The 57,671-nt window shown below is 62.7% G+C and carries 42 protein-coding genes (2 of these 42 cut by a window edge); 18 read left to right on the forward strand and 24 right to left on the reverse strand.

From position 1 onward, the window contains the following. A protein-coding gene (locus PFU01S_RS02800) for a substrate-binding domain-containing protein (protein ID WP_027916236.1) crosses the window boundary here: on the reverse strand, positions 1-537 show its 5' portion. Its footprint begins 258 nt before the window's first position; the window shows 537 of its 795 coding nt (coding positions 1-537); it begins with the start codon at positions 535-537; its stop codon lies beyond the left edge, outside the window. Positions 538-617: 80 nt separating this feature from the next. Next, positions 618-1,511 carry a LysR family transcriptional regulator gene (locus tag PFU01S_RS02805; protein WP_027916235.1) on the reverse strand — a complete coding sequence of 298 codons (894 nt, stop codon included), beginning with the start codon at positions 1,509-1,511 and terminating at the stop codon, positions 618-620. A 147-nt stretch (positions 1,512-1,658) separates the two neighbouring features. Between PFU01S_RS02805 and PFU01S_RS02810 the strand changes: the two genes are divergently transcribed. The 4 genes from PFU01S_RS02810 (at position 1,659) to PFU01S_RS02825 (ending at position 6,870) form a co-directional block, all read left to right on the forward strand. Beyond that, the gene (locus PFU01S_RS02810) at positions 1,659-2,738 is read left to right on the forward strand and encodes a 4-oxalomesaconate tautomerase (RefSeq protein ID WP_027916234.1); all 1,080 of its coding nucleotides are present in this window, start codon (positions 1,659-1,661) and stop codon (positions 2,736-2,738) included. A 72-nt stretch (positions 2,739-2,810) separates the two neighbouring features. Beyond that, the gene (gene dctA / locus PFU01S_RS02815; protein ID WP_027916233.1) at positions 2,811-4,130 is read left to right on the forward strand and encodes a C4-dicarboxylate transporter DctA; all 1,320 of its coding nucleotides are present in this window, start codon (positions 2,811-2,813) and stop codon (positions 4,128-4,130) included. 118 nt (positions 4,131-4,248) lie between these two features. Then, complete coding sequence (locus tag PFU01S_RS02820; protein WP_027916232.1) at positions 4,249-5,553, forward strand: CitMHS family transporter; 1,305 nt, start codon at positions 4,249-4,251, stop codon at positions 5,551-5,553. 63 nt (positions 5,554-5,616) lie between these two features. Then, positions 5,617-6,870 carry an OprD family porin gene (locus PFU01S_RS02825; protein ID WP_028686562.1) on the forward strand — a complete coding sequence of 418 codons (1,254 nt, stop codon included), beginning with the start codon at positions 5,617-5,619 and terminating at the stop codon, positions 6,868-6,870. A 37-nt stretch (positions 6,871-6,907) separates the two neighbouring features. Here the strand turns inward: PFU01S_RS02825 and PFU01S_RS02830 are convergent, their stop codons facing one another. Further along, positions 6,908-7,423, reverse strand: coding sequence for a DUF4880 domain-containing protein (locus tag PFU01S_RS02830; RefSeq protein WP_028686561.1), 516 nt, complete (start codon positions 7,421-7,423; stop codon positions 6,908-6,910). 439 nt (positions 7,424-7,862) lie between these two features. Next, positions 7,863-8,174 (reverse strand): DUF6124 family protein, encoded by a 312-nt coding sequence (locus tag PFU01S_RS02835; protein WP_028686560.1) that lies wholly within the window; start codon positions 8,172-8,174, stop codon positions 7,863-7,865. A 130-nt stretch (positions 8,175-8,304) separates the two neighbouring features. Between PFU01S_RS02835 and PFU01S_RS02840 the strand changes: the two genes are divergently transcribed. Beyond that, positions 8,305-8,958, forward strand: coding sequence for a LexA family protein (locus tag PFU01S_RS02840; RefSeq protein ID WP_028686559.1), 654 nt, complete (start codon positions 8,305-8,307; stop codon positions 8,956-8,958). A 64-nt stretch (positions 8,959-9,022) separates the two neighbouring features. On the opposite strand, the gene PFU01S_RS02845 is transcribed toward PFU01S_RS02840, so the two are convergent. The 4 genes from PFU01S_RS02845 to PFU01S_RS02860 all read right to left on the reverse strand — a co-directional run bounded on the left by PFU01S_RS02845 (position 9,023) and on the right by PFU01S_RS02860 (position 14,659). After that, positions 9,023-10,975, reverse strand: a complete 1,953-nt coding sequence (locus PFU01S_RS02845) for an acetyl/propionyl/methylcrotonyl-CoA carboxylase subunit alpha (RefSeq protein ID WP_028686558.1) — start codon at positions 10,973-10,975, stop codon at positions 9,023-9,025. Next, a complete protein-coding gene (locus PFU01S_RS02850; RefSeq protein ID WP_027916226.1) occupies positions 10,972-11,787 on the reverse strand; it encodes a gamma-carboxygeranoyl-CoA hydratase in 816 nt (271 codons plus the stop codon). Before PFU01S_RS02850 ends, PFU01S_RS02845 begins: the two co-directional genes overlap by 4 nt. Before the next feature lie 4 nt (positions 11,788-11,791). After that, positions 11,792-13,399 carry a carboxyl transferase domain-containing protein gene (locus tag PFU01S_RS02855; protein ID WP_028686557.1) on the reverse strand — a complete coding sequence of 536 codons (1,608 nt, stop codon included), beginning with the start codon at positions 13,397-13,399 and terminating at the stop codon, positions 11,792-11,794. Between the two features lie 96 nt (positions 13,400-13,495). Then, positions 13,496-14,659 carry an isovaleryl-CoA dehydrogenase gene (locus PFU01S_RS02860; protein ID WP_023534776.1) on the reverse strand — a complete coding sequence of 388 codons (1,164 nt, stop codon included), beginning with the start codon at positions 14,657-14,659 and terminating at the stop codon, positions 13,496-13,498. Positions 14,660-14,891: 232 nt separating this feature from the next. Between PFU01S_RS02860 and PFU01S_RS02865 the strand changes: the two genes are divergently transcribed. Beyond that, entirely contained in the window at positions 14,892-16,568 is a 1,677-nt protein-coding gene (locus tag PFU01S_RS02865) for an AMP-binding protein (RefSeq protein WP_028686556.1), read from the forward strand. Between the two features lie 32 nt (positions 16,569-16,600). Here the strand turns inward: PFU01S_RS02865 and PFU01S_RS02870 are convergent, their stop codons facing one another. Then, the gene (locus PFU01S_RS02870; RefSeq protein WP_027916222.1) at positions 16,601-16,846 is read right to left on the reverse strand and encodes a hypothetical protein; all 246 of its coding nucleotides are present in this window, start codon (positions 16,844-16,846) and stop codon (positions 16,601-16,603) included. Positions 16,847-16,931: 85 nt separating this feature from the next. Further along, the gene (locus tag PFU01S_RS22310; protein WP_169738683.1) at positions 16,932-17,099 is read right to left on the reverse strand and encodes a hypothetical protein; all 168 of its coding nucleotides are present in this window, start codon (positions 17,097-17,099) and stop codon (positions 16,932-16,934) included. A gap of 138 nt (positions 17,100-17,237) precedes the next feature. Between PFU01S_RS22310 and PFU01S_RS02875 the strand changes: the two genes are divergently transcribed. The 3 genes from PFU01S_RS02875 to glgB all read left to right on the forward strand — a co-directional run bounded on the left by PFU01S_RS02875 (position 17,238) and on the right by glgB (position 24,854). Next, complete coding sequence (locus PFU01S_RS02875; RefSeq protein WP_028686555.1) at positions 17,238-19,256, forward strand: alpha-1,4-glucan--maltose-1-phosphate maltosyltransferase; 2,019 nt, start codon at positions 17,238-17,240, stop codon at positions 19,254-19,256. A gap of 70 nt (positions 19,257-19,326) precedes the next feature. Beyond that, positions 19,327-22,647, forward strand: coding sequence for a maltose alpha-D-glucosyltransferase (gene treS / locus PFU01S_RS02880; RefSeq protein WP_028686554.1), 3,321 nt, complete (start codon positions 19,327-19,329; stop codon positions 22,645-22,647). Further along, positions 22,644-24,854 (forward strand): 1,4-alpha-glucan branching protein GlgB, encoded by a 2,211-nt coding sequence (gene glgB / locus PFU01S_RS02885; protein ID WP_028686553.1) that lies wholly within the window; start codon positions 22,644-22,646, stop codon positions 24,852-24,854. The genes treS and glgB overlap by 4 nt, the downstream gene beginning before the upstream one ends. Before the next feature lie 308 nt (positions 24,855-25,162). Here glgB and glgX read toward each other — a convergent pair whose 3' ends face one another. The 6 genes from glgX to glgA form a co-directional block, all read right to left on the reverse strand. After that, the gene (gene glgX, locus PFU01S_RS02890; RefSeq protein ID WP_028686552.1) at positions 25,163-27,316 is read right to left on the reverse strand and encodes a glycogen debranching protein GlgX; all 2,154 of its coding nucleotides are present in this window, start codon (positions 27,314-27,316) and stop codon (positions 25,163-25,165) included. Between the two features lie 127 nt (positions 27,317-27,443). Further along, on the reverse strand, positions 27,444-27,737 hold the full coding sequence (locus PFU01S_RS02895; protein ID WP_027916217.1) for a DUF2934 domain-containing protein: 294 nt from the start codon (positions 27,735-27,737) through the stop codon (positions 27,444-27,446). 16 nt (positions 27,738-27,753) lie between these two features. Continuing rightward, positions 27,754-30,528, reverse strand: coding sequence for a malto-oligosyltrehalose synthase (locus PFU01S_RS02900; protein WP_028686551.1), 2,775 nt, complete (start codon positions 30,526-30,528; stop codon positions 27,754-27,756). Further along, complete coding sequence (gene malQ / locus PFU01S_RS02905; RefSeq protein ID WP_028686550.1) at positions 30,525-32,594, reverse strand: 4-alpha-glucanotransferase; 2,070 nt, start codon at positions 32,592-32,594, stop codon at positions 30,525-30,527. The genes PFU01S_RS02900 and malQ overlap by 4 nt, the downstream gene beginning before the upstream one ends. Continuing rightward, positions 32,591-34,339 carry a malto-oligosyltrehalose trehalohydrolase gene (gene treZ, locus PFU01S_RS02910; RefSeq protein ID WP_028686549.1) on the reverse strand — a complete coding sequence of 583 codons (1,749 nt, stop codon included), beginning with the start codon at positions 34,337-34,339 and terminating at the stop codon, positions 32,591-32,593. The genes malQ and treZ overlap by 4 nt, the downstream gene beginning before the upstream one ends. A 13-nt stretch (positions 34,340-34,352) precedes the next feature. Beyond that, positions 34,353-35,912 (reverse strand): glycogen synthase GlgA, encoded by a 1,560-nt coding sequence (gene glgA / locus PFU01S_RS02915; protein ID WP_028686548.1) that lies wholly within the window; start codon positions 35,910-35,912, stop codon positions 34,353-34,355. Between the two features lie 663 nt (positions 35,913-36,575). Between glgA and gnd the strand changes: the two genes are divergently transcribed. The 5 genes from gnd (at position 36,576) to PFU01S_RS02940 (ending at position 42,014) form a co-directional block, all read left to right on the forward strand. Beyond that, entirely contained in the window at positions 36,576-37,559 is a 984-nt protein-coding gene (gene gnd / locus PFU01S_RS02920) for a phosphogluconate dehydrogenase (NAD(+)-dependent, decarboxylating) (protein ID WP_028686547.1), read from the forward strand. Continuing rightward, positions 37,556-39,064 carry a glucose-6-phosphate dehydrogenase gene (gene zwf / locus PFU01S_RS02925; RefSeq protein WP_028686546.1) on the forward strand — a complete coding sequence of 503 codons (1,509 nt, stop codon included), beginning with the start codon at positions 37,556-37,558 and terminating at the stop codon, positions 39,062-39,064. The genes gnd and zwf overlap by 4 nt, the downstream gene beginning before the upstream one ends. A gap of 91 nt (positions 39,065-39,155) precedes the next feature. Then, positions 39,156-40,949 (forward strand): glycoside hydrolase family 15 protein, encoded by a 1,794-nt coding sequence (locus tag PFU01S_RS02930; protein WP_028686545.1) that lies wholly within the window; start codon positions 39,156-39,158, stop codon positions 40,947-40,949. An 88-nt stretch (positions 40,950-41,037) separates the two neighbouring features. After that, positions 41,038-41,394 carry a VOC family protein gene (locus tag PFU01S_RS02935; protein WP_027916209.1) on the forward strand — a complete coding sequence of 119 codons (357 nt, stop codon included), beginning with the start codon at positions 41,038-41,040 and terminating at the stop codon, positions 41,392-41,394. Beyond that, positions 41,394-42,014, forward strand: a complete 621-nt coding sequence (locus tag PFU01S_RS02940; protein ID WP_028686544.1) for a TetR/AcrR family transcriptional regulator — start codon at positions 41,394-41,396, stop codon at positions 42,012-42,014. The genes PFU01S_RS02935 and PFU01S_RS02940 overlap by 1 nt, the downstream gene beginning before the upstream one ends. A 201-nt stretch (positions 42,015-42,215) precedes the next feature. Here the strand turns inward: PFU01S_RS02940 and preA are convergent, their stop codons facing one another. The 3 genes from preA to hydA form a co-directional block, all read right to left on the reverse strand. After that, positions 42,216-43,490 carry an NAD-dependent dihydropyrimidine dehydrogenase subunit PreA gene (gene preA, locus PFU01S_RS02945; protein ID WP_027916207.1) on the reverse strand — a complete coding sequence of 425 codons (1,275 nt, stop codon included), beginning with the start codon at positions 43,488-43,490 and terminating at the stop codon, positions 42,216-42,218. Next, positions 43,491-44,858, reverse strand: coding sequence for an NAD(P)-dependent oxidoreductase (locus PFU01S_RS02950; protein WP_028686543.1), 1,368 nt, complete (start codon positions 44,856-44,858; stop codon positions 43,491-43,493). Positions 44,859-44,997: 139 nt separating this feature from the next. Then, on the reverse strand, positions 44,998-46,437 hold the full coding sequence (hydA, locus tag PFU01S_RS02955) for a dihydropyrimidinase (RefSeq protein WP_027916205.1): 1,440 nt from the start codon (positions 46,435-46,437) through the stop codon (positions 44,998-45,000). A gap of 338 nt (positions 46,438-46,775) precedes the next feature. Between hydA and PFU01S_RS02960 the strand changes: the two genes are divergently transcribed. Further along, entirely contained in the window at positions 46,776-48,266 is a 1,491-nt protein-coding gene (locus PFU01S_RS02960) for an NCS1 family nucleobase:cation symporter-1 (protein WP_027916204.1), read from the forward strand. Between the two features lie 76 nt (positions 48,267-48,342). Beyond that, positions 48,343-49,626, forward strand: a complete 1,284-nt coding sequence (locus PFU01S_RS02965) for a Zn-dependent hydrolase (RefSeq protein WP_028686542.1) — start codon at positions 48,343-48,345, stop codon at positions 49,624-49,626. A gap of 342 nt (positions 49,627-49,968) precedes the next feature. Here PFU01S_RS02965 and PFU01S_RS02970 read toward each other — a convergent pair whose 3' ends face one another. Together PFU01S_RS02970 and PFU01S_RS02975 are read right to left on the reverse strand one after the other, a co-directional pair. Beyond that, a complete protein-coding gene (locus PFU01S_RS02970; RefSeq protein WP_028686541.1) occupies positions 49,969-50,928 on the reverse strand; it encodes an MBL fold metallo-hydrolase in 960 nt (319 codons plus the stop codon). Positions 50,929-50,958: 30 nt separating this feature from the next. Further along, positions 50,959-51,519, reverse strand: a complete 561-nt coding sequence (locus PFU01S_RS02975; protein WP_027916201.1) for a lipocalin family protein — start codon at positions 51,517-51,519, stop codon at positions 50,959-50,961. Between the two features lie 180 nt (positions 51,520-51,699). Here PFU01S_RS02975 and PFU01S_RS02980 point away from each other — a divergent pair, with 180 nt between their 5' ends. Beyond that, complete coding sequence (locus PFU01S_RS02980) at positions 51,700-52,512, forward strand: crotonase/enoyl-CoA hydratase family protein (protein ID WP_028686540.1); 813 nt, start codon at positions 51,700-51,702, stop codon at positions 52,510-52,512. 35 nt (positions 52,513-52,547) lie between these two features. After that, positions 52,548-53,381 (forward strand): NAD(+) diphosphatase, encoded by an 834-nt coding sequence (nudC, locus tag PFU01S_RS02985; protein WP_027916199.1) that lies wholly within the window; start codon positions 52,548-52,550, stop codon positions 53,379-53,381. Between the two features lie 59 nt (positions 53,382-53,440). On the opposite strand, the gene PFU01S_RS02990 is transcribed toward nudC, so the two are convergent. The 3 genes from PFU01S_RS02990 to PFU01S_RS03000 form a co-directional block, all read right to left on the reverse strand. After that, positions 53,441-54,220: a TSUP family transporter gene (locus tag PFU01S_RS02990; protein WP_027916198.1), complete on the reverse strand. Its 780-nt coding sequence runs from the start codon at positions 54,218-54,220 to the stop codon at positions 53,441-53,443. 133 nt (positions 54,221-54,353) lie between these two features. Then, entirely contained in the window at positions 54,354-55,727 is a 1,374-nt protein-coding gene (locus PFU01S_RS02995; RefSeq protein WP_033736555.1) for a glutamine synthetase family protein, read from the reverse strand. Between the two features lie 81 nt (positions 55,728-55,808). After that, on the reverse strand, positions 55,809-57,671 hold the 3' portion of the coding sequence (locus tag PFU01S_RS03000; RefSeq protein WP_028686538.1) for a DNA topoisomerase III. The gene runs 108 nt beyond the window's last position; only the last 1,863 of its 1,971 coding nucleotides appear in the window; its start codon lies beyond the right edge, outside the window — the gene reads right to left on this strand; the stop codon is at positions 55,809-55,811.

Here is a 57,671-nt window from a genome sequence, read left to right on the forward strand (position 1 = left end):
GGGTTCGGCAGGGATCATATGGGCTTTGTGGGCGAAGCCTTCGCCCAGGTTCATGCTCGGGAACAGGGTCTTTGACAGGTAGACCCCGCTGGCGCTGTCGGAGTAGGCGACCGAAGGGCTATCCAGCAGCACCTGACGCAACTCGCCCATCGTGCCGATAGCCGGCTTGGGCTCGCCTTTGCGCACGGCCATGGCGATGAACGACTTGCCCAGGTCGATGCGGCTTGCCTGGTCGGCCTTGCCGTCGGCAACCAGCTTGTCCAACGCCGAGCCCACCATCAGCACCACATCGGCCGGCTCGCCACGTTTCAGCCGGTTCGGGATGGCTTGCGGGGTCTGGCCCATCGATGGCGCGGCAAGCACGTTCAGCTTTACCCCGTAGGTGTGTTCATAGGCAGGTGCAACGCCGCGGATGGCACCCATGATGCCGCCGGAGCTGAGCACGGTCAGCGTGGTGGCCTGGTCATGGGTGGGTTCTGCGGCAGAGCAGGCAAAGGTGGCGACCAGCAGTGCCGTGCAGGACAGCGTTTTCAGCATGGGATACTCCAGATAAAACGGGCAGCTTATTGGCAGCCTGGCCCGGCGCTAAATTAAGCGGCGTTAAGAATGTTTCATGCTCACCGGTTCGGCCATTTCTCCAGCAGGATCGACACGAACTTCTCTGCCGCCGGCGACAGCGAGGCGCCGCGGCGGTAGACCAGACCCAAGGTGCGGGTCACCTCCGGCTCGATCAACGGCACGCTTACCAGGGTCGGGTGGTCTGCACTGGGCATGGCCAGGCTAGGCATGGCCGAGACGCCAAGGCCGGCCTCGACCATGCCCAACGACGTGGACAGGTGCTGCACTTCGTAGAACCATTTCGGCCGCAGGTTCAGCCCGGCCAGGGCGTGGTCGAGCAGCATGCGGTTGCCGCTCAATCGACCCACGCCGATCAAACGGTAGTCGGCAAGCTCGGTCCAGGTCACCGCATCGCGGTTCGCTAGAGGGTGATCGCGCCGGCAGGCCAGCACGAAGTGCTCCTGCACCAACGACACGAACTCGATGTCCGGGTGCTGGCCGCTCATCATGTTGATGCCAAAATCGGCTTCACCCCGCAGCACGGCCTCCAGGCCATCATTGGCGCTCAGGTCCAACAGACGAATGCGGATCTTGGGGTATTGGTCGTTGTAGTCGCGGATCACCGACGGCAGGAAATAGAACGCTGCAGTCGGGATACAGGCCAGCGTCACCTGCCCGGTCTGACGCTCGGCCAACTCCCGGATACTGAGAATCGAATCCTCGAAGTCGTCCAGCAAGCGCCTGGCCTTGGGCAGAAAATCACGGCCCACGCTGGTCAGGCTGACGCGGCGCGTAGTGCGCTCCAGCAGCGACGTGCCCAGACCTTCTTCTAGCTTCTTGATCCGTCGACTCAGAGCCGGTTGGGACAGGTGTAATACCTCGGCAGCCTCGTGAAAGCTCCCAAGTTCGGCGATTTTGACGAAAGATCGTATGTCTTGAAGCTCATATTCCACCAGTCACCTCCTCACCAAAAATGCCTATTATTGTTTTGTGAAACGGAATAATCACTACGATATTTGCATTGGAATGATTTATCCATCCCTGTCACTCTTTTGCTCACGGCATCAATGATGTCCATTGATCAACAAGAGTGCGAAATCATGCAACGAATTCCTTGCGTACTCATGCGCGGCGGCACCTCCAAGGGGCCGTTTTTCCATGCGTGGGACTTGCCTGCCAATGTGGTCGAGCGCGATGAATTGCTCATCGACCTGATGGGGTCCGGTCATGAGCTGGAAATCGACGGTATCGGTGGCGGCAGCCCGCAGACCAGCAAGGTCGCGATCATCAGCCCGTCGCTGCATGCCGACGCCGACGTCGATTACCTGTTCGTGCAGGTGATGGTCGCCCAGCGCCGCGTGGACACTGCGCCCAACTGCGGCAACATGCTGTGCGCGGTCGGCCCCTTCGCCATCGAGCAGGGGCTGGTCAAGGGCCAGGAAGGCAAGACCTTGGTGCGCATCCGTAACCTGAACACTGGCACCTTCGTCAACTCGCTGGTGGAAACCCCAGGTGGCATCGTGCGCTATGAAGGGCGTACCGCCATCGATGGCGTGCCGGGCACCGCCGCGCCGGTGCACCTGACCTTCCTCGATGCGGTTGGCAGCAAGACCGGCAAGCTCTTTCCTACCGGGCAAGCCAAGGATGTGATCGATGGCGTGCCGATGACCTGTATCGACATGGCCATGCCCATGATGGTCATCCAGGCCAGTGACCTGGGCATGACCGGCGCCGAAACGCCCGACGAGCTCGACGCCAACGGCCCTCTGCTCAAGCGCCTTGAAGCGCTGCGGCTCAAAGCCGGCAAGGCCATGGGCCTGGGCGATGTCAGCGGCATGGTGATACCCAAGCCAGTGCTGGTGTCCAAGCCGCGCTACGACGGCACGCTCCAGGTGCGCTACTTCATGCCGCACAATTGCCACCGTGCCCTGGCGATCACGGGTGCTGTAGGGCTGGCCACTGCCTGTGTCAGCCCTGGCAGCGTCATTGTGGATCTGCTGGGTGAACACGCCCTGGAATTGAGCCAGGTTCGCCTTGAGCATCCAAGCGGTGGCATCGACGTCGCGTTGTCACGCAGCGGCGCCGATGGCAAGACCTTGCAAGCCTCGGTGGTACGTACTGCCCGGCGGCTGTTTTCAGGATTCGTCTACGCGCCTACCTTGCGCAGGTTGGCTGGCTAGCCACCTGCATGGATTGACCGCGGCACCTTGCAACAAGCGCATCCGCACAATATGAACAATGGGTGATGCCTCATGAAACTTGCCAAATCGCTGTACTTCCAGATCCTCTGCGCCGTCCTGCTGGGTGTAGTGGTCGGTCACTTCTGGGCGCAACAGGCCGTTGCGCTCAAACCTCTGGGCGATGCCTTCATCAAGCTGGTCAAGATGATGATCGCGCCCGTGGTGTTCTGCACCATCGTCACTGGTATAGCCGGCATGACCGACAAGCGCTCGCTCGGGCGCCTGATGAGCAAGACACTGCTGCTGTTCCTGGGGCTGACCATCGTCAGCCTGATCATCGGCCTGGCCGCGGTGTACCTGTTCAAGCCAGGGGTCGGCATGAACATCGACCCGGCCACCCTGAGCACCGAAGGGTTGACCCAGTTCACCGCCTCGGCCGCCAAGCTGGGCGTGGTGGACTTCTTCATGCACATCATCCCGGACACCTTCATGGGGGCGTTCAACAAGGGTGAAGTGCTGCCGGTGCTGTTCATCGCCGTGCTCAGCGGGTTCGCGCTGTCGTCCATGGGCGAGAAGGGCAAGCCGGTGCTGGATGTGCTGGAAGCGGTCTCGACCATGGTGTTCCGCATCTTCGGCTACCTCATGCGTTTCGCACCGGTCGGTGCGTTCGGGGCCCTGGCGTTCACGGTCGGGCAGTACGGGGTGACCTCGCTGGGGTCGCTCGCCAAGCTGATCGGCACGCTCTACATCGCCTGTGCGTTCTTCGTGCTGGTCGTGCTGGGCGGCATCTGCCGCGCCCATGGTTTCAGCCTGTGGAAGCTGCTGCGCTATTTCCGCGAAGAGTTCCTGGTGGTACTGGGCACTTCTTCCACGGAACCGGTGTTGCCGCGCATGCTGGAGAAGCTGGAAAAGCTTGGCTGCAAGAAGGGGGTCGTTGGCCTGGTACTGCCCACCGGCTACTCGTTCAACCTCGACGGCACGGCGATCTACTTGTCTTTGGCCGCCGTGTTCATTGCCCAGGCCTGCAACATCGACCTGAGCCTGGGCCAGGTGGTGACCATGCTGGCGATCATGCTGCTGTCGTCAAAAGGCGCAGCGGGCGTGACCGGCAGCGGCTTCGTGGCCTTGGCTTCGACCCTGACCGTTGTCCATGACATTCCGCTGGCAGGCCTGGCCCTGCTGATCGGTATCGACCGCTTCATGTCCGAAGCCCGCGCCCTCACGAGCCTTGCCAGCAATGCCGTGGCCACCGTGGTGGTGTCGATTTCCGAGAATGCGTGTGACAAGCAGGTTCTGCTCAGTCGCCTCAATGGCGAGCCTGTGGTCGAGCAGGCACCGGCCACGGTAGGCCCCGACGCCGCCTGGGTCGCCAAGCCAGGCCACCACGGCTAAGACGTCCGCTACACCCTGAACTCAAAACGCAGCAACCCGCGTGCAGGAACGCGCGCGGGTAGGGGGCTCGTCTGCGCCATCGGCGGCCCAACCCGGATAAAAACAAGAGAGAAAAGCCATGCTCGCACTCCTGGGCTTGATCATGGTGGTGACGTTCACCTACCTGATCATGAGCAAACGCCTGTCCCCGATCGTCGCCTTGACGGTCGTACCGATCGTCTTCGCGCTGGTGGGGGGCTTTGCGCCTGACCTTGGCAAGATGATGCTCGACGGGCTGAAAATGGTGGCCCCGTCGGCCGCCTTGCTGCTGTTCGCCATCCTGTTTTTCGGCTTGATGATCGATGCCGGCCTGTTCGACCCTCTGATCCGTAAGATCCTCAAGCGCGTCAACGGCGACCCCATCAAGATCGCCATTGGCACTGCATTGCTGTCGCTGCTGGTGGCACTGGACGGTGACGGTACCACCACCTACATGATCACCTGCGCCGCCATGCTGCCCTTGTACAAGCGCATCGGCATGAACCCGATGATCCTGGCAACGGTGTCGATGCTGTCGTTGAGCATCATGAGTGGCATGAGCCCCTGGGGCGGGCCTGCCACCCGTGCCATCGCAGCGCTTGGGCTCGATGCCACCGACTACTTCATTCCCATGCTGCCCACAGTGATCGGTGGGGCTGCCTGGGTGGTGTTCACCGCCTACTTGCTGGGGCGTGCCGAGCGACGCCGCATCGGCAACGTGGCCCTGGAGTCCGGCGGCGGCAATTGCTACATCAAGGAAATCCTGGGTGACACGCCCCACAAGCGTCCGCGTCTGGCCTACGTGAACCTGGTGCTGGTCATTGTGGTCATGACCGCACTGGTGCTGGGCCTGATGCACGCGGCGATCCTGTTCATGATCGGTTTCGTTGCCGCCTTGATGATCAACTACCCGCAACTGGAACTGCAGAAAGAACGCATCCTGGCCCATTCGGGCAACGCCATGACCGTGGTGCTGCTGGTGTTCGCCGCTGGTATCTTCGCCGGCATCTTCTCGGGCACCAAGATGGTCGATGCCCTGGCGCAAACCCTCGTGGACTGGATCCCGGAAGCCTGGAGCCACTGGTTCCCGCTGGTGGTGGCGCTGACCAGCATGCCGCTTACCTTCGTGCTGTCCAACGATGCGTACTATTTCGGGGTGGTGCCGATCCTGGCCAATGCTGCCGCCGCCTATGGCATCGACCCTGTTGAAATCGCCCGCGCCTCGGTGCTTGGTCAGCCGGTGCACTTGATGAGCCCGTTGGTCGCCTCGACCCTGCTGCTGGTGGGCATGGTGGACAAGGACATCGGCGACTTCCAGAAGGCCACGGTGAAGTGGGCAGTGCTCACTTCGCTGGTCATCACCGCCTTGGCGGTGTTGACCGGTGCGTTGTCGTTCTTCGTCTGAATGGTGCGGGCGCCAGGCGCCCGCCATCGCTGACACCCCAAAAACAACAATAGAGTACCGATCATGTCCTTGACCCTCGTGCGAGGGGCCACGTGTGGCCTGCTCTGCGGCTGCCTGCCTGTGGCCGGCGCTACTGGCTTCATCGATGACAGCAAGCTCAAGTTGCAAATGCGCAATGTCTATTTCAACGAAAACTTTCGCGACGAACAGGGCATGAGCCCCCGCGCCGCAGCCACCGCCAAGAGCGAGCGTACCGAGTGGGCGCAGGGCTTCTTGCTCGATTATCAGTCGGGTTACACCCCCGGTACCCTCGGCGTGGGGCTCGATGCACTGGGCTTGTTGGGCGTGCGCCTGGATTCGGGGCGTGGCCGCAGTGGCACGGGCCTGTTGCCTGTGCATGACGACGGCCGGGCCGCCGACGCGTTCGCCAGTGCGGGCGGTACCTTCAAGGCGCGTGTTGGCCAGAACGTCGTCAGGCATGGCACCTTGTTGCCCAAGACCCCAGTGCTGGTGCACAACGATGCTCGCTTGATGCCGCAAACCTACCAGGGTACGCAGGTCACCAGTGCCGCAATCGATAACCTGAACCTCACGGCAGGGCACCTGACCCGTTTCAAACAGCGCGATTCTTCGAACAGCACCGGCCTGTACCTGGACGGCTACAGTGGCGGCGAAGCCGGAGACTTCAGCTTTGCCGGCGCCGACTACACCGTCAGCAAACAGCTGCGCCTGAGCTACTATCACGGTCAGCTCGAGCATTTCTATCGTCAGGACTTCGCCGGGGTGATTCACGACCATGCGCTGGCTGGCGGTGTCCTGACCACGGACCTGCGCTATTTCAAAAGCAAAAGCACCGGTGCGGCCTACGGTGGCCCGATCGACAATGACATGCTCAGCGGGCAAATCGCCTACACGCATTCCGGCCACACGTTCGGTGCAGGTTATCAAGCGCTCAATGGCGAAGCGGGGCTGCCGTACATCAGCGGGGCGACGGTGTATTCATTCAGCAACGTGGGCATTGGCAAGTTCATCGAAGAAGATGAAAAGACCTGGATGGCGAGCTATGTCTACAATTTCGCAGCGGCCGGGGTGCCGGGGTTGACCTTCATGACCCGCTACCTGAGCGGCGATAACGGCCGTTCTGGCGCGGCGGGTCTGAGCGAGTGGGAGCGCGATGCAGAGCTTGCGTATGTCGTGCAATCAGGCCCCGCCAAAGGGCTTGGCGTTAAGCTGCGCAACTACGTGTACCGCTCGGACTTTGCGCGTGGCCGTGACAGCAATCGGCTGTACCTGACGTACGATATCGCGCTGTGGTGACGTCGCGAGCATCAAGATGCGTGCGCTGGCAACCGTTTCACGCCCACAGCCCCAGCATGATCAATACGGCCATGCCCAGCGCGGCAGCAAAGGAGCAACCACCCAGCGCCAGGGCAGCGCGACCCTTGCGATACCAGCCATCGCGGCCCAGGGCCAGTGCAGGCTCGTACAAGCTGCGCCAGCACAGCTCGGTGGCGTGGAACGCCTGCAGGTGGTTGGGCGAGGCGTCCAGCCAGCGACGAAAGTCGATACGCTCGCATGCGGTGACGTCCGGGCTCTGCAAACGCACATACCACTGTGCTGCCTGGCGCGTCGGGGCATCGGGGCGGGGCTGGACGGCGAGCAACGCCTGCACCATGAGACGCTCGACACTGCGTAGCGGCAAGCCAAGACGTGTGGCGACCCTGGCCTGGGCCAACTGATCGAGACGGCTTAGCAAAAACACCTGGCGCGCAGCGCGTGGCAGGCGCTTGAGTGCGAGCAGCAGGGCAGCATCGCTATCGGCAGCGTGCTTGGGTAAGGGCGTGGGGAGGCGCAAGAGCATGCGGGTCATGAGCAGTTCCTTGCTGAAGCGAGCATCTGGGAGAGCATCCGTGACGCTGAGCTTAAGCTGAACGAGATTGATTCTCAAGTGCTGAACCGGCAAACTTTTGTAATGGCCGTTCACCCTTGGAAACACTTTTGCTACCATCGCCGCCATCACGATCTTCATTAGCCTGAAGAGCCAAAAAAAAGACCCAGCAAAAAGCTGGGTCAAAAACCGTGATTAGCCTGATGAGGAGATAATCCGAGAGCGACCTAAGCTCCGGGTTATCCAGCGGATCTCGCGATCAGCTGAGTGCAATAATAATCGTTATCATTTGCCAGTCAAATGATTTTTTTATACATGACGGTAGAATACCTACCGCTGCGCTTCCTTGTCCCCCAAACCAGGGCCTTGGCTTCGCACGCCATGCGCCAACTTTGACCCCTCGCATTCTCCACTACCTGCCTCAAGCGGCGGGGTCTGCCGTGCGCTGGTGTTCCAGCAGCGCGCGAGCCATGTCCATCATGTGCATCAACGCAAACATCAGTTCTCGCTGGCTACCATGCTGGTGGGTGGCGGTTTCCTGGGCGGTTGCCGCCGCACAGCGCAGCAGGGCGATGGCGTGCTCCTGGGCTTGATCGCGTGTGACGCCCTCGTGAAGCGTCCAGATCCTGTTTTCGGGCGTGGGACGCGGCGGGTTGGGGTTCAGGTAATAATCAAGCGCGCGGCGGGCGGCTTCGCTGTCGAGATCTGTTTCGTCGTTTTTCGGATGTTTCATTGCGATACCTTCCAGGTTCTCGTCAAACACAATGAACTCAGAGCATAGGTCAATTTGTATTTTCTAGCGCCAAATAAATAATTCAGATTGTGTATTGCTGCTTCCAATACAGTCCGTATTGTTGCCGCTCATGGAAAACTGGAATGCATTTCTCAAGCGCTACAAGCGCGAACACAACCTCAGCCAGTTGAAACTGGCCGAGCGCCTGGGCATGACGCAGGGTGGGGTAGGGCACTGGCTTCGCGGCACGCGCCGCCCTACGTTGGAGACCATCAACGAAAAACTGGAAAAGCTCGGGCTGGTCTTTCTGGAGGCGCAGGTCATGGTGGTCGAGCGCGACCTCGTGCGTGAATCTCCCGGCAATTACGGCGCTGAGCCGCCTGTTTCCGCACAGGCCCTGCTTTATGCGAGCTTCCGCTTTCCAGTGCTCAAGTGGGCGGACTTGCAGGGCCCCTTGCCTGAAACCAGTGAGATACATGAGCAGACCGACTACATGCCTGCGGGCAATGCATTCTGGCTTGCCGTGGAAAACGACTCGATGAACGCCGCCAGCGGCAAGAGCGTGCCGGAAGGCATGCGCGTGCTGGTCGACACCGGCTTGCCAGCCGAGCCCGGCCGGTTGGTGATTGCCCGCCAGCCTGGCAAAGCGCCTGTGCTACGCCAGTTGGTCGAAGAAGGCGGTGACAAGATGCTCAAGCCGTTGAACACCCGTTACCCCACGGTGCTGTGCGAAACCGGCTGCGAGTTCCTGGGGGTGGTGGTGCGGGTACACGGCGCGTTCTGAGGCCACGTGGCCCGAGCGGTGAGGCAAGGGCCGCAGGCCGTCGGGCACCGCGACCCCGAGGCGCTCAAGATTCCAGCTCGACCAATGCTGCCCCTTCGCTGACCATGTCGCCTTCCTGGCACAACAAGGCTTTGACCGTGGTGGCCTTGGGGGCCCGAATGCTGTGCTCCATTTTCATGGCTTCCAGCACCACCAGCGGCGCACCCGCTTCTACCGCCTGGCCTACCTCTACCAAGACTCGCACGATGCTGCCGTTCATGGGAGCGGTCAGGCCGCCTTGGTGGGCAAGGTCGATGGCCGCTTCGGTAACCGGGTCGAATGCCTCGAAGGTGTGGAGCTCTCCGTCCCAGTGCAGATACAGGCTGGCGCCTCTGCGAATGGCCAGGTGGCGAGTGCGCAGGCCTGACTGCTCTCGCATCAGCCAATCGCCTTGCAGGGCCCACAGGCCTTGGGACGTCTGGTTGAGCGTAATGACCTGATCATGGCCGTTGCGGGCCAGATGCACAGTCGTCGAGGTGCCCGCCCCCAGGCGCAGCCCGTCTCGTTGGGCCCATGGGGAGTGGGGGTCATCCAAACGTGTGCGGGGCGGTTCGCTTTGCAACCACGCCTGGGCTGCAGCCTCCCAGCCCTCATCCGACAAGGCCTGCGCGGTGGGCAACAGCACATCCTGATGACGCGGGATGAAGCCGGTATCCAGCTCGGCTGCTGCGAATGCAGGATGGGCCAGGATGCGTCGAAGGAAGGCGATGTTGGTTTTGACACCGCCTACCGCGAACTCATCCAGCATGGCCAGCAAACGCAGGCGAGCCTGTTCCCGGTCTTCGCCCCAGGCGATCAGTTTGCCCAGCATCGGGTCGTAGAAGGGCGACACCGTATCGCCTTCGCTCACACCGCTGTCCACGCGCCGGCCTGCACCGCAAGCCGGTTCCCGGTACAGCGTCAGGGTGCCAGTGGCCGGCAAGAAGTCATTGGCAGGGTCTTCGGCGTACAGCCGCACTTCGATGGCATGACCGTTGAGCGGGACCTGGTCCTGAGTGATGGGCAGGGGCTCACCGCAGGCCACACGAATCTGCCAGGCCACCAAGTCCAGGCCGGTGATGGCCTCGGTGACGGGATGCTCCACTTGCAGGCGCGTGTTCATTTCCATGAAAAAGAACTCGCCACGGGCGTCGAGCAAGAACTCCACGGTGCCGGCCCCAACATAGCCAATCGCTTGGGCCGCCCGTACTGCCGCCTCGCCCATGGCGCGGCGCAGATTTGCCGAAAGGCCTGGGGCAGGGGCTTCCTCGACCACCTTCTGATGACGGCGCTGGATCGAGCAGTCGCGCTCGTTGAGGTACAGACAGTGACCGTGGCGATCGGCGAAAATCTGGATCTCCACATGGCGCGGCTTCAAGACGTACTTTTCCACCAGCATCCGCGCATCGCCAAATGATGACAGGGCTTCGCGTTGCGCCGACGCCAGGGCGTCGGCCAATTGGCTTTCGTCCTCGACCACCTTCATGCCCTTGCCACCACCCCCGGCGCTGGCCTTGAGCAAGACCGGGTAGCCCACGTGCCGGGCGGCTTGCCTGAAGGTCTCCAGGTCCTGTGCCTGGCCGTGATAGCCCGGCACCAGCGGCACGCCTGCGGCCTCCATCAAGGCCTTGGCTGCCGACTTGCTGCCCATGGCGTCGATGGCTGACGCTGGCGGGCCCAGAAACATCAAGCCAGCGGCTTCGACTGCGCGGGCAAAGTCTGCGTTTTCCGAAAGAAAGCCATAGCCCGGGTGAATGGCCTGGGCACCGCTGGCCTTGGCCGCCGCCACCAGCTTGTCGATTTGCAGGTAACTGTCTGCCGCCTTGTTGCCACCCAGGTCCACGCACACATCGGCTTCGCGGCTGTGCCGGGCATTACGGTCGATGGCGCTGTGCACGGCCACCGTGGTCAGGCCCATGGCCTTGGCGGTGCGCATCACCCTGCAGGCGATTTCGCCGCGGTTGGCCACCAGCAACGTTGTCAATGGCGGGCGGTTCATGGGTGTGGCTCCTTGTTTGCATTGGCTTGCCAGGCAGGTTGGCGTTTTTCCAGAAACGCCCGCAGGCCTTCCTGGCCCTCGGCGCTTACACGAATGCGCGCGATGGCGTTCTCACAATAACGACGCAGGCCGGGGCTCAAGGCACCGCCATCGACCTCGCGCAGCAGCTCCTTGGTCGCGCGCATCGCCTGGGGGCTGTTGGCTAAAAGGGTTTCAACCCACTGACCCACGTTGGCCTCCAATTGGCTGGCCGGGTACACCTCGGCCAACAACCCAAGCGCCTGCGCCTGCGCCCCGCTGAAGCGCTCTGCCGTAAGTGCATAACGGCGGGCTGCGCGCTCGCCGATGGCCTTGACCACGAAGGGGCTGATGACCGCCGGCGCCAGGCCAATGCGTACCTCCGACAGGCACAGCTGGGCGTCATCGGCGCCAATGGCCATGTCGCAGCAACTGATCAGGCCCAGGGCACCGCCGAATGCGGCGCCCTGAACCACCGCCAAGGTCGGCACCTTGATGCGGTGCAGTGCATACATCAACTCGCCCAGCTCGCGTGCGTCATCCAGGTTGGTGTTGAAGTCCAGCTGCGCCGACTGCTGCATCCACGCAAGGTCGGCCCCGGCACTGAAATGCCGCCCCCGCCCGCGCAGCAACACGAAGCGTACGCCCGCGTCATCGGCCAGCTGCCCCAGGGCAATGTTCAGCTCGCGGATCATCAAGGCATTGAAGGCGTTGTGCTTGTCCTCGCGGCTGAGCCACAAGGTGGCGAAGCCACGTGGGTCGTGGCTCACTTCTACCGTAGTGAAATCGCTCATGGGATCACATCCTGAATATGCCGAAGCGGCTCGGTTCGATCGGTGCGTTCAGCGCAGCGGACAAGGCCAGGCCCAGAACATCGCGGGTCTGCGCCGGGTCGATGACGCCGTCATCCCACAGGCGCGCGCTGGAATAGTAGGGGTGGCCCTGATGCTCGTACTGATCGAGGATCGGCTGCCTGAGCCTGGCCTCGTCCTCGGCGCCAAACGGCTCGCCGCTGCGCTCGCTCTGCTCGCGCTTGACCTGCACCAGCACGCCGGCAGCCTGTTCGGCGCCCATCACCCCGATGCGCGCATTGGGCCACATCCAGAGAAAGCGCGGGTCGTAGGCGCGCCCGCACATTCCGTAGTTACCGGCACCGAAACTGCCGCCAATGATGACCGTGAACTTGGGCACCTGCGCGCAGGCCACGGCTGTGACCAACTTGGCGCCATGCTTGGCGATGCCGCCTTCTTCGTACTTCTTGCCCACCATGAACCCCGTGATGTTCTGCAGGAACAGCAACGGGATACCGCGCTGGCAAGCCAGTTCGATGAAGTGCGCGCCTTTTTGCGCAGCCTCGGCAAACAGGATGCCGTTATTGGCCAGGATGGCGATCGGGTAGCCGTGCAGGTGAGCGAAACCGCACACCAGGGTCGTTCCGAACAGGGCCTTGAATTCATCGAAGACCGAGCCATCGACCAGCCGTGCGATGACTTCGCGTACATCGAAAGGCTGCTTGGCGTCAGCCGGAATCGCGCCGTAGAGCTCTTGCGCTGGATACAAGGGCGCAACCGGTGGCATGCATTGCACGGCGCCGAGCTTGCGCCAGTTGAGATTGGCCACGCAGCGCCTGGCCAGCGCCAGGGCATGCTCGTCATTGTCGGCGTAATAGTCGGCTACACCGCTGGTACGGCAATGTACATCGGCGCCGCCCAGCGCCTCGGCACTCACCACCTCGCCCGTGGCAGCCTTCACCAGCGGTGGACCGGCCAGGAAGATGGTGGCCTGCTGGCGCACCATGATCGCCTCGTCCGCCATCGCTGGCACATAGGCGCCGCCTGCGGTGCATGACCCCATTACCACGGCAATCTGGGCGATGCCCAGTGCGCTCATGTTGGCCTGGTTGAAGAAAATCCGCCCGAAGTGTTCACGGTCGGGAAACACCTCGTCCTGACGCGGCAAGTTGGCGCCGCCCGAATCCACCAGGTAGATGCATGGGAGGCGGTTCTGCAAGGCGATGGTCTGCGCTCGCAGGTGCTTTTTCACCGTCAACGGGTAATAGGAGCCACCTTTGACCGTGGCGTCGTTGGCCACGATCATGCATTCCACGCCTTCCACGCGCCCGATCCCGGCGATCAGGCCGGCTGCCGGAACGTCTTCGCCATAGACCTGGTGTGCAGCCAACTGGCCGATCTCGAGAAAGGCAGAACCGGCATCGAGCAGACGGTCGATTCGCTCGCGGGGCAACAGTTTGCCTCGCGAGGTGTGCCGCTCCTGCGCCTTGGCGCCGCCGCCTTGGGCTACCTGGGCAAGCAGTTCACGCAGGTTGTCCACCTGGGCCTGCATGGCCGCCTGGCACTGGGCGAATTCGGGTGACCTGGGGTTCACTTGGGATTTCAGAATCATCATGACTCCTGGTGCAGTGGCGCGCCCTTGGCGCGGCCCTGCAAGGTTGGCCAGTGTGGCCACGGCTGGCGTGATGAGCCTGCCGTGGCGCCAGCGCGTTCAGCGGGTCTCGTTGAACAACTCGCGGCCGATCAGCATTCGGCGAATTTCGCTGGTGCCGGCGCCGATTTCGTACAGCTTGGCATCGCGCAACAAGCGACCTGCGGGGAATTCGTTGATGTAGCCGTTACCGCCAAGAATCTGGATCGCTTCCAAGGCCATCTGCGTGGCGCGCTCGGCGGTGTAGAGAATCACCCCGGCCGCATCCTTGCGCGTTGTCTCGCCGCGGTCGCAGGCCTGGGCCACGGCATACAGGTAGGCGCGGCTGGCATTGAGCTGGGTGTACATGTCGGCGACCTTGCCCTGGATCAGCTGGAACTCGCCGATGCTTTGCCCGAACTGCTTGCGGTCATGAATGTACGGCACCACCAGGTCCATGCAGCTCTGCATGATGCCGGTCGGGCCGCCGGATAGCACCACGCGCTCGTAGTCCAGGCCGCTCATCAACACCCGCACGCCGCCATTGAGTTGACCGAGGATGTTGTCCTGGGGCACGTGCACGTCATCGAAGAACAGCTCGCAGGTGTTCGAGCCACGCATGCCCAGTTTGTCGAACTTGTTGCTGCGGCTAAAGCCTGCCCACTCGCGCTCGACGATGAACGCAGTGATGCCATGGGGGCCCTTTTCCAGATCGGTCTTGGCGTAGATGACGTAGGTGTTGGCATCGGGTCCGTTGGTGATCCACGTCTTGCTGCCGTTGAGCACATAGTGGTCGCCGCGCTTGTCGGCGCGCAGTTTCATCGACACCACGTCCGACCCGGCATTGGGTTCGCTCATTGCCAGGGCGCCGACGTGCTCGCCGCTGACCAGCTTGGGCAGGTATTTGGCCTTTTGCGCGGGCGTGCCGTTACGGTTGATCTGGTTGACGCACAAATTGGAGTGGGCGCCGTAGGACAGCGCGACCGAGGCCGAGGCGCGGCTGATCTCCTCCATCGCCACCACGTGGGCGAGATAACCCAGGCCTGCGCCACCGTATTCTTCCGGCACGGTGATGCCGAGCAGGCCCATGTCGCCGAATTTGCGCCACATGTCGGCAGGGAACAGGTTGTCGTGGTCGATCTGCGCGGCGCGAGGGGCGAGCTCGGCGGCGGCGAAGGTGCGCACCTGGTCGCGAAGCATGTCGATGGTCTCGCCCAGGGCGAAGTTCAGGCTGGGGTAATGCATGCGGGGGCACCTTGTTGTTCTTGAAATGGGATCACGCCGCTAGCGGCAAGCTTACCTGGGTAGGCGGCTGACGCCGACAACGTGCGTTGCTGCCTATCACCTTTACGTAAACGTAAACCTGCGCCTGCTTTTTTGTCAATTTATCCATCACCTTTACGTAAACGTAAATCTGAGCCAAAGTGATTGGCGCGCGCTTGGCCCCTATCCAGAACAATCAAAAGAAGGGACGCACATGACTCAACCCAGCTATACCCGCGGTCGCCAGGATCGCCCTTTGCTTACCCAAACCATCGGTCAGGCCTTCGACGCTACAGTAGCGCGCCTGCACGAGCAGGAAGCGTTGGTGGCTCGGCACCAGCGCCTGCGCTACAGCTGGCGGCAACTGGCAGAGCAGGTTGAGTCGTGTGCTCGAGCGCTGATGGCCCTTGGGATCGAAACCGGTGACCGCGTGGGCATCTGGTCACCCAACTGCGCGCAATGGTGCATTCTCCAGGTGGCAACCGCCAAGTTGGGTGCCATCCTGGTCAACGTCAACCCGGCTTACCGTGTGGGCGAGCTTGAATACGTGCTGCGCCAGTCAGGGTGCAGTTGGCTGGTCTGTGCCGATGCGTTCAAGCATTCCGATTACCACGCCATGATCCAGGCCTTGGTGCCCGAATTGGCTACCGCCGCACCCGGTCAGGTCACCAGTGCCTCGCTGCCTGCCTTGCGCGGGGTGATAAGCCTGGCCAACGACCCGCCTGTTGGCTTCCTGCCGTGGGAGGCACTGGCCACTTGGGGCGCGTCCGTCAGCCGCGAGGCGTGCACCGCCCGGCAGAACAGCCTTCATTTCGACCAACCGGTGAACATTCAGTACACCTCCGGCACCACTGGCGCGCCCAAGGGCGCTACCCTCAGCCATTACAACATCCTGAACAACGGCTTCATGGTCGGCGCCAGCCTGGGCTTGACTGAACGCGACCGCATGGTGATCCCGGTGCCCCTGTACCACTGTTTCGGTATGGTCATGGGCAACCTGGGCTGCATCACCCATGGCACTACCATGATCTACCCAAGCGACGCCTTCGATGCCGAGTTGGCCTTGCGCGCCGTGGCCGAGGAACGTGGCACCATTCTGTACGGCGTGCCCACCATGTTCATTGCCATGCTCGACCATCCGGCTCGCCAGCATGTGGACCTGTCGTCCTTGCGCAGCGGCATCATGGCAGGCGCCACTTGCCCGATCGAGGTGATGCGCAGGGTCATCGACCAGATGCATATGGCCCAGGTGCAGATCGCCTATGGCATGACCGAAACCAGCCCGGTGTCTTTGCAAACCGGGCCGGATGACGTGCTGGAACTGCGCGTCACCACAGTGGGCCGTACCCAGCCGCAGCTGGAAAGCAAGATCATCGACCCGCAGGGCGGCACGGTTGCACGCGGTCAGACCGGTGAGCTGTGCACGCGCGGCTACAGCGTGATGCTGGGTTACTGGGATAACCCCCAGGCCACAGCCAGCGCCATCGACGCGGCCGGATGGATGCACACCGGTGACCTGGCGGTGATGGACGAGGCGGGGTATGTGCGTATCGTCGGGCGCAACAAGGACATGATCATTCGCGGTGGCGAGAACATCTACCCACGTGAAATAGAGGAGTTCTTCTATACCCACCCGGCGGTGGCCGATGCCCAGGTCATTGGTATCCCGTGCAGCCGCTATGGCGAGGACATCGTCGCCTGGATCAAGCTGCATCCGGGTCACCAGGCTACTGCAGAGGCACTGCAGGCCTGGTGCAAGTCCCGTATAGCCCACTACAAGGTGCCCCGCCATATTCGCTTCGTCGATGAATTTCCCATGACGGTGACGGGCAAGGTGCAGAAGTTCAAAATGCGAGAAATCAGCATGGCGGAACTGGGGCAGATCACCTAGATCCTTCAGTGATGTGCCCCAGGGGTGATCCCTCACCTCGATTGCGATGCTCGCCAAATTGCCTCGGCCAGTTGAGCGACAGATGTTATCGACTCAGGCTTGAAACCGAAATCGTAATCGTCCTTCATCTGGCCAATGGCGCGCCTGAAGGCGTCCTTGTCGAGTGTCTTCAGAACTGTCGCAGGATTAGTATCCTTGATGCCTGCCTCCTGGAGACACTCGATGACATAGGCTTCGTATTCATTTCGCTCGCTGTGGCTCATACCGTCAAGCGTCATATCCGTAACTCCTGAATCACAAAGGTGACTCATGATCGGAACAACGCGGCCGATGCGCCACTGGCAAAACTGACAGTTTTCGACTTCAGTCGCCCGCCTTTATCGGGGGTTCCTGGCTGGGTGGATCACCCACGGTTGGCGGGACCGTCGGCTGAATCGGCAGCTCATCCGGATCACGCTCAGGCTCCGGGGACGGGAGGTTGGGATCGTCAATGTTCGGATCGGGCGTTTCCGGGGGCGTTGGGAGCGTCATGGCCATGCCTCGTGGGGTTGAGTGAACCTGTCCTGCAGCGTTCGACCGCTGGTGCCGTGAATCAATTCATTTTTGAACCCAGACTCGGTCGCCGCGCTCTCAACCCTTACCGCCACCAGTCCCAGGGAGCAAGGCCTGATGTCTTTGAACGAGCCCTTCGAAAGCGTGCCCACGGCAAACGATCATCCGGAGCAGGTCATCAGCCTGTCCCAGGCCTTGATGGCACCGCGTATCGCCATCGAGGACACCCAGCCGGTGCTAGATGGCGGCGCCTTTGCCGCCAAGGCCATCAGCAATCAGCCGGTTTCGGTCAGCACCAAGGTATTCACTGACGGCCATGACCGCATGGCCGTGGTGTTGAACTGGCGTCAGGCCGGTAGCCGACGCATTCATTGTGTGCCCATGACCTCGCCTGGCAATGACCTGTGGCTGGCAGAATTTACCCCGACTGAAATCGGGCCGCATGTGTTCAGCATCGAAGCCTGGATCGATCCGTATGCCACGTACTGCTACGACCTGGAGAAGAAGTTCAATGCCGGTGTCGGCGTAAAGCTTGAGCTTGAGGAAGGGCGTTTGCTGCTGGGCAAGGGCATCGAATTGAGCAGCGGCGCTCTGCGCGAGCAATTACAGGCGCTGCAAGGCACCTTGCAAACGCTGCCTGAGGATGAACAAGTGGCCCTGCTGCTGGGCGCCGAGGCGTCGCAGATGATGGCTGCGGCCGAGCACCGCAGCTACCTGACTCGCAGTTGCGACTACCCGCTGGATGTGGACCGCCCGGCCGCGCAATTCGCCAGCTGGTATGAGCTGTTCCCCCGTTCGATCACCGATGATCCCCAGCGCCACGGTACCTTCAACGATGTGCACCAGCGCCTGCCGATGATTCGCGACATGGGCTTCGACGTGTTGTATTTCCCGCCCATCCACCCCATCGGCATGCAGCATAGAAAGGGCCGGAACAATGCTTTGCAGGCACAGCCGGGCGACCCTGGCAGCCCTTACGCAATTGGCAGTGCCGACGGTGGGCACGATGCGATCCACCCCGAACTCGGCACGCGTGAAGATTTCCGCCGCTTGGTATCGGCCGCAGCCCAGCATGGTCTGGAAATCGCCCTGGACTTCGCCATCCAATGCTCCCAGGACCACCCTTGGCTCCAAGCGCATCCAGGCTGGTTCAGCTGGCGCCCGGACGGGACCATCCGCTACGCCGAGAACCCGCCGAAAAAGTACCAGGACATCGTCAACGTCGATTTCTACGCACCCGATGCCGTACCTGGGCTGTGGATTGCACTGCGCGATGTGATCATCGGTTGGGTGGAGGAGGGCGTGAAGACGTTCCGGGTGGACAACCCGCATACCAAACCCCTGCCGTTCTGGCAGTGGCTGATCGCCAATGTACGCAGCCAATACCCGGACGTGTTGTTCCTGGCCGAGGCGTTCACCAAGCCCGCCATGATGGCGCGCTTGGGCAAGGTCGGCTATGCGCAGAGCTACACCTACTTCACCTGGCGCAACACCAAGCAGGAGCTGAGCGAGTATTTCGAAACGCTCAACCAGCCCCCATGGAGCCAGTGCTACCGGCCGAACTTCTTCGTCAACACCCCAGACATCAACCCGTTCTTCCTCCAGCAGAACGGCCGCGCAGGCTTCCTCATCCGGGCCGCGCTGGCCACCATGGGGTCGGGCTTGTGGGGCATGTATTCGGGGTTCGAGTTGTGCGAAGCGGCAGGGCTGCCGGGCAAGGAAGAGTACCTGGACTCGGAGAAGTACGAAATCCGCCCGCGTGACTTCACCCAGCCCGGCAACATCATTGCCGAGATCGCCCAGCTCAACCGTATCCGCCGGCAGAACCCGGCCTTGCAGAGCCACCTGGGCCTGACGCTGCTCAATTGCTGGAACGACAACATTCTGTATTTCGCCAAGCGCACGCCTGCGCGTGACAATTACATCCTCATCGCCGTCAGCCTCGACCCGCATAATGCCCAGGAAGCCCATTTCGAACTGCCATTGTGGGAGCTGGGCCTTGATGACGGTGCCGAGACGCACGGCGAGGACCTGATGAACGGTCATCGCTGGTCGTGGTACGGCAAGACCCAGTTCATGCGCATCGAGCCTTGGCACCAGCCTTTCGGTATCTGGCGAATCAGTAAAGTCAGCTGAGCCTGGCGGAGAGCGGGCCCGCCTGCTCTCTGACGGTTTTTTACCGATCAAGCATTCAGAGGAATGGTACATGGCCAAGCGTACCCGCCCGGCAGCCTTCATTGACGACCCGCTGTGGTACAAGGATGCGGTGATTTACCAGTTGCACATCAAGTCGTTCTTCGATGCCAACAATGACGGTATCGGTGACTTCGCCGGGTTGATCAGCAAGCTCGACTACATCGCCGACCTGGGCGTCAACACCTTGTGGCTGCTGCCGTTCTATCCCTCGCCCCGACGCGACGACGGCTACGATATCGCCGAGTACAAGGCAGTGCATCCAGACTACGGCACCCTCGCCGACGCCCGCCGCTTCATTGCCGAGGCGCACAAACGCGGGCTGCGGGTGATTACCGAACTGGTCATCAACCACACCAGCGACCAGCACCCGTGGTTTCAACGTGCCCGCCATGCCAAGCGTGGCAGCAAGGCCCGCGACTTCTACGTGTGGTCCGATGACGACCACAAGTACGACGGCACCCGCATCATCTTCCTCGATACCGAGAAATCCAACTGGACCTGGGACCCGGTGGCAGGCCAGTACTTCTGGCACCGCTTCTACTCCCATCAGCCGGATTTGAATTTCGACAATCCGCAGGTGCTCAAGGCCGTGATCGGCGTGATGCGCTTCTGGCTGGACCTGGGTGTCGATGGCTTGCGGCTTGACGCCATCCCGTACCTGATCGAGCGCGACGGTACCAACAACGAGAACCTGCCCGAAACCCATGATGTGCTCAAGGCGATCCGGGCCGAGATCGATGCCAATTACCCTGATCGCATGTTGCTCGCCGAGGCCAACCAGTGGCCGGAGGATACCCGTCCTTACTTTGGCGAAGGCGACGGGGACGAATGCCACATGGCGTTCCATTTTCCGCTGATGCCACGCATGTACATGGCGCTTGCCATGGAAGATCGCTTTCCCATCACCGACATCCTGCGCCAGACCCCGGAGATTCCGGCCAACTGCCAGTGGGCCATCTTCCTGCGCAACCACGATGAGCTGACCCTGGAGATGGTCACCGACCGCGAGCGCGACTACCTCTGGAACTACTACGCCGAGGACCGCCGCGCCCGGATCAACCTAGGCATCCGGCGCCGCCTGGCGCCGCTGCTGCAACGCGACCGGCGCAGGATCGAGCTGCTCACCAGCCTGCTGCTCTCGATGCCAGGTACGCCAACGCTGTACTACGGCGATGAGCTGGGCATGGGCGACAACATCTACCTGGGCGATCGCGACGGCGTGCGCACGCCCATGCAGTGGTCGCCTGACCGCAACGGCGGGTTCTCCCGGGCCGACCCGCAGCGGCTGGTGCTGCCACCGATCATGGACCCGCTCTATGGCTACCAGACGGTCAACGTCGAAGCACAGAGCCACGATCCTCATTCATTGCTGAACTGGACTCGTCGCCTGCTCGCCGTGCGCAAGCAGCAAAAAGCCTTCGGCCGTGGCACGCTGCGCACGCTGACACCCAGCAACCGACGCATCCTTGCCTACATCCGGGAATTCACCGACGCCGATGGCCACACCGAGGTGATTCTCTGTGTCGCCAACGTATCCCGGGCGGCCCAGGCTGCGGAACTGGATTTGTCCCAGTACGCCGACAAGGTCCCCGTGGAAATGATCGGCGGCAGCGCCTTCCCGCCCATCGGGCAGTTGCCGTTCCTGCTGACCTTGCCGCCTTATGGCTTCTACTGGTTCGTGCTGGCTGCCCACGACCGCATGCCCAGCTGGCACAACCAGCCTACTGAGGGGTTACCGGAATTGACCACATTAGTGCTACGCAAACGTCTTGAAGAGCTGCTCGAGTCGCCTTCACGCGACGCCTTGCAGTCCACCATACTGCCCCAGTATTTGCCCAAGCGACGCTGGTTCGCGGGTAAGGAAGGGCCTGTCGATCAGGTCGACCTGAGCTATGGTGTGCGCATGGCCACGGCCGGTATGCCCGTGCTGTTCAGTGAAATCGAAGTGACCAGCGACGGGGTGACCAGCCGCTACCAGCTGCCGTTCGGCTTACTGCCCGAAGAGCAAATCAGCACGGCTCTGCCGCAGCAGTTGGCCTTGTCGCGCGTGCGACGGGCCAATGAGGTGGGCCTGATCACCGATGCCTTCGTCCTCGAACCCTTCATTCGCGCGGTGCTCAAGGCCTGCCAGGGGGGCGTGCGCCTGACCTGCGGGAACGATCAGGGCGAACTGCATTTCAATCACACCGAGCAGCTGGCTGGCCTGGCACTGGGCGATGACAGCTCGGTGCGCTACCTGAGCGCCGAGCAGTCCAACAGTTCGGTAGTGGTGGGCGATTCGGTGGTGCTCAAGTTGATCCGGCGGGTCAACGCAGGCATTCACCCAGAGCTTGAAATGAGCGCTTATCTCACCGCTGCGGGCTTCGCCAATATCTCGCCGTTGCTGGCCTGGGTCAGTCGCGAGGATGCCCAAGGCGCGCCACACCTGTTGATGATTGCCCAGGGCTATCTGAGTAATCAGGGCGATGCCTGGGCCTGGTCCCAGAACACCTTGGAGCGCGCTATTCGCGACCAGATGCAGCCCTCCAGTGCCGAAGGCGAACCCCATACCGACGCGGTCAGCGAACTGCGCGACTTCGCTTCTTTGCTGGGTCAGCGCCTGGGCGAGATGCACCTGATGCTCGCCGCCCCTACCCAGGACCAGGCCTTCGCGCCTTATCCCAGCACTGACGCTGACAGCGAGCGGTGGAGTGCGCAGATCAGCACGGAGCTGACCCACGCGCTGGATCTGCTGGTGCAGCACCGTGACAAACTCGACCCTGAAAGCCAGGCGTTGGTCGATGACTTGCAGCAGCAGCGCGACGGGCTCGCCCAACGCGTGGCAGAACTTGCACGGCAGGCGCAGGGTGGGCTGTTGATGCGCGTGCATGGCGACCTTCACCTGGGCCAAGTGCTGGTGGTGCAAGGCGATGCCTACCTGATCGACTTTGAGGGGGAACCGTCCCGACCACTGGAAGAGCGCCGGGCCAAGCACAGCCCGTACAAAGATGTCAGCGGTGTGTTGCGCTCTTTCGACTATGCTGCTGCGATGATCCTGCGCAGCGCGTCTACGATGGACCTTTCCGAGCCGGCGCGACAAGCTCGGCAGCGGGTGGCACGACAGTACCTTCACCAGTCCCGGCATGCGTTCATCGAGGCTTATGGCCTGGCCACCGCGGCCATGCCCCACGCCTGGGAGCAAGCCGAAGGCGAGCGTGCGGCACTTGAGCTGTTCTGCCTGGAAAAAGCGGCATACGAAATAACTTATGAAGCCGAAAATCGTCCAAGCTGGCTGGCCGTGCCTTTGCATGGCCTGCATGGACTGATCAGTACCTGGGGAGAGTCAGAATGAACGTTTCAACGCGTGAAAACGGCGGGCTTGGGCAAAGGGACCTGGATGCCCTGGCGCGCGCCGAGCACGCCGATCCTTTTGCGGTACTGGGGCCTCACACCGATCCAGCAGGGGGCATGACCATTCGTGCCTACCTGCCCAATGCCCTGGGCGCCCGCGTGCTGGCGCGCGACGACCAGCGCGTGCTGGCCGACATGCGGCCAGGTGCATTGCCTGGCTTGTTCACCGCGCACCTGAACGAAGCGCATCCCTATCAGTTGCACATCAACTGGGCCGGCGGCGAGCAAGTCACGGAAGACCCCTACAGCTTCGGCCCGCAACTGGGCGACATCGACCTGCACCTGTTCGCCGAGGGCAATCACCGGGACCTGGCAGGGCGCTTCGGTGCCCAACCGGCACAGGTCGACGGAGTGGATGGGGTGTGCTTTTCGGTCTGGGCACCCAATGCGCGCCGGGTATCGGTCGTGGGCGAGTTCAACAACTGGGACGGCCGTCGGCACCCGATGCGCCTGCGCCACGGTGCCGGTGTCTGGGAGCTGTTCATTCCACGTCTGGGTGTGGGTGAAACCTACAAGTTCGAGGTGCTGGGCAAGGACGGGATCCTGCCGCTCAAAGCAGACCCGTTGGCCCGTGCTACCGAGTTGCCGCCCAGCACCGCGTCCAAGGTGGCGGGGGCGCTTGGGCATGAATGGCGCGATCAGCAGTGGATGGACGAGCGCGCCCAGCGCCACGCCTATACCGCCCCATTGTCCATCTACGAGCTGCACCCAGGGTCGTGGCGCTGCGAACTGGATGAAGCCGGCGAAGTGGGGCGTTTCTACAATTGGCGCGAGTTGGCCGAGCGCCTGGTGCCTTACGTGCAGGAGCTGGGCTTCACCCATATCGAGCTGCTGCCGATCATGGAACACCCATTCGGCGGCTCGTGGGGCTACCAGCCGCTCTCGATGTTCGCCCCCACGTCGCGCTACGGCACGGCAGAGGACTTTGCCGCCTTCATCGACGCCTGCCACCAGGCCCGCATCGGCGTGATCCTGGACTGGGTGCCGGCGCATTTCCCTACGGACGAACACGGCCTGGCGCGCTTTGACGGCACGGCCCTCTACGAGTACGACAACCCGTTCGAAGGCTATCACCAGGACTGGAACACGCTGATCTACAACCTCGGGCGTAACGAGGTGCGGGGCTTCATGATGGCCTCGGCGCTTCACTGGCTCAAACATTTCCACATCGACGGGCTGCGGGTAGATGCCGTGGCATCGATGCTGTACCGCGACTACTCACGCAAGGCCGGAGAGTGGGTACCCAACCGCCACGGCGGGCGTGAGAACCTGGAAGCCATCGACTTCATCCGCCACCTCAACGGCGTGGCGGCGCATGAAGCGCCGGGTGCCTTGATCATTGCCGAGGAATCGACTGCCTGGCCTGGCGTGAGCAAGCCAACCGAAGAGGGTGGCCTGGGCTTCCACTACAAGTGGAACATGGGCTGGATGCATGACTCGCTCAGCTACATCCAGAACGACCCGGTGCACCGTACGCATCACCACAACGAGATGAGCTTCAGCCTGGTGTACGCCTACTCTGAGCACTTCATCCTGCCCATTTCCCATGACGAGGTGGTGCACGGCAAGCGCTCGTTGATCGACAAGATGCCGGGCGATCGCTGGCAGAAGTTCGCCAACCTGCGTGCTTACCTGGCCTTCATGTGGATGCACCCTGGCAAGAAATTGCTGTTCATGGGCTGCGAGTTCGGCCAATGGCGCGAATGGAACCATGATCACCAGTTGGACTGGTACCTGCTGCAGTATCCCGAGCACCAGGGCGTACAGCGCCTGGTAGGCGACCTGAACCGCCTGTACCGTGACGTGCCGGCCCTGCATGAGCAGGACTGCAAGCCCGAAGGCTTCCAGTGGTTGATCGGGGATGACGCGCAGAACAGCGTATTCGCCTGGCTGCGGTGGAGCAGCGCGGGTGAGCCGGTGCTTGTGGTTGCCAACTTCACCCCGGTGGTGCGCGAGGCTTACCGCATCGGTGTGCCGTTCGGGGAACAATGGCAGGAACTGCTCAACAGCGATGCTGAAGCCTATGCGGGCTCCAATGTGGGCAACATGGGCGCGGTCGCCACGCAGCAGACCCCTTGCCATGGTCAGCCCTTGTCGCTGACGCTGAACCTTCCGCCGCTGGCGATACTGGTACTCAAGCCAGTCTGATCGCCAACCACCCGCGGGCGTCCTGCCCGCGGGTGAATTCAGGGCCCTGTTAGGCTGTCATGGACGCGATGTGGCAGAAAAGCATTCTTTGAATGAGCGGCCTTGGTACCCTACGCGCACTTGATCATCTGACCATCGTGAGCCATGGGTCGGTCAACCCGGCAATCGTTTTGAACGTGGTTTGCGCAGGCACAAGCGGCGATGGTTGACCTACCAGAAAAAGCCCGCCGGTCAATCCCTGGCTGGGATTGCCCGACGGGCTAGGAACGATCACGTCACGCGTTGCGCGTGACGTACCGCGTTTGCCATCACTCTTCGCTATGTTGCAGCACCATCAGAGCTACCGAGCGCCCGGTCAGGTCAAATGAGCTGTCGAAGGGCAGGTCCTTGGGTTTGCGCAGTTGTGGCTGGTCTGTATCCATCACGCAGCTCCAGTGTTCGCCCTCTGGAACGCTTGGCAGCTTGAACGGCACGGTGTCGTGGTGGGCGTTGACGATCAGCAACACGGTGGACTCCGAACCTGGACGGGCAATGCCACTGACCTGAGCACGGCCGTCGATCAGCATGCCCAGGCAACGACCATTGGGGTCTTCCCACTGTTCAACGCTCATCTCGTTGCCATCCGGCGCCAGCCAGGTGACGTCCTTGACGCCGATCGCCTCGTTGTAATCGCCCACCAGGAAGCTGGAGCGGCGCAGCACCGGATATTTCTGGCGCAGGCGGGTCAGGCGCTTGACGAACGCCAGCAGCGCCTGGCCTTCTTCATCCAGGTCCCAGTTCACCCAACCGATTTCGCTGTCCTGGCAGTAGGCATTGTTGTTGCCATGCTGAGTGCGGCTGAATTCATCGCCGGCAACGATCATTGGCGTGCCTTGGGCAAACAACAGGGTCGCGAAGAAGTTACGCATCTGCCGCATGCGCAGGGCATTGATTTCCGCGTCTTCGGTGGGGCCTTCGGCCCCGCAGTTCCAGGACAGGTTATTGCTGGTCCCGTCCTGGTTGTTTTCGTCGTTGTCCTCGTTGTGCTTCTCGTTGTACGACACCAGGTCGCGCAAGGTGAAGCCGTCGTGGGCAGTGATGAAGTTGACCGACGAATACGGCCTGCGACCACGGTTGTTGAACATGTCGCCAGAGCCGGTCATGCGTGCGGCGAAATCGGCCAGTTGGCCCTCGTCGCCCTTCCAGAAGGCGCGCACGGTGTCACGGAAGCGGTCGTTCCACTCAGCCCAGCCGGGTGCGAAATTGCCCACCTGGTAACCACCCGGGCCACAGTCCCATGGCTCGGCAATCAACTTGACCTGACGCAGCAGCGGGTCCTGGCGGCAGGCCACCAGGAAGCTGTGACGCTCACTGTAGCCTTCGTGGTAGCGACCCAGAATGGTCGCCAGGTCGAAGCGGAAGCCGTCGACATGCATCTCGCCTGCCCAGTAACGCAGCGAATCGGTCACCAGCTGCAGGACGCACGGATGGCTCAGGTCCAAGGTGTTGCCGGTGCCCGAGTCGTTGATGTAGTAACGTTTCTGGTCGGGCATCAGGCGGTAATACGAGGCGTTGTCGATGCCGCGCATGGAAAGCGTCGGGCCCATCTCGTTGCCTTCGGCGGTGTGGTTGTAGACCACATCGAGGATCAGCTCCAGGCCCGCGTCGTGCAGGTGCGCCACCATCTCCTTGAATTCGGCGATCTTGCCGCTGGCCAGGTAGCTTGGGTGCGGCGCGAAGAACGCGATGGTGTTGTAGCCCCAATAGTTGTTCAGACCTTTGTCGAGCAGGTGCTGATCGTTGACGAAGGCATGGATGGGCAGCAGCTCGATGCTGGAAACGCCCAGGTCCTTGATGTGCTTTAGCAGCTCGTCGTTGGCCAGGCCTGCGAAGGTGCCTTGCAGGTTCTCAGGCACGGCCGGGTGGCGCTTGCTGATGCCCTTGGTGTGGGCCTCGTACACGACGGTCTGGTCCCACGGGGTTTGCACACGGTTGTCCCGGCCCCAGGTGAATGCGGGGTCGATGACCTTGCACTTGGGCACGAAGGGGGCGCTGTCGCGCTCGTCGAACGACAGGTCACCGTCTGGGTGGCCAATGGTGTAGCCAAACAGCGCCTCGGACCATTTCAGCTCGCCGACCAACTGCTTGGCATACGGGTCGATCAGCAGCTTGTTGGGGTTGAAGCGGTGGCCGTTCTCCGGCTCGTAAGGGCCATGTACGCGGTAGCCGTAGATCAGACCCGGATGCGCGTCAGGCAGGTAACCATGGTAGATCTCGTCGGTGTATTCAGGCAGCTCGATCCGTTCGAGCTCTTTCTCGCCGGTGGCGTCGAAGACGCACAGCTCGACCTTGGTGGCGTTCGCCGAAAAGATGGCGAAGTTCACGCCCAGGCCGTCCCAGGTGGCGCCGAGGGGGTAGGGTAAGCCTTCGCGAATGCGCGACGGTGCAACGGAGCGGGTTTTCTTTGCGGTGCGCGGGCTCATGGCAATCCTCGAATGGCCTTGTCTGGAAAATAAGGTTAAGTACTACAACGGCCCTGGCGTCATCAGGCCTGGCAACCGAGGGGCTCGGTGCCAGTGCGGCGTTGAAGACGGCAGGGCCGTGGATGGTTCAGCTAGCGGTCGGCTTTTTCGGTGCGCGTGGCTTCTTCGAAGCCGCAGGCTTCACCCCTGGCAGTGCAGCGACCTTGGGATCAGCTGGCGGCTTGGGTGCAGCAGCGGCTTTGGGCTTGGCAGGCGCCTTGGGCTTGGCGGGTGACTTGGCTTTGGCCCCCGGAGCCTTGGCCTCGGCTTCTGCCAGTTTGCGGGCCATGTCCCAGTGACGTTCTTCCTCACCGTGTGGCTTACCTTCCGACTCCCAGATCTGGTAGGCAAACTCGCGTATGCGTTTATCATCGACACTCATATGACGCTCCTGAATGCTAGTTATCTTCGATCAACAGATTGACTGGAAAGTCCGACAGCACAGCACAAACCATCAACTCTCTTACAGGGCTGACAACGGCCCCGCCGAAAAGTCCAGTCGAATTGGCAGGTGAGAAGTCGAACGGCAATATGACCCGGGTATCTTCCCAGTTCTGGGCAGGGACGTGAGGGCTCTGCGCAGCCCCCAGCAGACCGCTGGCCAGGCGCGGCGCGACGATGACGGCGCGTTGGGTGTCGCCCAGGCGGGCGAAGGCGACGACCTTGTCGGCATGGCGTCCCTTGACGGTCAATGGCAGGTAGCTGCCCCGGCGGAACAGCTCTGGGTTGGCCATGCGGCAGTCCAGTACGCGGGCCACCAGCGCCTGCTTGACCCGGCCGTCGTGCCAGTGGCTTAGCAGCGCGTCGAGCGGCGCGCCTTCTGCCAAGGTGCTGCGTCGAGCGGGGTAGTCGACGGGTCGGCGGTTGTCCGGGTCCACCAGGCTGAAGTCCCAGTATTCGTTGCCCTGATAGAGATCAGGCACCCCTGGCACGGTCATGCGCATGAACGCCTGCACCAGGCTGTTGAGCGCTCCCGGGCAACTGATCAGCTGCGCCGCATCGGCGATGGAGGTACGCAGGGGCAGGGCATCGGCCTCCAGCAGCAACCCTTCCAGATAGCGAGCACAGCCCTTTTCGTAGGCTTCGTTGGGTGCGTTCCAACTGCTGCGCAGCTTGGCCTCGCGCAACGCCTTCTGTTGCCACTGAGCGACACGTTCGGCGAACTGCTTCAAGCCTTGGGCGTCATCGACGGCCAAGCCCAAGGGCCAGGTGCCCAGTAGGGTCTGGAGCAGCAGCATTTCATCCCCAGGGCTTGGCGCCATGCCATCCTCCAGCTGTGCGCGCAACGGCGCTGCCAGCTCGTGCCAGTGCGCCATGCGGCTGGCCAGCCAGGGGCCGCGTTCGCTCAGCACAGCCAGGCGAGCGCGTGTGTCTTCACCGCGCTTGTGGTCGTGGGTGGCGGTAGCCAGCAGGTTGTCCGGGAAGTCCCGCAGGCGTCGCTGGGCCTCGTTGTGGAAGTGCTCAAGCGGTGCGCTGAAGCGTTCGGCTTCAAAGCCCACATCGTTGCGCGAGAGCAACCTGGCGCTGCGGTAGAACGCGGTATCTTCGACGGCCTTGGCCGCGCTGGGGGCGGTCAATTGCTGGAAGCGTACGCAGGCGTGGCGCAGTTGCTTGCGGGTACGACCCGGTGGCAGCTGGCGCCAACCTTCGCCGCCCAGCCATTTTTCCAGTTGCTCGAGCAATGGCCAGTCGGCCTCGCTCAGGTCCTGGCGCGCATCGGCCAGGGCTTGCTGGAAGAATGCCTCGTCCTCGGCCGGGCGGCCGCAGGCATTGAAGTAAGTGCGGTAAACCGGGTAGTGCGCCACCAGTGCCTGCAAGGCGCGACGAATGGCGCCCAAGGACAGATCGCGGGTCATCAGGTCGTTTCGCGCGACTTGCAGCAGGGCTTGCGCCACCGACTCGCAATCACCTGCCAGGCTGGCATTGAGCACCAGATGGCGCGCCAGGCGTACTTCTTCGGTGAACGCGGGGCGCTCGCTGACCGTCGACCACAGTTCGGTCAGCGGGGCCTCACCGGCCGGATCGTGCTGCAACAACGACACCTGGTTCATGAACTCGTAGCCGGTGGTGCCATCAGTGAGCCAGTCGCGGTGCAGATGCTCATCGACGCCGAGGATCTTCTCGACGTAGATGGGGAAGTGCTCCACGTCAGCGTCCAGCGGGCGGCTGGCCATCAGGCTGTCCACGCGCCGGCGCAGCTTGCGGCAATAACCGCGTGGGTCTGCCAGGCCGTCGATGTGGTCGATGCGCAGGCCATCGACCAGGCCGCGTTCGATCAACTCGAACAGCTTGGCGTGGGTGGCTTCGAACACCACCGGGCGCTCGACCCGCAAACCGCCCAGCTCATTGATGTCGAAAAAGCGCCGCCAGTTGATGTCGTCGGCAGCGGTGCGCCAGCTGGCCAAGCGGTAGGTCTGGCGTTCCAGCAACAGGTGCAGGCGCTTGAAGCCGGCCTCGCTGCGGCTGTCGAATGCCACCAGGGCCGACGCCAGGTCGGCGCCTTCGCGCACGCGACGAGCCAGTTCGGCCTGCAGCGGTGCGGCATCGTCAAGCGGGGTGGCCGACTCGGCCAGGGCGGTGAACTGTTCGGCCAGGCTGGTCAGCGTCGGGTCAGCGCTTAGGGCCAGCACCCAGCCGTAGTCGACCGGGCAGATCGGGAAGCGGTGCTCATAATGAGCGATTTGTAGCACCCCATGGTCGGCGTCGAATTCCAGGGGAATCTGGCCTTCTTTTAGCGCTACCCCGTAATCGCTGCCCAGGAACGGCAGCAGCAATTGACCGGCCAGTAGCGGGTCGGTGGAATGCCACTGGATATCGAAGAACTCCGCATATGGGCTGCGACGGCCCCATGCCAACAAACTCTGCCACCAGGGATTGTCGGCGCCGCCTACGGCCATGTGGTTGGACACGGTGTCCACGATCAGGCCCATGCCGTGCTGGCGCAGCGCCTTGACCAGGCGCTCCAGGGCCGCTTCGCCGCCCAGTTCCGGGTTGACCTGCGTGGGGTCGACGACGTCGTAACCGTGGCGTGAACCTGCTCGGGCCTTGAGTATCGGCGAGGCGTACAGGTGGCTGATGCCCAGTTGAGCAAAGTAGGGGACCAGCGGTAGAGCATGGTCTAAGGTAAAGTCGCTGTGGAACTGCAGGCGCAGGGTCGCAGTGAGCGGTTTCATCGGTCGCGCTCCCACGCCTGCTCGCGCGCTTGCGCCAACACTTCCAGGCGCCGTGCGGCATCCTCGTTGTCAAGCATGTGGCTTGCCGGTTCGGCAAAACGGCGGCGCCAGTTGGGATGCCCTTCGGTGGTGCCGGGCATGTTCGGCTGTTCTTCCAGACCCAGCAGGTCTTCAAGCGGGACCAGCACCAGCGGAGCTTTGGTGTAGCCTACATAACCAATAGCGGCATCGATCACGGCAGTGTCGTCCTTCAGCGGGCCATAGTGGGTTTCAAGCGTGCGGCGCAAGCCTTCGTGTTCTTTGCGGCGGTCATCGCGCCATTGCTGTTCGGTGGACTCATCAATCAGGCCCAGTCGCCGGCTCCACTCCACGTCCCGGTTTTGCAACCAACCCGCCACGGTCGCCAGGTCATGGGTGCCGGTGGTCGCCAAGGCATCGTCGGGCCACTGAAGCTGAGGGGTGAACTGGCCTCGGGGCGCCTGCTCGAAGGGCAGCACGCGCATGCCCAGGATGTTTTTCTGCGCCAAGGCCTCGCGTAGCCCGTCCGGTACCGTGCCCAGGTCTTCACCCAGGATGATTGCGCCGTGGCGGCTGGATTCGAGCGCCAGCAAGCGAAGCATGTCTTCGAGCGGGTAATACAGGTAGGCGCCTTCATTGGGCTTGCCACCACGCGGGATCAGCCAAAGCCGTTGCAAACCCATCACATGATCGATGCGCAGGCCACCGGCATGGGCCAGGTTGGCACGCAGCATCTCGATGAACGCGCGATAGCCGTTGCGCTTGAGCCCTTCGGGAGAGAACCCGCAGATGCCCCAGTCCTGGCCTGAGCGATTGAGGATGTCAGGTGGCGCGCCAACGGTGAGGTTGGCCAGCAGTTCGTCCTGACGGCTCCAGGCTTGGCTGCCGGCGCCATCGGCGCCAACGGCGAGGTCGGCAATCAGGCCGACTACCATGCCGCTGCCTTTGGCTGCCTCTTGAGCGCGCTGCAGGCTGCGCTCGGTCAGCCATTGGCAGAAGGCGTGAAACTCTACCCTGGCCGGATAACTTTCGGCCAAGGCGCGGACTTCGGTTCCGAAGGGGTCGCGCCACGCCTCTGGCCAGTTGCGCCAATCAGCCCCATGGCCTTTGTCGACCGCCTCGGCTTGCAGCACTTCAAAACGGCAATGGTGCTCCAGTGCCTCGCCTGCGGCCTGGCGATAGCTCTCGAAATCGGCGCGTTGCGGGTGATCGCCTTGGCTGAAGTGCTGGTAGAGCGCGTCCAGCAGCTTGTAGCGCGCATCGGCTGCGCGCGGCCAGTCCACCAAAGCCGCTTGCTCGAGCGAGGTCAGGGTCTGTTCCAGGTGGCAGGCCTCGACAGCCAGGCGCACGGTGCGTTCACCCAGAATGGCCGCCGGGCTTGCGTAAAGCGTATTGAGCAGCAGCCTGCTCGAAGGCGAGTAGGGGCTGTAATGTTGTTGATCGAAGGCCGACAAAGCATGGATAGGGCTGATCGCCACCGCATCGGCGCCCCGTTCGGCCGCACTGCGTACCAGCTGCTCGAGGGCCATGCAGTCACCGTAACCACCATCGCCGGGGCGGCGCAGGCTGTAGAGCTGCGCCGACAAGCCCCAGCAGCGCGCAGGTGCCGCCTCGACCAGGTCATGCAACGACGGGCAACCAGGCGGTGCGACCGCGAGCGTAAAGCGATGCTGCGCCACTTCCAGTTGGTGATAGCCGACTGGAAAATCACCTGGCAGGTGGGCCTGGGCATCAAGCTGCAAGTCGATGTGACTGCCATCTTCCAACTGACCACACACCGGGGCCTGCGCTGGGAAATACCGCGAGAGGTCGAGCGGCTTGCCCTGGTCGGCAGTGAGCAGGGGCGGGACGTGCTGGGCGTCATCGCTGTGCTCAAGCCTGGATAGACTGTCTTGTAGTTGCGCGTCGCCACCAGCCGGATGGCCCAGGGCTTCGAGGAGTTTGCGCAGTACCTCGTCGGTCACTTGCTGCGGTTTGTTGTTGGCATCCACCCAGTTTCGGGCAAGGCCCGCCCGTTGAGCGAGCCGGTGAAGCAGGGAATCGCTCATGGCATCTCCTGGTTTGGGGGTAGCAGGGTGACCACACAGCTGAAGGGCGAAAGCGTCGAGCCGGCGTGCGCCTTGTCGCCGCTGTCGAAAAGGCAGGTGCCTGCAGGCGCAGCCGCCAGGTGCTGCGCCTGGTCGCCCAGGTTCAGGTCGATGCGCAAGGTACTGCCATCCCCCAGCTGCCAGCGTGCAGTCAGCGCCTTGTCAGCCAATACCTCGGCGCCCAGGGAACGGGTGCCAGGCAGGCGCGGGACCAGGTGCTGGCGGCGCGTAGTGAGCAGCTGCTGGTACAGCCCATGCCAGCCGGCAATCACATCCTGCGGGTCAGGCCTGGAGGCGTGGAACGTCTGCTCGGCGTTCGGGTCGGGAATACGCGCACGCTTTTCGGGGTCGGCGAAGGCGGCAAAATGCTCGAATTCACCGCGCCGGCCTTCGCGCACCGCGTCGGCGAGCTCATCATGAAAGTCGGTGAAGAACAGGAAGGGTGCACGGCTGCCGTCGTCATCGCCCATGAACAGCAAAGGAATCATCGGGCTCAGCAACAATAGCCCGGTTGCCGCGCGCAGGGCCGCGGGCGATGTCAACCGGGTTAGACGCTCGCCCATGGCGCGGTTGCCGATCTGGTCATGGTTCTGCAGAAACAGCACGAAGGCGCTTGGCGGCAGGTGGCCGCTGGGTTCGCCGCGTGGTTCGCCATGGCGGTTGAGCTGGCCCTGGAAGACGAAGCCCTCGCCAAGGCAGCGCGCCAGCTTGCCGATCGGGTCATCCTTGTAGTCTTCGTAGTAGCCTTCGGTTTCATCGGTCAGCAACACGTGAAGCGCATTGTGGCCATCGTCGTTCCACTGTGCGTCGAAGCCTTGTTCGAGCAAGAACGCCTGGTTGTGCTCGTTTTCCAGCACCAGCCACACGTGTCGGCCCGGCTCGACGGTCTCGCGCACACGCTTGGCCAGTTCCTTGAGGAAGTCAGGCTGATCGATGGCATGCACCGCATCCAGACGCAAGCCGTCGATCCGGTAATCGCAGATCCACATCAGGGCGTTCTGGATGAAATATTCACGCACCTCGGGCCGGCGGAAGTCGATGGCGGCACCCCAGGGGGTCTGACGGTCTTCGCGAAAGAACGAGCTGGCGTACTCATGCAGGAAGTTGCCATCGGGGCCGAAGTGGTTGTAGACCACATCGAGCATCACCATCAGCCCGTGGCCATGCGCCTGGTCCACCAGGCTGCACAGTTGCTCGGGTGTACCGTAGTTGTGCTGCGCTGCATAAGGCAGCACGCCGTCGTACCCCCAGTTGCGGGTGCCCGGGAATTGGCTGATCGGCATCAATTCAATGGCGGTAATGCCGGTCGAGGCAATACGGTGCAAATGGCTCGACACACCTTCATAGCCACCCAGTACGCCCACATGCAGCTCCTGGATCACCGCCTCGTGCCAGGGGCGGCCTTGCCAGGGATGCTGCCAGGTGTAGCCGGCCAGGTCCACGACTTGGCTGGGGCCGTGGACGCCCTCGGGTTGAAAGCGCGATGCGGGGTCGGCAACGCGAAGCTCGCCATTGATGCAGTAGCGGTACAGGTCCCCTGGCTTGGCAGGGGCGGTGCCAATGAACCAGCCATCGTCATCGTCATCGGGAACGAGGTCGACGGCGTCCTGGTGCTGCAATTCCAAACTCACGCTGCGCGCGTCGGGTGCCCAGAGGGCGAAGCGCGCCGACGTGGCGTCCTCAACATGTGCGCCATGCCTTTGCATCTTCGACCTCTCTTCAGTAATGAGCCAATTGAACTTGCTTGACCAGGTCTTCGTACAAGCGTGCGTAGGGTTCCACCGCTTGGCACCAGTTGAATGGCTGGGTCATGGACAGGCAACGCATGGCATTGAGCAGGTCTTTCTTCTGGTAGATGTAGAACGCCCGGCTGAGCGCCTCGCGGTAGCTTTCTACCGTCGACTCGTCGAACAGGAAACCTGTCACGCCGTTCTCGATGGTATCGGCCAGCCCGCCGGTCTTGCGTGCAACGGGCAGCGAGCCGAAGCGCTGGGCGTACATCTGGCTCAGACCACATGGCTCGTAGCGCGAAGGCATCAGCAGGAAGTCGCTGCCAGCGAACATGCGGCGTGCGTCGGTTTCGTTGAAGCCGATGCGGACACCCACACGGCCGGGATGACGCAGGGCCAGTTCGCGCATGGCTTGCTCTTCTTCAGGCTCGCCACGACCAATGATTGCAATTTGGCCGCCTTGCTCGACGATGTACTCGGCAACGCCCAGGGTCAGGTCCAGCCCTTTCTGGTAGACCAGGCGCGAGACCACGGCGAACAACGGGCCCTCGGAGGGGTCCAGCTGGAACAGCTCGCGCACTGCCTGTGCATTGCGCGCCTTGCCCTCCCAGTCGTTGATGCTGAAATTGTGCTGCAGGTGCTTGTCGGTCGCTGCATCCCAGCTTTCGTCAATGCCGTTCGGAATGCCGCCCAATAGCCCCTGTTGCGCCTTGCTGGCCAGGAAACCGTCCAGGCCGCAGCCGAATTCGGGGGTGGTGATTTCCTGGGCGTAGGTGGCACTGACCGTGGTGATATGGCTGGAGTAGGCCAGGCCAGCTTTCAGGAAGGAGAGCTTGCCGTAGAACTCCATGCCTTCCTGCTGCATGGCATGGTCGGGTATGGCCAGTTCCGGGCTGCAGCCACGGCTGTAGACACCCTGGTAGGCCAGGTTGTGAATGGTGAACAGGGTCGGGGTGCTCAAGCCGCGCCAGTGCATGTACGCAGGCGCCAGGCCCGCTGGCCAGTCATGGGCATGCACCATTTCCGGTTTCCAATGGATCATGCCTTCACCGGCTGCGATTTCTGCAGCCGCCAGGCCCAGGCGGGCGAAACGGATATGGTTGTCCGGCCAGTCGCGACCGTTTTCTGCTGCGTAAGGCGTGCCGGGACGCTGGTAGAGCTCTGGGCAGATCAACACGTAGATCACCAGCCCGTCGGGCAAGTCCATCCGGCCGATCTTGCAAGGGGGCAAGGCTGCATGGCCGCCCAGCTCACCGACGATGTGGATGGGGTTGTCGCTTTCCACCACCTGCGGGTAACCCGGGATCAGCACACGCACGTCGTGCAGGTGGGCAAGGGCGCGAGGCAACGCCGCGGAGACGTCGCCCAAACCACCGGTCTTCACCAAGTCAGCGATTTCCGAGGTGACGAAAAGGATCTTGCGTTTGTTCGGGTTGTTCTGGCGCTGGGCGCCAGGTGCCTTGCCTGTCTTGGCGAGCTCCGGGGTGAGCGGTTCGCGATGTTCCGATGTAAAGGTAGCTACTTGAGTCGCGACAGCGGCACTGATCATTCTTTCTCTCCGTCCCTAAGCTTGGCCGGGCACTGATAAACCGCGGCGGTCTTTCGTGTTGATTCTCTCTTTGCGAATTCTGCGTACTGCAATCCTTGCCCCCGAGTCGTGCGCACAGGCACAGCGCATTTGGCATTCCGGCCAAAAGGCGAGTGGACTGGTTGGGGTGGGCGGGCCGTGCGTGGGAATAACCCATTTCATCTGGCCTGCTTAGTTCCTGACCTGCCGGCTTTCCTTAAAGTTCGACTTTTTTTCCGTTGCTCTTCCAATGAGCAAATGGCGGGCCGGAACTTGAGTGTAGGCGAGAAATATTACAAATGTGACCGAACGGTCATCCCAGGCGGCCACCGTGCTAGACGCAAACGTTGGCATCAACTCGCCGAGCACTCAGGGCGCTTTTATTGCACGCCGGCGAGAGGCGACGAGCGGCGCTGTGTGTATTGCTTTGCACCTTAACGGTGCGACCCGTGCTGTATGACGGGGCCTTGATCGATCGAGCGCTGTTAAATTGATCTTGCGCACCCTGAATGGCAGATAGCGCGGCGTCTCGTCCCCAATAAACCAACATGAACACACCGCCCGTCGCTGAACCCTCATGCCGTCCACTGGACTAACCTGAAAGGCGAAACGTCGTCACTCATTCCAGAAGGGGAGCACCTGCTCATGCAATTGGGAATCGTCGGGCTGGGCCGCATGGGCGGCAACATCGCAAGGCGGCTTATGCTCGCTGGCCATCACACCGTGGTGCATGACCGCAACGCACAAGCCGTTACTGCTCTGGAGGGCGAAGGCAGCGTCGGGGCGGCTGACCTGGCTGCACTGATCGAGAAACTCCAGGCGCCTCGTGCCGTCTGGGTCATGCTTCCCGCCGGGGCGCCTACCGAGCAGACCATTGCCCAGCTGGCTGACTTGCTGGAACCTGGCGATTCGATCATCGACGGTGGTAATACTTTCTACAAAGACGACATGCGCCGCGCCGCAGAACTGGCCCAGCGTGGGCTTCACTACCTGGATGTCGGTACCTCAGGCGGGGTATGGGGCCTGGAACGCGGTTACTGCATGATGATCGGCGGGGAAAAGGACGTGTTCGAACGTCTGGAGCCCCTGTTTGCAGCACTCGCACCCGGTGTCGGGGACATCCCGCGCACCCACGGACGCACCGGAGAACCACAGCGTGCCGAGCATGGCTATATCCATGCCGGCCCGCCGGGTGCCGGGCACTACGTGAAGATGGTGCACAACGGCATCGAATACGGCTTGATGCAGGCTTACGCCGAAGGCTTCGACCTGCTGCGCAGCAAAGGCGGTGACGAGCTGCCCGAGGACCAGCGCTTTGACCTGAACGTGGCCGAGATCGCCGAAGTGTGGCGCCGTGGCAGCGTGGTCACGTCCTGGCTGCTGGACCTGACCGCCGACGCGCTGGTGGCCGACCCTCAGTTGGCCCAGTTCAGCGGCTCGGTGTCGGACAGCGGGGAAGGGCGCTGGACCATCGACGCGGCTGTCGAGCAGGCAGTGCCAGTACCGGTGCTGTCCAGTGCGCTGTTCGCGCGTTTCCGTTCGCGCCAACAACAAGGCACGTATGGCGACAAGATTCTCTCGGCCATGCGCCTTGGGTTCGGTGGGCACGTTGAGAAGAAACCTGAATGAGTAAAAAACCGGTAACGCCCGCTGCTCCACCCTGTACCTTGTTTCTGTTCGGCGCCAATGGCGACTTGGTCAAGCGACTGCTGATGCCTGCGCTCTACAACCTCAGCCGTGATGGCCTGCTCGATCGGGACCTGCGCATCGTGGGTGTCGACCACAATGCTGTCAGCGCCGAGGAATTTGCTGAACGTTTGCATGCGTTCATGGCCGAGCGCGACAAAGGTGGCGAGGGTGCTCCAGCGAACCTGGACGAAAAGCTCTGGGCCAGCCTTGCCAAGCGCCTGGACTATCAGACCGGGGACTTTCTCGACGCGGCGACTTATGAGGCGATCGCCCAGCGCATCGACAAGACCAGCCATGGCAACGCCATTTTCTACCTGGCGACCTCCCCACGGTTCTTCCCCGAAGTGGCCAAGCGCCTCGGGGAAGCCGGGTTGCTGGACGAATCGGGCGGCGGGTTTCGCCGGGTGGTCATCGAGAAACCGTTCGGACACGACCTTGCCAGCGCCGAGGCGCTCAACGCCTGCCTGCTGAACGTGATGGGCGAGCGTCAGATTTACCGGATCGACCATTTCCTGGGCAAGGAAACCGTCCAGAACATCCTGGTCAGCCGTTTCTCCAACGGGCTGTTCGAGTCGTTCTGGAACAATCATTACATCGACCATGTGCAGATCACCGCCGCTGAAACCGTAGGGGTCGAAACCCGTGGTGCGTTCTATGACAGCACCGGTGCAATGCGCGACATGGTGCCCAATCATCTGTTCCAGCTGCTGGCGATGGTGGCCATGGAGCCGCCTGCAGCGTTTGCCGCCGACGCGGTTCGCGGGGAGAAAGCCAAGGTGATCGGCGCGATCCGCCCGTGGTCGACCAAGATGGCATTGAAGAACTCGGTTCGCGGCCAATATGTAGCCGGCACCCTGGGCGGGAAGCACGTGCCGGGTTACCGCCAGGAAAGCAAGGTGGAACCTGACAGCCAGACCGAAACGTTCGTGGCCATGAAGATCATGATCGACAACTGGCGCTGGGCCGGTGTGCCCTTTTACCTGCGCACCGGTAAGCGCATGAGCGTGCGCGATACGGAAATCGCCATCTGCTTCAAGCCGGCGCCGTATGCCCAGTTCCGAGAGTCCGCGTTGCAAAGGCCCAAGCCCAATTACCTGAAGATCCAGATCCAGCCCAACGAAGGCATGTGGTTCGACCTTCAGGCCAAGCGGCCAGGGCCGGAACTGGTGATGGAGAATGTCGAGCTGGGTTTCGCCTACAAAGACTTCTTCAAGATGACCCCGGCCACCGGTTACGAAACCTTGATCTACGACTGCCTGACAGGCGACCAGACGTTGTTTCAGCGTGCCGACAACATCGAGAACGGCTGGCGCGCCGTCCAGCCGTTTCTCGATGCCTGGGCCCAGGGCGGGGAAGTGCACGACTACGAGGCCGGCCAGGATGGCCCGGAGGCGGGCAACGAGCTGCTGGCCCGGGACAAGCGCGAGTGGCACCGGCTGGGTTGACGTTGCACCGTTTCGATCCGATCGCGTGGTGCCGGGCCTGTCCGCGAAAGCGGGTCCGGCACCATTGACGCACTGAATTCCAGGAGTATCGATGCCTGCCCATATTGAAGATTATGCCCTGCTGGGCAACTGCCGCAGTGCAGCCCTGGTTAGCAGCGACGGCTCACTCGACTGGCTGTGCCTGCCGCGTTTCGATGCGCCAGCGGTATTCGCGGCCTTGCTGGGTAACGAGGAAAATGGGCGTTGGCGCCTGGCGCCCTCGGACCCCGTGACAGAGCGCACCCGGCGCTACCTGGACGACACGCTGGTGCTTGAAACCGTCTGGGTCACGGCCTCGGGAAAGGCGCGGGTGCTGGATTTCATGCCCTTGGGTGACGAGAACGCGGTCGTGCGCATTGTCGAAGGGCTTTCGGGCCAGACCACGTTTGAAATGGACCTGGTGATGCGCTTTGACTACGGGCGCAGCGTCCCTTGGGTAGAGCGGCTCGACCCGCTGACCCTCAGCGCGGTAGCAGGCCCGGACCGCTTGATCCTGTCCTCGACCGTGGCCCCCCATGCTCGCGATCATCACACGGTGGCGCGTATGCGGGTAGGCGAGGGCGAGCGGCATGTGTTCAGCTTGCGTCATCACCCTTCGCACCTGGCGGTTCCCGCCGAACAGGACGTCGATGCCTGCCTCAAGGCCACCGTGGATCAGTGGCAGGCCTTTGCAGCCAAGTGCCCGGACGTGGGACCGTACACGGCCTTGGTCCGCCGCTCGCTGCTGGTGCTCAAGGCCATGACCTATGCGCCCACGGGCGGGATCGTGGCGGCGGTGACGACCTCGCTACCCGAGCGCGTGGGCGGTGAGCGTAACTGGGACTACCGCTTCTGCTGGCTGCGCGATGCCACCATGACCTTGCTGGCCTTCATGAACCTGGGATACTTCGAAGAAGCCCAGGCCTGGCGTGAATGGCTGCTGCGTTCGGTGGCGGGCAACCCGGAGCAGATGCAGATCATGTACGGCCTGGCCGGTGAGCGTGACCTTCAGGAGTACACGTTGCCCTGGTTGGCCGGTTACGAGCACTCCCAGCCTGTGCGGGTGGGCAACGCAGCCGCCGCGCAAACACAGCTGGATATCTATGGTGAACTGGCCGACGCCATGAGCCAGGCAATCCGTGGTGGCCTGCCCAGGCATCCGCGCAGTGCCGCGATCAGCCGGGTGATCATGCCGTACCTGGAAAGCATCTGGCGTGAGCCTGATGAAGGCATCTGGGAAGTACGCGGTGGTCGGCAGCACTTCGTACACTCCAAGGTCATGGCCTGGGTGGCGTTCGACCGCGCTGCGGGGCTTGCCGAAACCACCGAGGAGGACCGTGAACGCGGCCTTCACTACCGGCAGGTCGCTGATCAGATCCACCGGGAAGTGTGCGAGCAGGGGCTCGATGCTCAGGGCCAGCACTTCGTGCAGGCCTACGGCTCTTGCGAGATGGATGCCAGCCTGCTGCACATCGCGTTGACCGGCTTCTTGCCGGCCCACGACCCGCGGTTTCTGCGAACCCTGGCCCAGATCGAAAAGCGCCTGTTGCACAACGGCCTGTTGCTGCGCTACGACACCGACAGCTGCACCGATGGCCTGACGGCAGGCGAGGGGACATTCCTGGTGTGCTCCTTCTGGCTGGCCGACGTGTACGTGCTGCTAGGACGCCAGACCGAAGCGCACGCGCTGTATCAACGGCTGACCGAGCTGTGCAACGATGTGGGCCTGCTGGCCGAGCAGTACGATCCGGTAGGCAAGCGCATGCTGGGTAACTTCCCGCAGGCGTTCAGCCATATCGGCATCATCAATACCGCGCTCAACCTGCACCGTGCGCAATGCCCTGCGCGCGTGCGCGCCAGCGCCTGAAGCCTGGTAGCCGGCGCTTGCGCCGGCTCATGGTTTCGCTACGCAAGCGGAGTAGACTACGGAACATTTCCGAGAGCACGGAGCGTTCATGGGTATTCGCGGTAGGGATCGTCAGATCGACAACATCGAGTTCAACGTCAGCGACATCGCGCGCAGCAAAGCATTCTACGCAGCGGTGTTCGGCTGGAAGTTCACCGATTACGGGCCAGCCTACACCGAGTTCAGCGACGGCCGGCTGACGGGTGGTTTCACTACAGGTGAGCCCGTGCGGCCAGGAGGGCCTCTGGTCATTCTCTATGCAGATGACTTGCAGGTCACCCAGCGACGGGTGCAAGCAGCGGGCGGCACCGTCAGCAGGGCAGTGTTCGCGTTTCCGGGCGGTCGCCGTTTTCATTTCACCGATCCGGATGGGTTCGAGTTGGCCGTGTGGACGGCCGACGCCTGATGGCCAGCCACAAGATTGAAATCCGTCGTCGCAACGTCGAAAAGATTCTGCAGGCTGCCGAACGCGTATTCGCCGAGAAGGGCTTCGCTGCCACTTCCATGGGCGATATCGCCGAACAGGCGCAGCTGCCGCGCTCGAATCTTCACTACTACTTCAAGACCAAGGACGACCTGTTTCGAGCGGTGCTGCAGGACTTGCTCGAAGTCTGGAAGCAAGACGCGTTGAGCTTCGAGCACTTCGATGACCCTCGCGTCGTGCTGACCAGTTATATCCGCGCGAAGATGGCACACTCCCGTTCACGGCCGCTGGGCTCGAAAATCTGGGCCGAGGAGATGCTGCACGGTGCGCCGGTGCTCAAAGCGGACCTGGATGAGAGCCTGGTGCCCTGGGCCAGGCTAAAGGAGGCGAAGATCCGCCGCTGGGTGGAGGAGGGGCGCATTCTGCCGGTGCAGCCGTCGGCGCTGCTGTACATGATATGGGCATCGACCCAGCATTATGCCGACTTCGGTTACCAGGTGGCCTTGCTCAACGAAGGCGAGCCGCTGTCCGACCGAGACTTCGAAAACGCTGTGCAGACGGTCACCCGTGTAATCCTGCGAGGTATTGGGTTAGAGCCTTGAGGCGTCAGACGGCTGTTGACTGCCACCGGCAGAGGGCGTGCAGCGGTCCCGGCGCACGATGATGCGGGGAGTATAGACCCTGGGGCCGCTGGGCGGCCCCAGGATTTGAGCCGTGAATCATAAACATCAGGGCCCATGTGCGCCCCACCGCGACGGATCCGGCGTCTGGCGAAACCGCGCCTGCATCCACACTCTCTACCCTCAGCCAACCTCCCGATACGGGTTGCGCGGGTCCTGCGTCCAGTTCAGGTACGGCTTGCCGGTGTCTTGTGCCACCATCTCGATGCAGTCTTCAACGGGACAGGTGATCTGGCATAGATTGCAGCCTACGCATTCCTCTTCGATCACGCTGTAGGCATGGGTACCGTCGGCCTTCACCGTACTGGCGATGGCCTGGTGGGAGGTATCCTCGCAGGCGATATGACACCGGCCGCAACCAATGCAAGCGTGCTGATCGATGTGCGCAATGGACTGGTAGTTGATGTCCAGGTACTTCCAGTCAGTGGTGTGACCGACCGCCTGGCCTCTGAAGTCTTCAAGACGGGCATGCCCATGCTGGTCCATCCAACGTGCAAGGCCGTCCTTCATGTCCTCGACGATGCGAAAGCCATGCAGCATGGCGGCGGTGCAGACTTGAACCGCGCCGCTGCCTAGAGCCACGAACTCGGCAGCATCACGCCAATTGCCGATACCGCCAATCCCGCAGATCGGCAAGCCCTGGGTGGCGGGGTCGCGGGCGATCTCCGCAACCATGTTCAGGGCGATGGGTTTGACGGCGGAGCCGCAGTAACCGCCGTGCGTGCTTTGGTCGCCGACAATTGGGTGGGCCACCATGCGGTCCAGGTCCACGCTGGTGATGGAGTTGATGGTGTTGATCAGCGATACCGCATCAGCGCCGCCTCGATGCGCTGCTCGAGCCGACTGGCGAATGTCGGTGATGTTGGGGGTGAGCTTTACGATCACCGGCAGTGAGCAGTGGGTCTTGCACCAGCGGGTGACCATCTCCACATACTCAGGCACCTGGCCCACCGCCGCCCCCATGCCCCGCTCGGGCATCCCGTGGGGGCAGCCGAAGTTCAGTTCGATTCCATCGGCCCCTGTGGCTTCTACCAGTGGCAGGATGAATTTCCACGATGCCTCCTCGCACGGCACCATCAGCGACACGATCAGTGCACGGTCCGGCCAGTCCTTCTTGACCTGAGTGATCTCCCGCAGGTTGATTTCCAGTGATCGATCGGTGATCAACTCGATGTTGTTGATGCCCTGAACCAGGCGATTGGCGCCGAAGTGCGCCGAATATCGCGATGACACGTTCACCGCTGCTGGGTCTTCCCCCAGTGTTTTCCAGACCACGCCACCCCAACCCGCTTCGAAGGCGCGTACCACGTTGTAGGCCTTGTCGGTGGGCGGGGCCGAGGCCAGCCAGAAGGGATTGGGGGCGCGAATGCCGGCGAAGACGATAGACAAGTCAGCCATTTACGCGGCCTCCACGTTGAGCATGAGTTGGGCATGGATGGCCTGGGCAGCTACCTTGCCATGTTGTACGGCCTGCACGGTGAGGTCCTGGCCCAGGGCGGTGCAGTCACCGCCGGCATACACGCCCGGCAGGCTGGTCTGCATGCACGCATCGACGCGAATGCGCTCGCCGTCGCGCGCCAGCTGCGCGGCGACCGGGTCCGCCACGCTTTGGTCTTCGAAGCGCTGCCCGATGGCCTTGAAGATCGCGTCGGCAGCCAGTTCGAAGGTTTCTCCAGTGTCGCCCAGGCGACCGTCTACCATTGCGGTGCGAGCGAAGCGCATGCCGCGTACCTTGCCATCGTCGCTCAGCAGTACGGCGTCGGGGCGCGCCCAGGTATGCAGACGCACCTGGTTGGCCTTGGCGATGGCTTGCTCGTGGCCCGTGGCGCCCATGTCGGACGCCCCACGGCGATACACCAGGTTGACGTCGCGCGCCCCCAGTCGGCTCATCTGCACGGCCATGTCGATCGCCGTGTTTCCGGCGCCGATCACCAGGCAACGGTCGGCCAAGGGCAACCGACTCAGGTCATCGGCCTGGCGCAGTTCGCGGATGTAGTCGGTGGCAGCCAGCACGCCAGGTGCCTGTTCATCGGGCAGGCCCAGTTGCCGCACGGCACTGAGCCCAAGGCCGAGAAAGACGGCATCGTACTGATCCCGCAGGTCACCGAGCCCCAGGTCGCTGCCCAGGCGCTGGCCATAGCGGATCTCGATGCCCCCGATGCCCAGCAAAAACGCCACTTCACGTTGGGCGAAATCATCAACCAACTTATAGCGGGCGATACCGTACTCGTTCAGGCCACCCGGTTTCTCACTGGCTTCGAAGACGACCACATCGTGCCCGTGCATGGCCAGACGATGTGCACAAGACAAGCCCGCCGGGCCGGCGCCGACCACTGCGATGCGCTTGCCGGTAGCCGGGGAGCGCTGGAAGGGGTGTTCGCTGAACTGGGCGTTGTCCAAGGCATAGCGTTGCAATTGGCCAATCAGCACCGGCGCGCATTCCTGCGCGTTGTTGCGCACGCAGGCCTGTTCGCAGAGGATTTCGGTGGGGCAGACACGGGCACAACTGCCACCGAGGATGTTGGCCGACAGGATCCGTTCAGCAGCGCCTTGCAGGTTGTCATCACTGATGCGGCGGATGAAGGACGGAATGTCGATGTCGCTGGGGCAGGCATTGATACACGGGGCATCGTAGCAGTACAGGCAGCGCGCGCTCTCCACGGCGGCCTGGCGCGCGGTCAGGGGTGGGACCAGGTCGCTGAAATGCTCGGCCAACTGGTCGCTGCCGGCCCTTGGGCGGGGCAAATGGTTCAGTGCGTCTATCACGGTGGTAGCCTCTCTTTCTTGTCGTGGGCTTGAAAAGTGGGGCGCGGGCAGCCCCGATCACCGGCACGCCGGCCCCCGCGCACGGTGTCGGCCTGAGGGGTCGGTGTTGCAGTGAAAGCCGGTCGATCAGTGTCAGCGGCTAGCGGGGCACGGGGGTGGCCCGGTGGTGTTCTGCCCGACGCTCGAGCAGTTCGTACACCGAAGGGTAGGCCGGGCGTTCGACATACCGTCCGGCACCGACTTCGGCGCGCAAGTCACCGTCGGCCCACACCACCTTGCCCTGGCTGATGGTGTGGCTGGGCACGCCGCGCACGGTACGGCCTTCGAAGATGTTGAAGTCCACCTGCTGGTGATGGGTCTTGGCCGAGAGGGTGCGCGTGCCCTGTGGGTCCCACAGCACCAGGTCGGCGTCGGCCCCGACACGAATGGCGCCTTTGCGTGGAAAGAGGTTGAAGATCTTCGCCGTGTTGGTAGAGGTAACGGCGACGAATTCGTGCATGGAGAGGCGACCTGTGTTCACACCGGCATCCCACAGTACCGCCATGCGGTCCTCGATACCGGCCGTGCCATTGGGAATGCGGCTGAAATTGTCGCGTCCCATGGCCTTTTGCTCGGCGCAGAAACAGCAGTGGTCGGTGGCGGTGGTGTGCAGATTGCCCGACTGCAGGCCTCGCCACAGCGCCTCCTGGTGTTCACGCGGTCGGAACGGCGGGCTCATTACATAGCCCGCTGCCGTGGCCCAGTCCGGGTCGCGGTAGACGCTGTCGTCCAGCAGCAGATGGCCAGGCAAGACCTCGCCGTATACCGGCTGCCCCTTGCCGCGAGCGTAGGCGATCTCATCCAGCGCCTCGCGGCTGGAGACATGCACCAGGTACAACGGCGTACCGAGGGTTTCGGCAATACGGATAGCGCGGCTGGCCGCTTCGCCTTCAACCTGGGGTGGACGTGACAACGGGTGCGCCTCGGGCCCTGTCATGCCCTGGGCCAGCAACTTGCGTTGCAGATGATCCACCAGCTCGCCGTTCTCGGCGTGCACCGTGGGCACGGCGCCCAGTTGCAGGCAACGCTCGAAGCTGGCGACCAGGGTGTCGTCAGCGGCCATGATGGCGTTCTTGTAGGCCATGAAGTGCTTGAAACTGTTCACCCCATGGTGGGCGACCAGCTCACCCATCTCCTCGGCCACTTGGTCGCTCCACCACGTGATGGCCACGTGAAAGCCGTAATCGCTGGCGCTCTTTTCTGCCCAACCGCGCCAAGTGTGAAACGCCTCCATCAGCGACTGCTGGGGATTGGGGATCACGAAATCGATGATAGAGGTGGTTCCGCCTGCCAGCCCGGCGGCGGTGCCGCTGAAAAAGTCCTCGCTGGCTACCGTGCCCATGAACGGCAACTGCATGTGGGTATGCGGGTCGATCCCGCCGGGCATCAGGTACTGGCCGCTGCCATCGAGCACATTGCAACCGACGGGTGGGTCGATGTCCTGGCCAATGGCCTGGATCAGGCCGTTCGCACACAGGACATCGGCGCTGAAGCTTTCTTCGTGGGTGACCACGGTGGCGCCACGGATCAACAGAGACATGCCGTTTTTCCTCGCAGGCTGACCGGTCTGTGCCGGTTCTTGAAATTGTGCAGGTCAGGCGGGCAGCTAGATCCTGTCAGCGCTGACAAGATTCGAGGCTAGATGCAGATTCTGGATTCGGCAAGAAATAAATCCCACGAATTTTGTGGTTTTTAACTTACTGATTAATAAAGAAATTAAATTACGAATAGCTCTAGCACAGGCGTTTCGCAAGAGATTGACTAACTTGACAAGATTGAAATTTGGTCGAAATTTCTACCCACATTCTGCGTGTGTACTCCGGCCATCGACTCGCCCCGATGAGCGAACAACTACAACAACATTCTGGAGAAGGCCCCATGCAACAGAGCAGATCGCACGAGGTTGAACGCAACGGCCTGGTAGAGCTGTGCGAAGGCCCCGACGTGCTCGACAGCCCGCGCTACAACCCCGACATCGCCCCCACCAAGGTGCATCAGCGCACCTGGAACAGGTGGCACATCACCGCCCTGTGGGTGGGCATGTCCATCTGCGTGCCTACCTACACCCTGGGCGGCGTGCTCACGGCGTATTTCGGTCTGAGCGTGGGTGAAGCGTTGCTGGCCATCTTGCTGGCCAACCTCATCGTGCTGATTCCACTGACGCTCAATGCCTTTCCCGGCACCAAGTACGGCATTCCATTCCCGGTGCTGCTGCGTGCATCCTTCGGCATTCTGGGTTCCAACGTACCGTGCCTGGTGCGGGCCGTGGTCGCCTGCGGCTGGTTCGGGATCCAGACGCTGTTCGGCGGGCTGGCGATTCATCTGTTCCTGGGCTCGGTATTCGAGGGCTGGAAGGCCCTGGGCGGCACCGGCGAGGTGATCGGCTTCATGATCTTCTGGTGCCTGAACCTGTGGGTGGTGCTGCGCGGTGCAGAATCGATCAAGTGGCTGGAAACCTTGTCAGCGCCTTTGCTGGTATCGGTGGGTGTCGGGCTGCTGGTGTGGGCGCTGCCGCACATGTCCATGACCGAACTGTTGGCCCAGCCACCGAAGCGTCCTCAAGGGGCCAGCGTGGTGGGTTATTTCTGCGCAGGGCTCACTGCCATGGTGGGCTTCTGGGCCACACTGTCGCTGAACATCCCGGACTTCAGTCGTTATGCCCGCAGCCAGAAGGACCAGATTCTGGGGCAGATATTCGGCTTGCCCCTGACCATGTTCCTGTTTGCCTCGCTGGGTGTGGTGTTGACGGCGGCCTCGGCCTCATTGGTGGGCGAGACCGTTTCCGACCCGGTGACGCTGATCGGCAAGATTCAGAGCCCCTTCTGGGTAGCATTGGCCATGGCCCTGATCGTGATCGCTACCTTGTCCACCAACACGGCGGCCAACATCGTCTCGCCCACCAACGATTTCCAGAACATTGCACCGCGCCTGATCGGGCGCAGCCGGGCGGTGTGGCTGACCGGTTTCATCGGACTGGCGCTGATGGGCCACGAGCTTCTCAAGAAGCTGGGCTGGATCGTTTCCGACATCAGCCTTGAAAGCGTCTATTCCAACTGGTTGCTGGGGTATTCCAGCCTGCTCGGTCCCATTGCAGGGATCATGGTGGTGGATTACTTCCTGGTACGGCGTCAGCACCTGGATCTGGCCGGGCTGTATCGTGATGACGTCTATCCTGCGTGGCACTGGCCGGGCTTCGCGGCCTTTGCGCTGCCGGTGGCGCTCACGGTGCTGGCCATTGGCAACAGTCACTTCAGTTGGTTCTACGACTATGGCTGGTTCACCGGCTCGCTGCTCGGGGCTGGCTTGTACTACGTCTTCGCTGCCATGGCCGCCCCTAGCCCGACGCGCATGGCCAAGCCTTTGCCTTGAATACCTGCTCGTCGCAGTGCGGGCAGGCCCGCGCCGTGGCTTACACATCCGACAAGAAAAGCCTGAGGAGAGACCTATGACCCGCGCTCAAGACGTTCTTCAATCGACTGCCCGTCATGTCGATGGCGCACGCCTGTGGCAATCGCTCATGGACCTGGCGCACCTGGGCGCCACGCCCAAGGGTGGCGTATGCCGACTGGCCCTGACCGACCTGGATCGCCAGGCCCGCGACCTATTCGTGCAGTGGTGCGAAGCGGCAGGGTGCACGGTGACGGTCGACGGGGTGGGCAATCTGTTCGCCCGCCGGCCAGGGCGCGATGCCGCACTGCCTCCGGTAATGACGGGCAGTCACATCGACACCCAGCCCACCGGTGGCAAGTTCGATGGCTGCTACGGGGTCATGGCCGGGTTGGAGGTCATCCGCACCCTCAACGACCTGGGCGTGGAAACTGAGGCCCCACTGGAGGTGGTGGTGTGGACCAACGAGGAAGGCTCACGCTTTGCACCGTGCATGATGGGCTCGGGCGTCTTTGCCGGCAAGTTCAGTCTCGAGCAGACGCTGGCTAAACGCGATGCGCAGGGGATTAGTGTGGGCGAGGCGCTGAATGAAATCGGCTACGCCGGCAGCCGCGCGGTGACGGGCCATCCGGTGGGCGCGTATTTCGAGGCCCACATCGAACAAGGCCCGATCCTGGAAGACCAGGCCAAGACCATCGGCGTGGTGCTAGGCGCCCTGGGCCAGAAATGGTTCGACCTGACCTTGCGTGGGGTGGAGGCCCATGCTGGCCCAACGCCCATGCACCTGCGCAAGGATGCCTTGGTCGGCGCCGCTGCCGTGGTCGAGGCTGTCAACCGCGCCGCCTTAGGTCACCAGCCGCACGCCTGCGGCACGGTGGGCTGCCTGCAAGCTTATCCTGGCTCGCGCAACGTGATTCCAGGTGAAGTGCGCATGACCCTCGATCTGCGTCACCTCGAAGGAGACCGGCTTGAGGGAATGATTGCCGAGGTTCGCAGTGTGATCGAACAGACCTGCGAGCGGCATGGGCTGACGTATGAGCTGGTGCCGACCGCAGATTTCCCGGCCTTGTATTTCGACGACGTTTGCGTGAGTGCGGTACGTGAGTCAGCCCAGGCGCTGGGGTTGCCGCACATGGATATCGTCAGCGGGGCAGGGCACGACGCGATCTTCCTGGCTGAACTTGGGCCGGCTGGCATGATTTTCGTGCCGTGCGAAAACGGCATCAGCCACAACGAAATCGAGAACGCCACGCCTGAGGATCTAGCGGCAGGGTGTGCCGTGTTGCTGCGCGCCATGTTGGCAGCGTCCGAGGCGGTGGCCAAGGGGCGTTTGGCGGCTTAGTTTCGGGGCTGTTCATGCTGTCGTGGACGCTGTGGGCGCTACAGTGGTCTGGTTGATGGGAGCTGCGGGGATGAAACTGTGGGCAGTGCGATGGTTTCAGCTTCGCAGTTTACATTGCCGGGTCCGCTGCGCGGCCTATCGCGGCCGGTCCGGCGCCCCAGCAAGGCTGCTCACGGCTAGCGGTACTTGCTGAAATGTGAGGACTACGCAGATCCATTGTGGGAGCGACTGTCTTGCATATGCCGCGATGGACCGCGCAGCGGACCTCACAATCTATGACTCACCCTGGACATCCAAGGCTGTTCATACCCTACCAATACCACCCAGATACACGCTGTCCGCTCAATCGACAGGCAACAACACACCCCCACGCCCCAAATGATACCGCTGAAGATCCACGGCTAACGTGAGGTTGCCAGCATAATGCAGGGCAGCCTCCTGCCTTACGTCATCGATCGAAGGGCTGCGCCGATTGTCAGCCTGGTAGCGCGCACTGAAGTGCGTCAGCACCAGGTTACGCACCCCGGCCGCTTGGGCAAAGCGAGCCACTGCCGCCGCAGTACTGTGGCCATAGGTCACGCCAGATCTTTCCACCGCAGGTTGCGTAAAGGTCGCTTCGTGCACCAGCACATCGGCACCTGCCGCAGCCTCGGCCAACAGCTCGGGCGTGTCGTTGTCGCCGCAAACAATGATGCGGCGGGCAGCTCGACCAGGCTGCAGGTAGTCCGCCGCTTGCAGCTCACGGCCTTGGTGACTCACCGCCAGGCCTTTTGCTAGCGTCCCCCACAATGGCCCGCGAGGGACACCTTCGGCGTCAAGGCGCACGCTGTCCAGCCGTGGCTCGGGGCAACGCTCCTCGAAGAGGTAGCCCACGCTGGGCACGCGGTGTGACAAAGTAACGGTGCTCACCGTGACGGCTGCGTTGTGCCAGCCATTGAAATCTTCGACGGGCAACAGCCGCAGATCGAAGGACAGATGACTGTCGGTCACCGCCAGGCTGATGCGCAACCACTCGTGCAAGGCCCGGGGCAACACCACATCCAAGGGTTGGCGCCGCCCGTTCATGCTTGCACTGGCCAGCAGGCCGGGCAAACCCAGGCAGTGGTCGCCGTGTACGTGAGTGATGAAAATGCCGCCCAGGTCCTGAGTCGACAGCGGTGTGTGCAACAGGCGATGCTGGGTGCCCTCACCGCAGTCGATCAAGTACCAGCGTTTGCCCGTGGCCTCCAGCAGCGCCGTCGCGCTGACGTTGCGGGCCTTGGTCGGGGCACCGGCGCTGGTGCCCAGAAACAGCAGGTCCATGTCTACTCCTTGTCATGCGCCATCAAAGTCTTACTCCACGCCCGTGCTGTCAGCCTGGCGCCAGACCAGTTTGCTGGTGTCATAGCCTTGCTCGCGCGCGATGTCCAGCAGCTGGTCACGGGTCTTGTCCGGAATGGCCGGGGTGCGGGACAGCAGCCACAGGTACTCGCGGTTAGGATGGCCGACCAGCGCTACGCGGTAGTCCTTGTCATGGTAGAGCACCCAGTACTCGCCCTTGGTCAGGTCAGGCGCCAGGCGGCTGAACCAGTTGTCGAAGCGTACCCAGAGCTTGTCGGTGCTGCCCGGCTGCTGAGCTTCGGCGATGCCCTTGGCTTCGTTCCACTGCCCGTCCTTCTCCATGCAGCGGTTGGTCACATCGATGCGGCCATCGGTGCGCAGGGCATAGTGAGCTTCGGATTGCACACAGTTGCGCTGGAAGAACATCGGCAGCCGTGCCAGCTCGTACCAGGTGCCCTGATAGCGTTGCAGGTCGACCTGCTGCGTGCGTGGTGGGGCAGGGTGATCGTTGCCGGCGCAGCCAACCAGGGCAAGGGCCATGCAGGAAAGCATCAATGCCTTGCGTATCGCCATTGTGTTTCTCCTGAGAGTGAGTGCTTACACAGGTTCGATGCCAGCCTCGGGCAAAAGTTGTACGCGCGTTGCTTGGCCTGAGCCGTCCGCCTATTCCCGCAGTCCCGCTTTTGGCAGACGCACGGCAACCGGGCTGCGCTACCATCGCTGTCATTGCCAGAGCCCACAGGAGTGTCGCCCGTGACCCAATACAGCGCGTTCAAGGTAGAGCTGAACGAAAACATTGCCCACGTTCAGATCAACCGCCCGGAAAAACTGAACGCCATGAATGCCGCGTTCTGGGAGGAAATCATCGAGATCTTCCAGTGGGTGGACGACACCGACGCGGTCCGGGCCGTAATCATCAGCGGTGCTGGCAAGCACTTTTCGGCCGGCATCGACCTGGCCATGCTGGCGTCGGTCGCCGGGCAGATGGGCAAGGACCCTGCGCGCAACGCCCGCACGCTGCGCAAGACCATCCTGGCCCTGCAAGCCTCGTTCAACGCCGTCGACCGCTGCCGCAAGCCAGTGCTGGCGGCCGTACAGGGCTACTGCATCGGCGGAGCCATCGACCTGCTGTCAGCCTGCGACATGCGCTATTGCAGCGGTGACGCGCAGTTCTCCATCAAGGAAATCGACATGGGCATGGCCGCGGACGTCGGCACATTGCAGCGTTTGCCACGCATCATCAACGACGGCATCATGCGAGAACTGGCCTACACCGGACGTACCGTCGAGGCCGAGGAGGCGCTGCGCATCGGCCTGGTGAACCGGGTCTACGATGATCAAGCCGCCTTGCTCGAGGGTGTGTTCGCCATTGCCCGGGACATCGCAGCCAAATCACCGATCGCCGTGGCCGGTACCAAGCACATGCTGAGCTACATGCGCGATCACCGCATCGACGACGGCCTCGAGTACATCGCCACCTGGAATGCGGCGATGTTGCAGTCCGAAGACATGCGCCTGGCCATGGCCGCGCACATGAACAAACACAAACCGTCGTTCGCCGACTGACAGAGTCGACGGGCGCACCTTACAGGAATGCCCTTATGTCAGCACGCTGGACGACCGCAGTACTCGACCCGCAAACGCCCGCCGGCTTGGCCGTGGCCCACAGCCCGGAGGGCTTTCTGGTCGGGGAAGAGGGCGCGTTGTTCCCGCGCGACTGGCTCAAGGGCCAGGGGCTGGATGTGCTGTGCGAGCACGGCATCGGTCACTTCGATGGCCAGCCGGTATTTCTGCTTGAGCTGGCCAGTGCCGGCCAGGTACCCGGTTGCAGTTGGCGGGGCCTGCGCACGTTCATGCTCGAAGGGGATGCCGAGACATACACGATCCTGGGTTACGCCGCGCAGATCGGCACCTGGGCGCGCGAGCACCGGTTCTGTGGCAGTTGCGGTCAGCCCATGACGCAAATTCGCTGGGAGCGGGCCATGCACTGCAGGGCCTGCGACCTGCGCAGCTACCCGCGCATCTCGCCCAGCATGATCGTGTTGATCACACGAGGCGACGAGATCCTGCTGGCGCGCTCGCCGCGCTTCGTGGCAGGCGTGTACAGCACCCTGGCGGGCTTCGCCGAACCCGGCGAGTCGGCCGAAGACTGCCTGGTGCGCGAAGTGCGCGAAGAAGTGGCGCTGGAGGTCAAGAACATCCAGTACGTGGGTAGCCAGTGCTGGCCCTTCCCGCACTCGATGATGCTGGGCTTTCATGCCGAATACGCCGGGGGCGCCATCGTCATGCAGCCGGATGAAATCGAGGATGCCCGCTGGTTCAATGTGCACGATCTACCGCCGCTGCCGGCTGGACGGTCGATTGCCCGTTACCTGATCGACCTGTACGTAGCCCGCCGATTGGGCCGTGCCGACCCTGCGTTCCCCGGGCAGTGACCGATCAGGCTCGCTCCAGGTCGAGACCCCAGTCCCTTACGCGTGCAGTTCCTGGCTGATCACGCCTGGCCAAACCAGTGCTGCCAGGCCAGGCGCACGGTCAGGGCCAGCACCACGGTGATGAATACGGGACGGATGAACTTGCTACCGCCGCTGATCGCCGTCCGGGCGCCAAAGAAGGCGCCGACCATGACCGACAGGCCCATGCACAGGCCGACGATGTAATCCACCTGCCCGGAAATCACGAACACCGTCAGGGCTGCGATGTTGCTGACGAAGTTCATGCTGCGGGCCACGCCACTGGCGCGGACAAGGTCGATGGGGTAAAGCAGCAGGGTGCTGACCGTCCAGAAAGCACCTGTACCCGGCCCAGCCACGCCGTCATAGAAACCCAAGGTCAGGCCTTGCGGCAGCTGCCACTTCTTGCGAATCGGGGCATCGGCGTCCAGTGGCGCCTTTGGCGTGCCGCCGAACAACAGGTACAGGCCGCAGGCGAACACGATCACCGGCAGCATCTTGTTCAGCCACTCGGCAGGCATGTAGTGCGCAACGACCGCCCCTAGCAGGGCCCCGGCCAAGGTGCCAAACAGGGCCCGACGCCACTGAGCCGGGTGAAAGAGCTTGCGCCTGTAGTAGGTGAGGCTGGCCGTGGCCGAGCCGAACGTGGAGCTGAGCTTGTTGGTGCCCAGTACCAGGTGAGGCGGCATGCCGGCTGTCAGCAGGGCGGGGGTGGTCAGCAGGCCGCCGCCGCCAGCGATGGCATCGATGAAACCGGCGACGAAAGCGACCCCTGCCAGGATGAGCAGGGTCAAGGGTTCTACGGTAAGTTCGAAGGGCATGGGAATCTGGCAGGCAATGAGACGGTATGCGACAAAACGCCGCGTGATAAGCCGGACATGTTAATACCCCGACCGCGCAAGTGCCAACGCGGGTATCAATCGAGGAACCCGCGCCAGCGTCACCTGGCTGTGATCACAAAAACCAGCGGTACTCCCGAGCACTGATCTCCTGCATAAACGCCAAGTGGTCCTGGCGCTTGTTCTCGCAATACACCCTGACGAATTCGGCCCCCAAGCCTTCGATAACCGCAGGCGCGTGCTGCATGGCCGTTACTGCGCTTAGCATGTCCTTGGGAAAGTCGATGCCGCTGGAGCGGTCTTCGTTCAATGGTGCGATAGGGTCCTGCGCGGCGTCGAGGCCCTGTTCCAGACCGCACAGGATGGCGGCCAGCACCAGGTAGGGGTTGGCATCGGCGCCGGCCAGGCGATGTTCGATGCGCAGGTTGCGGGCATCGGATTCTGGAATGCGAATACAGGCATCGCGGTCTTCGTATCCCCAGCTGGCCCGGCTGGCGGCGTTGACCATGGCGCCATAACGGCGGAAGGCATTGTGGTTGGCGGCGAAGATCGGCATGCACTGAGGCAGCAGAGACAGGCATCCGGCTACCGCCTGGCGCAGCGGACGCTGGCCATCGGCGGCCAGCAGGTTGTTGCCCCCCTCCTCATACAGGCTGACATGCACATGCATGCCGCTGCCGGGCGCATGCAAGTAAGGTTTGCTCATGAACGAGGCGCGGTGGCCGTGCTTGCGTGCGACACCGCGCGTACTACGGCTGAACAACGCCGCCCAGTCTGCCGCTTGCAGCCCATCGTTGCAGTGTCCGAAGTTGATCTCGAACTGGCCTGGCCCCAGCTCGGCGGTGATGACGTTAGCATCCACGCCTTGCACATTGGCTGTGGCAACCATGTCATGCAGTACCTCTGCGAAGCGGCTCAAGCGCTCGATGTGCAAGTTGGGCTGGTCGTCTTCATCGGCGCTCAGAGGATAGCGGGGAAACTGTGGCAGGCCCGCTGTGAGCGCGCGGTCGAACAGGTAGAACTCCAGCTCGAACGCCACGACTGGATGAATGCCGCGGCGTGCCAGGCGTTGCAGAACCCGCGCCAGCACCTCTCGGGGTTCGAACGCAATGGGGGCTGGCGTTGCGTCGCTGCTGATCAGCATCTGCCCCAAGGGGTGCGCTTCCCATGTGACAGGCTTCAACGTGCCGGGCACCAGCCGGCGCAGGGCGTCAGGGTCGCCGTCGTTGAAGCAGTAGTCGCCGATCTGGAACAGGCCACCTTGGGTGCCAAGGAGCACTGCGTTCTGGGGCAGTTTGAGCGGGCTGCCGGCGGCGACCTTCTCAAGCATGTCGATCGGGTAGCGCTTGCCGTAAAAGTGGCCTGGGATGTCGAGGCTGATAAGGTCGACATGGCGCACGCCGGGATACTGGGCACGAAAGGCGCGAACCTCAGCGAGTACGTCCGGGAAGCTCGTTTGGGCAGGCGTGCGTTCCAAGTCCGGGCTCATGGGCAACTCCACAGGCGAATAGATCCAGGGAAATGTAGCAGAGGCCGCCCAATCCGCCCGCTGTAGCCTGCATCCATAGGCTCAGGTGGACTTCTTCCTCGGTTGCCTGGCTTTACCTGCGCCACCTTTGGCACCTGCTGCCTTGCCTGAACTTGACCGGACCTTGCCGCCGCTTCTGCGCTTTTTCTTCCAGGGCGGGGCTGCGCCCGCCGCCGGGCCGGTAATGGTCATGCGCAGGCCGCTGCAACGTTCTACCAGCTTGCCCATCCAGGCCGATTGCCGGGCCACGAATTCTTCCAGACTCATGTCGCCGCTTTGCACCATGTCCAGTGCCTGCTCCCAGATGGCAGTGGTGCCGGGGTCGGCGATAGCACGGGGGACGGCGTCTATCAGGCTGAAGGCAGCAGGCGTTGCCGCTAGCGCCTTGCCGTTCTTGACCAGGTAGCCCCGGTCCAGCAGGCCCTGGATGATGCTGGCACGGGTGGCTTCGGTACCGATCCCAGTGGTTTCCTTGAGCTTTTGTTTGAGCCGAGGGTCGTCCACCAGCTTGGCCACGTTCTTCATGGCCTTGATCAGGTCGCCTTCGGTAAAGTGCTTGGGGGGTTGGGTCCACAGGTCTTTGAGCTGGACATCCTGGACCGAGCACGCTTGGCCTTCGCGCAACACCGGGAGTACCTGGGGCGGCGCGGCTTCGCGACCCTTGGCCGGCGTCAAGGCCTCCGGCAGGGCGCGACGCCAGCCCGGCTCGACGATCTGCTTGCCCACGGCGCGCAAGGCATGGCCTGCGCAGTCGAAGTCTGCCTGGGTGCGGTCGTACTCATGGTGAGGTAGAAACTGCGCCAGGTAGCGCGCGCGGATCAGGGTATACACCGACTTGTGCTTGGCCGGCAGGCGCCCTGGGTCGCTGGCGGCGACCGTCGGTATGATGCCATGGTGGGCACTGACCTTGGCATCGTTCCAGGCGCGTGAACGGCGCTGGGGTTGCAGATGAGGTTGCAAGGGCGCCAGGCTGGCATCAGCCCGCTGTAGCGCCGCAAGAATGGCGGGCGCTTCCCCATGCTGGCTCATCGGCAGGTAACCGCAGTCGCTGCGCGGGTAGGTAATCAGCTTGTGAGTCTCGTACAGCGCCTGGGCGATATCCAGGGTTTCCTGGGCGCCGAGGCCGAACTTCTTCGAGCACAGCTCTTGCAGAGTACCGAGGTCAAAGGGCAGGGGCGCGGCTTCGCGCACCCGTTCCGTTGCGACTTTCACGGCCTGGGCAACGCCGGCCTGCTCGATGGCAGCGGCCGCTTGCTGCGCCAACGCCTGGTTAAGGCACCGACCCTGGTCGTCGCAGACGTCCTCCGGCGCCCGCCACTGGGCCATGAACGCCTGGTTGGCATGACTTAGACGCACGTCGATGGCCCAGAAGGGCACGGGCACGAACTGTGCGATGCTGCGGTCTCGATCTACCACCAGGCGCAGGGTCGGCGTTTGCACGCGACCCACCGGCAGCACGCCCTGATAGCCGGACTGACGACCGAGCAGGGTGAACAGCCGGCTCATGTTCATCCCGATCAGCCAGTCGGCACGTGAACGGCCCAGCGCCGAGTGATAAAGGTTGAAGGTCTCATGCCCCGGCAGCAGGCGGGCCAGGGCCTTGCGAATCGACGCATCATCGAGCGCTGACAACCACAGGCGTTGCACCGGGCCACGGTAGCGACAGTGTTCGACCAGCTCGCGGGCAATCATTTCGCCTTCGCGGTCGGCATCGGTCGCGATGATCAGCTCGCGGGCCTCTCCCAGCAGGCGCTTGACCGCCTTGTACTGGCTGGCGGTCTTGGGTTTGACCAGCATTTTCCATTGTTGCGGGATAATCGGCAGGTCGGCCAGGTTCCAGCGCTTGTAGCGCTCGTCATAGCTGTCGGGTGGGGCCGTTTCCAGCAGGTGGCCAATGCACCAGGT

Origin of the sequence: Pseudomonas fulva NBRC 16637 = DSM 17717, assembly GCF_000730565.1 — a bacterium.
GTDB lineage: Bacteria > Pseudomonadota > Gammaproteobacteria > Pseudomonadales > Pseudomonadaceae > Aquipseudomonas > Aquipseudomonas fulva.

What these genes read in the sequence shown, in the direction of transcription:
- PFU01S_RS02970 (WP_028686541.1), bottom strand. Translation starts at nt 50,928, where the DNA reads ATGGACCTGCTGTTTCTGGGCACCAGCGCCGGTGCCCCGACCAAGGCC.
- PFU01S_RS02940 (WP_028686544.1), top strand. Translation starts at nt 41,394, where the DNA reads ATGGCCAGCCACAAGATTGAAATCCGTCGTCGCAACGTCGAAAAGATT.
- PFU01S_RS02975 (WP_027916201.1), bottom strand. Translation starts at nt 51,519, where the DNA reads ATGGCGATACGCAAGGCATTGATGCTTTCCTGCATGGCCCTTGCCCTG.
- PFU01S_RS02845 (WP_028686558.1), bottom strand. Translation starts at nt 10,975, where the DNA reads ATGAACCGCCCGCCATTGACAACGTTGCTGGTGGCCAACCGCGGCGAA.
- malQ (WP_028686550.1), bottom strand. Translation starts at nt 32,594, where the DNA reads ATGAGCGATTCCCTGCTTCACCGGCTCGCTCAACGGGCGGGCCTTGCC.
- PFU01S_RS02830 (WP_028686561.1), bottom strand. Translation starts at nt 7,423, where the DNA reads ATGACCCGCATGCTCTTGCGCCTCCCCACGCCCTTACCCAAGCACGCT.
- PFU01S_RS02850 (WP_027916226.1), bottom strand. Translation starts at nt 11,787, where the DNA reads ATGAGCGATTTCACTACGGTAGAAGTGAGCCACGACCCACGTGGCTTC.
- hydA (WP_027916205.1), bottom strand. Translation starts at nt 46,437, where the DNA reads ATGTCTCTGTTGATCCGTGGCGCCACCGTGGTCACCCACGAAGAAAGC.
- PFU01S_RS02810 (WP_027916234.1), top strand. Translation starts at nt 1,659, where the DNA reads ATGCAACGAATTCCTTGCGTACTCATGCGCGGCGGCACCTCCAAGGGG.
- PFU01S_RS02935 (WP_027916209.1), top strand. Translation starts at nt 41,038, where the DNA reads ATGGGTATTCGCGGTAGGGATCGTCAGATCGACAACATCGAGTTCAAC.
- glgA (WP_028686548.1), bottom strand. Translation starts at nt 35,912, where the DNA reads ATGATCAGTGCCGCTGTCGCGACTCAAGTAGCTACCTTTACATCGGAA.
- PFU01S_RS02865 (WP_028686556.1), top strand. Translation starts at nt 14,892, where the DNA reads ATGACTCAACCCAGCTATACCCGCGGTCGCCAGGATCGCCCTTTGCTT.
- preA (WP_027916207.1), bottom strand. Translation starts at nt 43,490, where the DNA reads ATGGCTGACTTGTCTATCGTCTTCGCCGGCATTCGCGCCCCCAATCCC.
- PFU01S_RS02995 (WP_033736555.1), bottom strand. Translation starts at nt 55,727, where the DNA reads ATGAGCCCGGACTTGGAACGCACGCCTGCCCAAACGAGCTTCCCGGAC.
- PFU01S_RS02860 (WP_023534776.1), bottom strand. Translation starts at nt 14,659, where the DNA reads ATGCATTACCCCAGCCTGAACTTCGCCCTGGGCGAGACCATCGACATG.
- nudC (WP_027916199.1), top strand. Translation starts at nt 52,548, where the DNA reads ATGTCAGCACGCTGGACGACCGCAGTACTCGACCCGCAAACGCCCGCC.
- treS (WP_028686554.1), top strand. Translation starts at nt 19,327, where the DNA reads ATGGCCAAGCGTACCCGCCCGGCAGCCTTCATTGACGACCCGCTGTGG.
- PFU01S_RS02835 (WP_028686560.1), bottom strand. Translation starts at nt 8,174, where the DNA reads ATGAAACATCCGAAAAACGACGAAACAGATCTCGACAGCGAAGCCGCC.
- dctA (WP_027916233.1), top strand. Translation starts at nt 2,811, where the DNA reads ATGAAACTTGCCAAATCGCTGTACTTCCAGATCCTCTGCGCCGTCCTG.
- PFU01S_RS02825 (WP_028686562.1), top strand. Translation starts at nt 5,617, where the DNA reads ATGTCCTTGACCCTCGTGCGAGGGGCCACGTGTGGCCTGCTCTGCGGC.
- gnd (WP_028686547.1), top strand. Translation starts at nt 36,576, where the DNA reads ATGCAATTGGGAATCGTCGGGCTGGGCCGCATGGGCGGCAACATCGCA.
- PFU01S_RS02900 (WP_028686551.1), bottom strand. Translation starts at nt 30,528, where the DNA reads ATGAAACCGCTCACTGCGACCCTGCGCCTGCAGTTCCACAGCGACTTT.
- glgX (WP_028686552.1), bottom strand. Translation starts at nt 27,316, where the DNA reads ATGAGCCCGCGCACCGCAAAGAAAACCCGCTCCGTTGCACCGTCGCGC.
- PFU01S_RS02930 (WP_028686545.1), top strand. Translation starts at nt 39,156, where the DNA reads ATGCCTGCCCATATTGAAGATTATGCCCTGCTGGGCAACTGCCGCAGT.
- PFU01S_RS02965 (WP_028686542.1), top strand. Translation starts at nt 48,343, where the DNA reads ATGACCCGCGCTCAAGACGTTCTTCAATCGACTGCCCGTCATGTCGAT.
- PFU01S_RS02870 (WP_027916222.1), bottom strand. Translation starts at nt 16,846, where the DNA reads ATGACGCTTGACGGTATGAGCCACAGCGAGCGAAATGAATACGAAGCC.
- PFU01S_RS22310 (WP_169738683.1), bottom strand. Translation starts at nt 17,099, where the DNA reads ATGACGCTCCCAACGCCCCCGGAAACGCCCGATCCGAACATTGACGAT.
- treZ (WP_028686549.1), bottom strand. Translation starts at nt 34,339, where the DNA reads ATGCAAAGGCATGGCGCACATGTTGAGGACGCCACGTCGGCGCGCTTC.
- glgB (WP_028686553.1), top strand. Translation starts at nt 22,644, where the DNA reads ATGAACGTTTCAACGCGTGAAAACGGCGGGCTTGGGCAAAGGGACCTG.
- PFU01S_RS02960 (WP_027916204.1), top strand. Translation starts at nt 46,776, where the DNA reads ATGCAACAGAGCAGATCGCACGAGGTTGAACGCAACGGCCTGGTAGAG.
- zwf (WP_028686546.1), top strand. Translation starts at nt 37,556, where the DNA reads ATGAGTAAAAAACCGGTAACGCCCGCTGCTCCACCCTGTACCTTGTTT.
- PFU01S_RS02990 (WP_027916198.1), bottom strand. Translation starts at nt 54,220, where the DNA reads ATGCCCTTCGAACTTACCGTAGAACCCTTGACCCTGCTCATCCTGGCA.
- PFU01S_RS02895 (WP_027916217.1), bottom strand. Translation starts at nt 27,737, where the DNA reads ATGAGTGTCGATGATAAACGCATACGCGAGTTTGCCTACCAGATCTGG.
- PFU01S_RS02875 (WP_028686555.1), top strand. Translation starts at nt 17,238, where the DNA reads ATGTCTTTGAACGAGCCCTTCGAAAGCGTGCCCACGGCAAACGATCAT.
- PFU01S_RS02855 (WP_028686557.1), bottom strand. Translation starts at nt 13,399, where the DNA reads ATGATGATTCTGAAATCCCAAGTGAACCCCAGGTCACCCGAATTCGCC.
- PFU01S_RS02820 (WP_027916232.1), top strand. Translation starts at nt 4,249, where the DNA reads ATGCTCGCACTCCTGGGCTTGATCATGGTGGTGACGTTCACCTACCTG.
- PFU01S_RS02840 (WP_028686559.1), top strand. Translation starts at nt 8,305, where the DNA reads ATGGAAAACTGGAATGCATTTCTCAAGCGCTACAAGCGCGAACACAAC.